Origin of the sequence: Sphingomonas arvum (assembly GCF_026013565.1) — a bacterium.
Classification (GTDB): domain Bacteria; phylum Pseudomonadota; class Alphaproteobacteria; order Sphingomonadales; family Sphingomonadaceae; genus Sphingomicrobium; species Sphingomicrobium arvum.
In genome coordinates, this window is record NZ_JAPDOB010000001.1 from 1,010,085 (window position 1) to 1,063,285 (window position 53,201).

A 53,201-nucleotide genomic window follows, 5' to 3' on the forward strand; every position below is an offset into this window, starting at 1 on the left:
TGCGCATGATGGTTTCGGAGACCTTGAGCGGCGGGCCGTCGCCGCCGCCGGCAACCGTCTGCGTCAGGACGAGGTCGACCCGGTCGCCCGGAAAGACAAAGCCGGCGACGCCACCGGTGCGCCCGTCGAGCGGCAGGGTGACGGCGCGCATGCCGGGGGCCAGGGCGGCGGCGAGAAAGCCACGATCCTGCGGGCCGACCAGGTTGCCGCGGGTCAGCGGCTGGCCGGCGGTGATCGGATTGCGCACCACGGTGCCGATCAGCTTGGCCATCGTCGAGTCCGGCTGCCCTTCCTGGTAATAAGCGTTCTGGACGAGTTCGGCCGGCCAGGGCTGGAAGGTGAAGGACTCCGCGTCGACGATCGTACCAACGGCCATTGCCTTCTTGGCGACGAGGATCTTGGGACCCTGCGGCACGGGCGCGGCATGCGCCTCGGGCGCGGATGCGCCGGTGAACATGTTCTTGGCCATGACCGCGGTGACCGCCGCGACCAGCAGCGCACCGATCAGGAGCGCAATCTTCTTCACATCCATGGCGAACCCGCCTCCACTGTCGAGGACTTGCCCCGGAAACAGCGTCAGGGATCAGCCAAATTGGTTAAGATATCGTTGGGCGAGAATCGCGGCCGCCGCGATGGCGATGGCGATGCCATATGGCACCTCAACACGGCCGGCTTTCGCAGCGCGGCGATGGTCAGCCCAGGCAGCCAGGGTCACGGGCGCACCGATGATGGACATGAGAAGAACCAGCCGAAGCATCTCCGGCGGTGCGAACCAGAGGGCAAGTGCCGCCGCCAGCTTGACGTCGCCGCCGCCCATGCCGCCGAGGTAGAACAGGCTGGCGAAGACCAGGAACACGCCGAGCGCCAGGCCGAGCTGCACGGCGGCGCCGGGCCAGGCAGGCAAGCCGACCGACCACCAGTAGAAGGGCGCGAGCGCGGCGATCGTGAGGTTCAGCCGGTTGGCGATGATCCGGGCCCGAAAGTCCGACACGGCGGCCAGCACTAGGAGAACGCCGAGCACGGCGGTGAGCGCAAGGGACGCGACACTGGCGAAAGAGGCGGTCATAAGCGGGAGAGAGCCCTAGACGGAGCCACTTAGCAAACCGTAAGCGCTTGAGCCGTGACGTATGACGTTATCATCGTCGGTGGCGGCATCGCCGGGGCAAGTCTGGGCGCGCAGCTCGCCGCGGACATGAAGGTCCTGATCATTGAGGCGGAGGACCTCTGCGGCCGCCATTCCACCGGCCGGTCGGCCGCCTTCTGGCAGGCGAGCCTGGGCGGCGGCAATCCCGCGGTCGGCCTGAGCCTGCTATCCAAGCCGATGTTCGATGCTGGCTGGCCGGGCGCCGAGACTCCGCTCCTCAAACCCCGGGGGGCTCTTCACCTGACAAGCGCCCGGCGGCACGGGTTCGATCATCTGGACGAGCTTGCACCCGAGTATCGCCCGACCCGGGTCGACCGGGCCAAGGCCGAGCAACACCTGCCCGGGCTACGGGAGCAATGGACCGGCGCCTGGTGGGAACCCACCTGCGCAGACATCGACGTCGCCGCCTTCCACTCGGCCTGCCTGACCGCGGTCCGGCGAGGTGGCGGTGAGGTACTCAATGGGGCGGAATTGCTAGCGGCAAGGAAGCTGGGGGACGGCTGGAGGGTGGAAATCACGGGCGGCGCGCTGTCGTGCGGCCTGCTGGTGAACGCCGCCGGAGCATGGGCGGACGAGGTGGCCCGGAGGGCCGAAGTTGCACCAATCGGCCTCCAGCCACGGCGCCGGACGGTGGTGCAGCTGCGTGTCGGGCGACGGGGGCTCAAGGCCATCCCGTTCGTCACGGACCTTCACCAAAGTTTCTACTTCAAGGGCGAGGCGGACAACAGCGTGTGGGTCTGTCCACTGGATGAAACCCCCGTCGACCCCTGCGATGCCGCTCCGGAAGAGCTGGATGTCGCCGTCGCCATCGAGCGGTTCCAAGGCGCGGTCGACTGGCCCGTCGAAGCGGTAGAGCGAAAATGGGCAGGCCTCAGGACCTTTGCGCCCGACCGAGTCATGGTGTTCGGTGCTGATCCAGAGCAAGACGGCTTCTTCTGGTGCGCAGGACAGGGCGGAATGGGCATTCAGACCGCGCCTGCGGCCTCGCTACTGTGCGCGGAGCTGATCCGGGGTGAGCCGGAGACGGTGGTGGATGCCCTGCCGTTCTCGCCCGCGCGTTTCCATCAACCCCGCTGAGCGTCAGCGGCCGCGCAGGCCAACTGGTCGACCCGCTCGTTCTCCGGATGGCCGGCGTGGCCCTTGACCCACTTCCAGTCGATCCGGTGCGGCTCCGCGGCGGCGCACAGTTCCTGCCACAATTCGGCGTTCTTGACCGGCTTCTTGTCGGAGGTGCGCCAGCCGTTGCGACGCCAGTTGTGGATCCATTTGGTGATCCCGTCGCGCACGTACATGCTGTCGGTGTGCAGCACGACCCTAGCGGGCCGCGTGAGCGCCTGAAGGCCGCGGATGGCGGCGAGCAGTTCCATCCGGTTGTTGGTGGTCAGCTTCTCGCCGCCCGACAGCTCCTTTTCGCGCGCGCCCATGCGCAGCAGCGCGCCCCAGCCGCCCGGTCCCGGATTGCCCTTGCACGCGCCGTCCGTGAACAGGTCGACGCTCGGCAGTTCGTTGAGCGGCTCAGGCAACGAGTTCGCGCGGCAGCTTGAAGGTCAGGCCCTCGGGCACGTGCTCGGCCTCTTCGACGGACAGGATGAAGCGTTCGGAGAGCGCTTCCAGGACTTCCTGGACCAACAGTTCGGGGGCGGAGGCGCCGGCGGTGATGCCGAGCGCGGCCGGCCTGCCGAGCCAATCCCAGTCAATCTCGGGCGCCCGCTGAATTAGGCGTGCGGGCACGCCCTCCCGATCCGCGACCTCGACCAGCCGAACCGAGTTGCTGCTGTTCGGCGCGCCGATCACCAGCATCCGCTCGACCCTTGGCGCGATCGCCTTGACCGCGGCCTGCCGGTTGGAGGTGGCGTAGCAGATGTCCTCGCCGCGCGGCGCCCGGATGGTCGGGAAGCGCGCCTGCATGGCGGCGACGATCTGGGCTGTGTCGTCCACCGACAGGGTGGTCTGCGTGAGGAAGGCAAGGTTGTCCGGGTCGGCCACCTGGAGCTCGGCTACGTCCTCGACCGACTCGACCAGGCTCATGCTGCCGGGCGGGACCTGACCAAAGGTGCCGATGACCTCCGGATGGCCTGCATGGCCAATGAAGATGATGTGCCGCCCGGCCTCGATCATGCGCTGAGCCTGGCGATGGACCTTGCTGACCAGCGGGCAGGTGGCGTCGAGGTAGTCGAGCCCGCGGCCTTGTGCCTCTGCCGGCACCGACTTGGGCACGCCGTGGGCAGAAAAGACCACTGGGACACCATCGGGCACCTCGTTCAATTCCTCTACAAAGATGGCGCCGAGGGCCTTGAGGCGGTCGACCACGAACTTGTTATGGACGATCTCGTGCCGAACGTAGACCGGCTTGCCGTAGCGCTCGAGCGCCAACTCCACGATCTTGATCGCACGGTCGACGCCGGCGCAGAAACCACGGGGCGCGGCAATGATCACCTGGAGCGGAGGTAGCTGTTCGGGAAGTGCCATGACGAGGCGCGATGTAGGCGATCGCTTGCGGGCTTGAAAGGCGCTTCCTATGGAGGCGTTCCCTTTGACCGTGAAAGTTCGCCCGTGAGACTGGCTCTTGTTCCCCTTGCCCTGGTTGCCCTGACGCTCGCCGGCTGCGGCGGCGACCGGCAGCTGGTGCCCGGCGGCGTCTACCTGAAGCGCACGGGCTGCCCACAGGTGGCAATTCCCGGGGCGACGGGCGACATCACCCTGTTCGATCCGGCGGGCAGCATCGCGGCGTCGGCCATCGACGTGTCGGCGACCATCACCAACCTGCGGTCGACCTGCACGCAGGACGCCCAGTATGTCGTGTCCACTGCCACATTCGACGTGGTCGCCACTCGCCGTGATGTGGCCCAGCCTCGTCAGGTGGTGCTGCCGTTCTACTCGGCGGCGGTACAGGGCGGTGCGGCTATCGCGGCCAAGCGGGTCGGTGCAGTGGCGCTGGATTTCGCGGCCGGCTCCTACCGGGCGCAAGGCCGCGGTCAGGCGACGATCCGGGTTGCCCGTTCGGCCGTGACCCTCCCGGCGGACGTCGTCCGCGAGCTCACGCGCGAGCGCAAGCCCGGAGACGCAGACGCGGCGATCGACCCATTGTCCGATCCCAAGATCCGGGATGCGGTGGCCCGCTCGACCTTCGAGCACCTGGTTGGTTTTCAGTTGAGCGAGCAGCAGCTTCGGTACAACGCGACCCGTTAGACGATCTCGGCGGCACCCGGCACGTTGTACGAACCATGACCGGGTCAGCGCGGGGCGCTCAGGACTGGAGCTGACCTGCAGTAACGACCACCGGGCGGGGAGTGCGCTTGCCCTTTCGGCGGCTGGTGAGATGAATGCGGGCGCAGCGGTCGCAGCGATAGGCGCGCAGGTCGAGGCCAGCCACCGCGGCTGCGGCGAGGGCCTGCCCGGGTGAAGAATAGGCGACTTTCCGGCGGCAGATGCTGAGGCGGGTGCGCATGGTCGTGACTGCAGCTCCTGCTACGCGTGGGGCGGAGCAGGACTAGCGCGGCGCCGTCAGAACGGGAACAGGGCGTCGTAGATCTGCTGGCCCCAGCGGGCCTGCTGCGCGGAGGTGAGCTGGCCGCGGCCGCCGTAGAGGACCCGCGCTTCGGCGATCTGCGTGTGCTGGATCGAGTTGTCGCGGGCGACGTCCTGTGGGCGGATCAGGCCGGTGACGACCAGCTCGCGCAGCTCGTTGTTGACGCGCATTTCCTGGCGAGCGCGGATCAGGAGGTTACCGTTGGGGCCGACGTCGGTGACCACGGCGGAAAGGGTGAGGTTGAGCTTTTCCGCGCGGTTGATGCTGCCCGAACCATTGCTGCCAGACTTGCTGTCGCCGCCCACGGACGCGCTGGGCGCCTTGCCGGGGAGGACCCGGTCGATCAATTTGTCGACGCCGAGCAGGGAAGCGAGGCTGGCGATCTCGTTGCCGGTGCGGGTGCGGACGGTGGTGTTGGACAGGCTGGCGCTGTCGTTGACGGCGACCCGCACGATCAGGATGTCGCCTTTCTGATAGGCGCGGTTGTCGCGGAACAGGCCGGAGGCGCCAGCGCGGAAGAGGGAGGCGGTGGGCTCCAGCGCGGCCTCGGTCACAGCTTCGCGCGGAACCGACGGGGCAGGCGCCTGGTCGCTGCGGCCGCTGCTGGCAATACTGGGTTCCAGCGCCGGGGCGGGCACTTCGGTGGGTTTGCTGAAGCGGGGGGCGCGGCCAACGCTGGTGACGGTGTTGGCGACGGCGCAGCCGGTCAGGGCGAGGGCGGCGGCAATGACGAGGAGGTGGCGCATGGGTGACTCCTGTGGGTGTCCCTCGACTTCGCTCGGGACGAGCGGGTTCTTACGGGGTCGCCAGGGTGACGGTGCCGACGGCAATAACGGTGCCGTCGAGGGTGCGCGTGGTGGCGCTGGCTACGACCCGGACGGAGTCTCCGCTGCGGCCGTCGCCAAGCGCGCGGCCGGCGGCGGTGATGCGCAGGTTGCCGCTGGCGATCACCAACGTCACCGGCTCGCCGCGTTTTACCAGGCGGGGCTCGGCGACGTCGTTGGCGCGGACCAGGGTGCCGGCGGGCAGGCGGCGGAGCGCTTCCTGGCCGAGAATCTGATCCGGCCGGGCGAGCGGCGGCAGCGGGCCAGCGCGCTCCTCCAGCACGAAGTCGGCGGCGCTAAGGATGTCGCCGCGCTGTACGTCGTGGGCAAGGACCGGGATTTCGGCCAGGGCGAGCAGGGCGAGCGCCAGCATCAGCGCAGCTGCGTCGAGGTGGCGAGCATCTCGTCCACTGTCTTCACCACGCGGCTATTCATCTCGTAGGCGCGCTGGGCGGTGATGAGGGAGGTGATCTCCGCCACCGGATTGACGTTGGACGCTTCGAGGAAACCCTGCTTCAGGGTGCCGAGACCGGGGTCGCCCGGGGCGGCGACGTTGGGCTGGCCGGAGGCGGAGGTGGCGAGGAACAGATTGCCGCCCTGCGCCTCCAGCCCGGCATCGTTGACGAAGGTGGCGAGCTGGAGCTGGCCGACGTCCTGCATGTCGGCCTGGCCGTCGAGCTTGACCTGAACCTGACCGGTCGGGCTGATCGTCACGTCCACGGCTTCGGGCGGGATCGTAATGCCGGGCTGGACCGGATAGCCGTCGGCAGTGACCAGCTCGCCCTGGTCGGAGAGCTGGAAGGAGCCGGCACGGGTGTACCCGGTCTCGCCGCTCGGCATGGTGACCTGGAACCAGCCCTGGCCCTGGATAGCCACGTCGTAGCGGTTGGAGGTAGTGGTGAGCGCGCCCTGTTCGGCGATGCGGTAAACGCCGCCGGTCTTCACGCCGGCGCCGATCTGGATACCGGACGGGGACTTGGCCTCTCCGCCCGTGTTGGCGCCCGGCCGCTGCACCTGCTGGTAGAGCAGGTCCTGGAATTCGGCCCGCTGGCGGCGGTAGGCCGTTGTGTTCATGTTGGCGATGTTGTTGGAGATGACGTCGACGTTGGTCTGCTGGGCAAGCATTCCGGTGGCGGCGATGGACAGGCTGCGCATGGTGCGGGACTCCTGGGGTTAGTTGCGGAAAGAGCCGAGGCGGTCGATGGCGCGCTTGCGCAGGTCGGCGATGTCGGCGCTCAATTTCTGGCTAGTCTGGTATGCAGCCATGACCTTGGACAGCTCGTGGCTGGCCTCATTTCCCTGGGCGAGCAGGCGCAGGCCTTCCTCGCGCCGTCCGGCATTGATATCCGCCAGCCCTTCCCGGAGCAGCCCGTATACTTCGTTGATCCGGGTCGTGAGATTGGCGGTATGCTGCGTGATGGTCTGGTCGAGCTTGGCGGCACTGGCGAGCGCATCGATCGCACCATCGCGGGACTGGGTAACCTCCAGCGATGCTTCCCGCATCTCGCCCGGCGAAGTGTAGAGCGCGGCGGCATAAGCGCTCTGCACCATCTCGGTAACGAAGCGATTGCTGCGCACCAGCCGGACGGTCGAGGGAAACTCCACGTTCGTCAGTTGGCTATATTCGTCGTCGATCTGGCTGGTCTTGTAGGCGTAGTAACCCGACACGCCCAGCGCGACTAAGCCCAGCGCAAGGATGGCGGACAGGATCTTCGGCATGATCCTGGTGTTCTCCAATAATCTCTTCATCGCTCCTGCCCTTGTTGCATGAGGGTGGCGCGCGGGCCCTAAGCGCGCCGCGACGTCGTCAGCATTATAGGAGAGGGCGGACCGGCTCCGGTCCGGAGAGTGGCTAAGTGGCGCCGACGGTGGGGCTGGCGAGCAAGTCGCGGTCGAGGAATTGCCCGCCTGCCTCGTTGCCGAGACTCCATTGAATGCGGGCGTGGACGGTCCGCCCCTTGTCCAAGCGAAGGGTCACGAGATCGCCGGCCTGGAGGTCGTCGGAATGCTCGATCCGGAACCCGGACGCGGACAAGTCACGGATGACCACCTGGGTCTCGTGCCCGTCCGCCGCGATAAGCATCACGAGGAACTCGACGTCGACTCGCGGTGCCCGACTCATGCAGCTTCGCAACTACTCAACAACGGGTTAACCATTCTCGGGTTGATGGCGAGTTGCCGGTATCGACGCAACCCTGGCGGGCGCTGCCGGCGCGGGTCGACCGGCCGGGGCCACACGCCAAATGACGTTCGCGAGATCGTCAGCAACGATCAGGGCGCCGCGCGGATCGAGCGTCACGCCGACTGGGCGACCAAAGGTCTTGCCGTCGCCCCCCTGAAAGCCGGTGACGAAGTCTATGGGCGGGCCGGACGGCCGACCGCCGCTAAACGGCACGAATACAACCTTGTAGCCGGCCGGGGTGCGGCGGTTCCAGCTGCCGTGCTCGCCAACGAAGACTCCGTTGGCGAAGCGCGCGCCCATGACTCCGCTGGAGAAGGTCAGACCGAGCGCGGCGACGTGGGAGCCGAGGGCGTAGTCGGGGGCGACGGCCTTGGCGAGCATGTCCTCGCGGTACGGCTGGACGCGACGGTCGGGATGGCGGCCCCAATAAGCGTAGGGCCAGCCGTAGAAGGCGCCTTCCCGGATGGAGGTCAGGTAGTCGGGCACCAGGTTGGGGCCGATCTCGTCACGCTCCTGGACAACCGCGAACAGCTGGCCGGTTCCAGGCTGGAAGGCGAGCGCGGTCGGGTTGCGCGTGCCGGTCGCGAACGGTCGGCTGGCGCCGGTTTGCGCGTCGATCTGCCAGATCATCGCCCGGTTCTCCTCTGCCTCCATGCCGGCCTCGCCGATGTTGCTGTTGGAGCCGATACCCACATAGAGGAAGCGCCCATCGGGGCTGGCCGCCAGCGACTTGGTCCAATGATGATTGAGCTTGGATGGTAGCGCGGTAACAACCGCCGGCGGGCCGCTCGCGCGGGTCTGTCCTGGTTGGTAGTCGAAGCGCACCAGGGCGTCCTGGTTGGCAACGAACAAGCGGTTGCCGATTAGTGCAAGGCCGTAGGGCGCATTGAGATGGTCGGCAAAGACGGTCCGCCCCTCGTAGACTCCATCGCCATCGGCATCGCGCAGCAGCGTCAGGCGGTTGCCAGCCTTGGCCGAACTGGTGCCACGCTCCTTGAGCACGCCGGCAAAGAAATCCTTGGGCCGCATAATGTGCCCATCCTGGCCACCTTTGCCCTCTGCAATCAGGATGTCGCCATTAGGCAGGACCAAGGTCTGGCGCGGGATGCCGAGGCCTGTGGCGATAGCCGTCACGGTGTAGCCCTGCGGCACTGTCGGGCGATTGGCGCCCCAGCCGTTCTTGGCCGGATCAGCAATCTTCATGGTGGGCAGCAGTCCGCGGTGCGGTTCGGGTAGGGTCGGGCTGGGCCCGGTCTGCGGCAAGGTCGGGTCCTGACCTCCGCAGGCGGTGAGCAGCGCGCAGGACAGCAGCATGGTGGCAAGGTGGGCGCGGGTCATCGGGCAGCTCCCGAACGAATGGTGGAGAAGCCGAGCCAGGTTGCGGCCAGCACGAGCAGGAAAACGATCACGTCGAGCACCAGCGCCTCGGGCATCGGCGCGTTTGCGTCCTTGGTGTGCACGAAGGCGGCGATCAGCCCCAGGATGAAGGCGACCAGGAGGAGCAGCACGAACAGCGCGGACCCGCGATCGCGAGGGACGTCAGCGCGGAAAATGTCGATCAGCGCCCATAGGGTAGCGAACCCGAGGAACACCATTCCGCCGGCATTCAGCCAGGCCGCGAAGTTGATCCACTGGACGTAGAAGGATTTGGCGTAAGTCCAGTCGCTGAGCCAGGCGCCGAGAAACAGCGACAGGCTGCAGGCGAGCAGGACAGCGGGAACGGGATGGAGTGTCCGGCGGACCGGCAGGGTAGTGGCCAAGAGCGGTCCCCTTTTGCTGGGAGGCGCGGGAAGTCGCCCGCGGTTAACGGGAGCAATGCCGCAGCGGCAGGTCGGTTCCCCGGCCCGGAACGGTGGCCGCCTGTCCCGGGTTAATCGAGCGGGAAGCGAGGAGATTGGAAATGCCAGCCAAGTCGAACGCCCAGCAGCAGGCGGCCGGCATCGCCCTGTCCGTCAAGGAAGGCGAGGCGCCAAGGAGCAGCCTCAAGGGCGCGAGCAAGAGCATGTTCGAGTCAATGTCGGAGGCCGAGCTGAAGAAGATGGCGTCGACCAGCAGAAAGGGTAAACCGAGCCACGTGGGCGACTAGTCTGCGACCCTCATCCAGCGGTCGTGCAGCAGCCCACCAAGCGCAACCAGTACCGCGAGTGGGATCGTGTTGGGACCCGAATACATGGCGAGGAAGTGGCCGATCGGCAGCCAGCAGCCGAGCCACACGATTAGAATCAGGCTGGTACGCCGGCCCTGGCCGATCCACCAGGCGGCGGGCACCAGCAGTAACAGGCTGTCGTAGGTCAGGAGATAGGGTGAGACCAGCAGGGTGGCGGCCGCGAGCACCGGCACCTTCTCCCGCCAGTCCTGCGCCCAAGCGAGCGCGGTAACGCCCACCGCGAAGGCAGCGAAGGCAAGCTGCACGGCCATGCCGGCCGCCAGTGATCCGCCGAAATAGCGGACAAACGCGTAGGGCGTGGCAAACTCATCCCACGGCCAGCCATTCCCGCGCAACCACCCGGTGTAGACCGGCATCAGTTGGAGAAAGCCGCGGTAGGTGGCGGTGCCGAACACCACCCAGGCCGCCAGCAGCGCGACGCCCGCGCTGAGCAGGGCACCCGGAATCGCGGCCCATCGCCGACCCGCCAGCACCGCCACCGGCAGCAGAAGCGCGAGTTGCGGCTTGATCACCATCAGGCCCAAGATCAGGCCGCCGACAAATGGTCGCTCAGACAAGCGGCGCAGGCCGGCGAGCAGGATGGCGGCAACCACGAACGAGCTCTGCCCTAGCAGGTAGGTCATCAGCACGGCGGGCTGGGACATGACAAAGGGCGTAGGCGCGTACGACTTGGCAACCCGCCAGTAGAGAATGGCGGTGACCGCCACCCACAAGGCGAACGCCGGGACGTACGGGGCTAGGCTGAAGGGGGTGACTGCGAACAGGAAGGGCGGCGGATAGGGGAATGGCATATTGCCGTCGAGCGGGCCGACCAGCGATTCCTGCAAGGCGCGGTGCTGCCACAGGTCGTAGGCGAGCGGGGCCTTGCCGCCGAGCACGAAGTGGCCCGCCGCCCAGAAGCTCAGATAATCGCTGAGGAAGTTCTCCCGGGCGTTCCAGCTGAGCGCGAGCAGGCCGATGCCGACGAACAGCAGGGCGAACCCGACCGCCGCGGTGCGGAGCAGCGGCGGCCGCCGCTCCGTCAGCGCCGGGCTTGCAACTTGTGCGGCCTCCATCTGCGTCCCCCCAGCCCCGTTGTGACGCGCCCGGCGACCAGCTGCAAGCGGCTCGTTACGCAACCGCAATTCTGGGAACGCAAGCCGCCGCCGTCCGGTTTACGATGCAGTAAGCAGTAGCGAACTAGGGAGGGCGACGAGCAGAGGAAGGCAGCGGAAAAGCGATGATCTGGAGCCGTCTCAGCCAGCGTTACGAAGCGAAGGCGGCGGCCGTCCTGGCGACGCTGGAAACCCGCTTCGACCGCTTCCTGATCGGCTGGCTCTTGCTGGCCGGACTTGCCGCCACCGCCCGCGTCGCCACCAGCCCGCCAATCCATGGCCCGGTGCTGGGCAGCGTGCTTCCCTACATCCTGCTGGTGTTCGCGCCGGTTGTTTCCGTTCTGCTGGCACGGCGCTGGTTCGCGGACGGCGATCGGCAGCCGCAGCCCGAGCATCGCCTGGCGCGCGTCGGGCAGTGGCGTGACGTTGGGCGGGCCGAGGCGCGCTGCCATCCGCTGTACGGGACCAAGGGCATCATGGTCTCGCTGCTGGTCGGCATCCTGCTCAACATCCCGGTGCGGGCGATGGAATATCTGGGCTCGATCCCGGCCATTTCCGGCCCAGTGCCCACCTGGCTGCTGGTGCTGCATACGACCATGAGCCTCGACGTGGTGCTGCTGACCAGCCTTTATGCGGTGGCGTTCGTCGCCGCGCTGCACCGGGTGCCGCTGTTCCCGCGGCTGCTGGCGGCGATCTGGGGGGTCGACCTGCTGATGCAGCTGGTCGCCGCCAGGCTGATCGGAGCCACCCCAGGGCTGCCGGCAACGGTGGCCGCGCCGCTGCACGACATGTTGCACGGCAATGTGACCAAGGTCCTGATCAGCATCGGCGTGTGGCTGCCCTACCTGCTGCTGTCGAAGCGGGTGAACGTCACCTACCGGAGCCGAGTCGCGGCCTGACGGCCCGAGTCGCAGTCCGGGCGCCCTGATTCGCGTTCAGAATGTTGAGAAAACGACCGTTTTCCCGCCACACGGACGCAAAAACGTCCGGTAATGAGACAATTCCAAAGTACTAGACCCTTGCTCGCTCGCGCGCGAAAACGCTGCTGAGACAGGAACTTACGGCCAATTTCCGCCAACCCGTCGTATAACGCGGATTTAATCCGATTGGTTGACAGTCCATTAACATGGCAGCAGCTTTCCCCCAGCTGAGTGGCTTGGGGGCTCACCCAACGGTGGCCGTAACCTGCTGAATTCGCGGGCGGTCGAAGTTGTTCCCTGATCCTCACGGCGCTCACTGGCCAACCCGGACTGGGCCGGCGGCCGAGCTGAACAAAGGGGTAGGAACATGAACACTTTCATCTCGATGCTGAAGGACGAGTCGGGCGCGTCGGCGGCCGAATATGCGCTGATCCTGGCGATCGTCGGCACCGGCATCGCCGTTGCCTCCGTGGCGCTGGGCGGTTCGATCAAGAACGCCATGACCAAGGCTGCGGACTGCATCGCCAACCCGCCAGCTGCCAGCGCGACGACCTGCGGCGCCGTCAAGTAAGCCAGTCGGGACGAGGAGATCGACATGAACACCTTCATCAACATGCTGCGTGACGAGAGCGGCGCTTCGGCGGCCGAATATGCGCTGATCCTCGCGATCGTGGGTACCGGCATCGCCGTTGCCTCCGTGGCGCTGGGCGGTTCGATCAAGAACGCCATGACCAAGGCCGCAGACTGCATCGCCAACCCGCCGACGGCGACTGCTGCCGGCACCACCTGCGGCGAGATCAAGTAAGCTTGAATGGCGGGGTCGCCACGCTAGGCGGCCCCGCCATCTTGATTAATCGTTACGAGTAAGTCACATTCTCGCGGGGTAAATCGCGGAAGGGGGGGCGCGTCATGAGACGGCAGACGCTTATCGCACTGGGGATCGCGATCTTCGCGGGTCTGATCGCCGTCTACTTGGCCAATACTTTCCTGACCGCCACCGAAGAGCGGAACAATAAGAAGATGACGCCCGTGGCCGTAGCCGCGGTGCCGTTGCAGTACGGGGCGCAGCTGACGCCCGACAAGATCAAGTTCGTCGAATATCCGGCGTCGGCCATTCCGGCCGGAAGCTTCACGAACGCGGCCGAGTTGATCCCGGCCAATGCGCGCCGGGTCGCACTGCGGCCGATGGCGATCAACGAACCCATCATGGCCGACAAGGTCACCGGCAAGGGGCAGGGCGCCTCCATCGCCGCGCTGCTGGCCGACGGCAAGCGCGCGGTGTCCGTGCGGATCGACGATGTGTCGGGCGTGGCCGGCTTCGTCCAGCCCAACGATGCGGTGGACGTGCTGATCACCCGCTCGCTGCCGAGCGCCAACAATGGCCAGGTCACCGACGTGCTGCTGCAGAACGTCCGGGTGCTGGCGACCGACCAGCAGGCCGACAATCCGGAGGGCAAGCCAAGCGTGGCGCGGACCGCCACGCTGGAGGTCGATCCGCTCGACGCCCAGAAGCTCGCGCTGGCCCAGCAGGCCGGCTCGCTGAGCCTGGTGCTGCGCAAGCCCGGCGCCGAGCAGCAGCTGACCGCGGTGCAGACGGTCAACCTCAATGACCTGCGTTACGGCTACACCCATGCGCCCGGCTGGCAGCCCGTGGCGCAGGCCCGGCCCGTGCGCCGGGTGTCGGCGCCGGTGCGCCGGCCCGCGCCGCGCCCGGTCGCGGCCGCAACGCCGGCGCCGCCGCTTGGCACCAATGTCGAAGTCGTCCGGGGGACGAAGGGCGACACTTACACAGTGGGGGATTATGCTGGCTAATTTCAGGAGCGGGGCGGCCGTACTGGCCGCAGCCTTGGCCGCCACGGCGGTTCCCACGAGCGCGGCCGCGCAGGCCGGGGCAGTCAGCGTCGCTGACGGGGTCCATGCCGGCGAGCTGGCAGTGCCCGTCAACAAGAGCCAGGTGATCCGGTCGGACCGGGCCTACAGCCGGGCACTGATCGGTAATCCGGAGGTGGCCGACGTGCTGCCGCTGACCGACCGGTCGCTGTACGTGCTGGGCAAGAAGACCGGCACCACCAGCCTCACGCTTTACGACCGCGCCAACGGCCTGATCGCCGTCATGGACGTAGTTGTCGGGCCCGACGTGACCGGCCTCAAGCGCCAGCTGTCGGAAGTGATGCCGAGCGACCAGATCGGCGCGCGGATGAGCAACGACAGCATCGTGCTTGACGGCGTGGTGTCGAGCGCCGCCGCTGCGGACCGCGCGGTGCAGCTGGCCGAGACCTACGCGCCGGGCAAGGTCGTCAACATGATGTCGCTGGGATCGGCCCAGCAGGTCATGCTGGAAGTCCGCTTCTCCGAAGTGAAGCGGTCGGCGCTGAAGCAGATTGGCGTCGGCACCTTTATCCAGGGCGGCGGCAACAACGGCTTCGCCGGCGCGATCGGCGGCGGGGCCAGCCTGACGCCGGGAGCGCCGACCACCATCAATGTTGGTGGTGTGACGACCACCGTGCCGGGCGCGCCGCTGCTGCAGCTCGGCTCCATTGTCGACAGCTTCGGCATCCTGTCGCGCACGTTCCGGATCCTGGGCGGCAACTTCGAAGCGACGCTCGACGCGCTGGAGCGCAAGGGGGCGATCACCACGCTGGCCGAGCCGACGCTGGTCAGCCTGTCGGGCGAGACCGCAAGCTTCCTGGCGGGCGGCGAGTTCCCCGTGCCGGTGGTGCAGAACAGCGGCGGCAACGGCGGCGGTGGCAACACCGGCACCTTCACGGTGGAATGGAAGCCGTTCGGCGTGAGCCTGGCGTTCACGCCGACCGTGCTGGCGGACGGGGTCATCAACCTGGTGGTCGCGCCGGAAGTGAGCTCCATCGACCCGACCGCGTCCATCGTCATCAACAACCTGCGCATCCCCGGGCTGCAGACCCGGCGGGCGCGGACCACGGTGGAGCTGCGCGACGGCGAGAGCTTCGCCATGGCCGGGCTGCTTCGGCAGGACTTCCAGAGCACGGTGCGGCAGTTCCCGGGGCTTGGGTCGATCCCGATCATCGGCGCGCTGTTCCGCTCGAACGGCTTCCAGAAGGACGAGACGGAGCTGGTGATCATCGTCACGCCGCGCCTGGTGCGTCCGGTGCGCGCGGGAGCGTTGAAGCTGCCGACCGACACGGCCAAGCAGCCGAACGACGCCGACTTCTTCCTGAACGGCCGGACGGACACGGGCGTACCGCTGGTGCCGGGCCTGTCCCGCGGCGCGCCGCGCGCAGCACCGCCACCGCCGCCACCGCCGACCACTCCGGTTGGAGCGGCGACGGGATCGGCCGCGCGCGGTCCCATCGGTCTCGAGAAGGAGTATGGGCATGTCCTCTAAGCTGCGGGTCGCCCTGCTCTGTGCGGTTGCCGGAATGCCGGCAGCCTGCGCCACGCCGAACGAGGCGGCGCCGAACATCGGCGCCGACTTCGGCGAAGCGACCAAATACAATGCCGCGCTCCAGACGATCGATCCGGATCCGGTCTATCCTGCGGACGCAAGCCAGCCGGGCACCCGCGCCGACACGGGCACGGCCGCGGTGAAGCGCATGCGCACCGATAACGTGAAGCAGCCGCAAATCATGACCACCGGGTCGAGCTCGGGGCCGCGCTAGGGAATGGAGGTGAGCCGTGACGCGCTGGGGATCACTCGTTCGTAACCAGGACGGAGCCGTCGCACCGACGGTTGCCATGTCCTTGTTCGCGTTGATCGCAGCCGGCGGCATCGCCTTCGACTATGCGCGGTTGGCGGCGCTCGACACGGAGTTGCAGCAGGCCGCGGATCAGGCGGCGCTGGCCGCAGCGACGCAGCTGGACGGAAGCGATGGCTCCACAACGCGGGCGGTTGCCGCGGCGCAGAAGCTACTGTCGAACGAGACCCGCTTCGCCAACGATTCCGGCGGAATTGCGGTCGCGACCGGTGAGGATGGGAGCAAGGGCGGCAAGGCCTTCGCTCGGGTAACCTTTTATACCACCAAGGCCAACGCCGAGGCCGATAGCAGCGGTTACGGTGCGGGCACCGCTGCGGATGCCACTGCCAAATTCGTGAAGGTGGAAGTGACAGGGCGTGAAGCGGTTTACGCGTTCACGCCGATCGTGGGCGCCTTCCGGTCCGGGATCATCGACGCGGCGGCAACCGCGGGCATGGGTTCGGCGATCTGCAAAGTCCCGCCGTTGATGATCTGCAATCCCAAGCCGGGTACCACGTTCGATCCTGACTCGTACAAGGGCGTCGGGATCCAGGTCACCGGCCACGGCAACGACAAGAGCGGAACGGGGGCGGCGAACGTGGCCTGGGGACCGGGCGATTTCGGCTTCCTGGATGTGGGCGCGGGATCGAACGCAGAGCTGGTCCAGGCGCTCGCCTTTCAGGATCTGAACCTGGATTGCTACCAGACCGATACCGGTCAGGTAACCACGGGCAATCCGCAGGCGCTTTACGATGCGATCAACACGCGGTTCGACCTTTACGATTTCGCAGGGGGCAAGGGGACCACGTTGGGCGATTGCTTCAACGGGAAGTGTCCGGCGGCCCTCAATACCGTCAAGGACGTGTTCAAGGACGATACGACCACCACCGGCAATAGCTGCAAGATCACCACCAATAATCAGGGATGGTATCTGCTGTCGCCTCCGAACGATTTCGCGCCGATCGCCTACGATCCGGGACAAACGGACGACACCCGCCTTGATACGGTCATCAAGGGCATGGGGCTGCCGAAGGATAATTGCCATTATCTGAGCTACAGCCGCTCGTGCGCCAACGTGAACGGAACGCTGGGCAAGGCCAACGAGACCAACAAGATCGGGGACGGCAAGTGGGCCCGGAAGGATTATTTCGATACCTACCACCCGTCCTTGGTGCCAACTAACTGGAAGACGATCACGCGGTACGAGACGTACCTGTGGGAACTCACCAACAAGAACATGCCATACGGGTCGGCAACGACTGTGGGTAACGCCAAACAATATGGCAAGCCGCTGTGCTCATCGGGAACCATTACGCCGGGCACCGACCGCCGCGTGTTGTCCGTGGCTGTGGTGGAGAACTGCTCGGCCCTGAGCGGCTCGTCGCGCAAGGTGACGATCGGCGCCTGGGCCGACATGTTTCTAGTCGAACCCACAATCGAGGGACGCGGCAACGGTTCGCTGAAGGACTCCATTTACATGGAGGTGATCGGCAAGACCAAGGGAACGGGGACGGCGTCGCAGACCGCACAGACGGTGCGCCGCGACGTGCCCTACCTGGTGCGCTGATGCAGCTCCGCGCGATCATCCCCGACCGACGCGGCGGCGCAGCCGTCGAGTTCGCTTTATGCGTTCCAATCCTGTCCGCCATCCTGTTCGGTTCGATCGAACTCGGCAGCTATTTCTACAACGAGCATATTCTGGTGAAGGCCGTGCGGGACGGCGCCCGGTTCGCGGCGCGGCAGGACATCTCGACCTATTCGGCGAAGTGCGGCAGCACCACGGCGTCGGACCTCGGCACGATCTACACCAATACCAGAACCATCGTGCAGAAGGGTGTACTCAGCGGCGGGGCAGAGCGGATGCCCGGCTGGACCGACGACGGTTTTTCCATGTCGGTCGACTGCACGAAGATGGCCGGCAGCACCACCCTCGGGGGCTTCTACGGGAACGTGAAGGACACCGCCGGCAACGTGGTCGGCGCCCCGCGCGTAACCGTGGCGGCAACGGTCAACTACCCGACCATCTTCGCCACATTGGGCCTGGCGGGCGGTTCCTATTCGCTCAAGGCACAGCAGCAGGCAGCGGTGATCGGATGGTGACGCTCCTCAACTTTCTTCGCGACGAGCAGGGCGCGAGTGCCGCCGAGTTCGCGCTGGTGCTGACGCCCTTGCTCATCTTCATCTTCGGCATCATCGACGCCGGGCGCTACGTGTGGACCGTCAATCAATCGGAGAAGGCCACCCAGGTGGGCGCGCGCATGTTGGCGGTGACCAACCCATTGGCGAAGGAGCTCACAAGCACGTCGTACGTCGGCAAGACGGTGGGTGGTGTTGTCCTCACACAGGGCGACCGCATACCGGCGGCGGCGCTCGGCGTAATCCGCTGCACGTCCACCGCGTGCACGTGCAAGACGGCCCCTTGTCCGGCGGATCCTTTGACCTTCGAAGATACCGAGTTGTTCAGCAAAGTCCTGATGCCGCGCATGCAGTCGATCCGGCCCGAAATCACCGCCTCGAATGTAGTGGTGGAATATCGCGGCTCCGGCCTGGGCTTCGCCGGCGATCCGAACGGCACGGACATCGAGCCGCTGGTCACAGTGAAGCTGGTTGCCGACAGCAGCAAGCAGGACAATGGCATGGCGTTTCCGCTGCTCACGACGATGGCTTTCGCGAGCCTGAAATTGCCGCAAGTCTCAACCACTCTCCCGGCAGAAGATCTGTCGGGCACCACCAGCTTCTGAGGGACGAGCAGTGAGCGTCATGGATCAGCCTAATGTCGGCTCCACCTTCCGCCCGCAGGGTATCGAGGCAGGAGTGCACCTCTATCTCAGCAGTGCCGAGGGCGATATCGGTGCGCTGTTCGGGCAGCGGGTGTGCGGGCTGCCGATCACCTTGTCGCTGTGCCCGGTGACAGAGTGGATAGACGCGGCCGACGTGGCGGCCTCGGCAGTGGCGGTGGTGCAGGTGGACGCGGACAGTCCGGCGTCGATCAAGCGGTTCGAAAAATTGGCTGAGATGAGCCGGACGCCGCTGATCGCCGCGACCTACGAGCCGCCGTTGGCGCTGGTCCGGTCGTTGCTGAAGAGCGGGGCGCACGATGTGGTGCCGCTGCCACTCACGTTGGAAGAGCTGGAAGCCTCCGTGACCCAGGTCAGGGCCGAACCGGAGGTGCAGGCTGCGACTACTACGCCGGCGCGAACCGCGCACGGAAAGCTGGTGCTGTTCATCAAGAGCCGGGGCGGTATCGGTGCAACCGCAATCGCCAGCCAGCTCGCCTGCCGCTACGCCGCCGCCGAAGCGCGGGCTCACCGCGAAGCTTGCCTGATCGACCTGGACATCCAGTTTGGCGATGCGGCGTTCCAGTTGGGCCTGCACCCGCGCCTGTCGGTGTGCGACCTGGTGGAAGCGGGCGCGCGCCTGGACGGGCAACTGCTGCGGTCCGTGGCCGCGGTCCACCCGAGCGGCCTAAATGTTGTCGCCGCGCCTGGTCAGCTGATGCCGCTGGATGCGGTGAGCAGCGACCAGGTGATCGCCGTGATCGACCGTGCCACCCGCGAGTTCGGGACCGTGTTCGTGGACTTGCCGGCGAACTGGACCAACTGGTCGCTGTCGCTGATCGCGCGAGCCGACAAGATTTTGCTGGTGACCGAGCTGAGCGTCGCTGCCCTGAACCGCGCGCGGCGCCAACTGGACCTGCTGAGTGAGCAGGACCTTGGCAAAGTGCCCTTGCAGCTGGTGGTCAATCGGAACGTCCGCAAGCTGTTGGGCGGAGGGTCGGCGATCAAGCTGGCCGACGTCGAGCAGGCGCTGGGCCGGGCGGTGGATTTCACCGTGACGGACGACCCCGAGGTGCTGGCCGCGGCGATCGAGCGCGGCGTGCCGCTCGACGAGATCCGCCGCAAGAGCGCGATCGGCAAGGACCTGGACACCATCAGTGCGGCGCTGGCCGCTGACTTCGGATTGGAGCGCTAAGCCATGTGGCAATTCCGCAAGCCCGACACGAATGAGGCCACCGAAGTACGGCCGCAGGCGGTGAGTTTCGAAGAACGGCGGCTGATGACCCTCGGCGACGCCGGGGCCTTTGCGCAGCGCGACGTCAACACGGAGCTGAAGGTCGAGCTGCACCAGCGGCTGCTTAGCCTGATCAACCTGTCGGCGCTGGACACGCTCAGCCGCGAACAGATCGAGGATGAGATCGGGGACATCATCCGCGAGGAGCTGGACAAGCAGGACCGTGCGCTGAACCAGCAAGAGCGCAAGCAGCTGGTCGCGGACGTGCTTGACGAGCTGCTCGGGCTTGGGCCGATCGAGCCGCTGCTCAAGGACCCGACCATCACCGACATCCTGGTCAACGGCGCGACGCGGGTGTTCGTGGAGCGCTACGGTGTGCTGGAGCCCACGGCGGTGCGGTTCAAGGATGACAAGCACCTGCTGCGGATCATCCAGAAGATCGTGTCGAGCGTCGGTCGCCGGGTGGACGAGAGCGCGCCACTGGTCGATGCGCGCCTGGCGGACGGAAGCCGCGTCAATGCGGTGGTGCCGCCACTGGCGATCGATGGTCCGCTGCTGTCCATCCGCAAGTTCGCAAAGGTGCCGATCAGCCTCGACCGCCTGGTCGAGATCGGGTCGGTGCCGCCGGCCATTGCCGAGGTTCTCAAAGCGGTGGTCGCGTCGCGGCGCAACGTGTTGATTTCCGGTGGCACGGGTTCGGGCAAGACGACCATGCTGAACGCCATGTCGGCGTTCATTGACTCCCGCGAGCGGATCGTCACCATCGAGGACTCGGCCGAGCTGCAGCTGCAGCAGACGCATGTGGCCAGGCTGGAGACGCGGCCGTCGAACATCGAGGGCAAGGGCGAGATCACCCAGCGTGACCTGGTCAAAAACGCACTGCGCATGCGGCCGGACCGGATCATCGTCGGCGAGGTGCGCGCCGGCGAGGCGTTCGACATGCTGCAGGCGATGAACACGGGTCACGAAGGCTCCATGACCACCGTTCACGCCAATACACCGCGCGACGCCCTGTCACGCATCGAGCAGATGATCGGCATGAGCGGCATCGACATGCCGGCACGCGCCGCTCGAGCGCAGGTCGCCTCGGCCATCCACATCGTCATTCAGGTCGCCCGCCTGTCCGACGGACGGCGGCGGCTGGTCAGCGTGGCCGAGATCACCGGCATGGAAGGCGAGATCATCACCATGCAGGAGATCTTCCGCTTCCGGCAGACCGGCATGAGCGGAGACAACCAGGTGCTCGGGCGTTTTGAGGCAACGGGCATTCGGCCGCGGTTCCTCGATTATCTGTCGACGCACGGGATCAGCCTGTCGACCGACCTGTTCCGCCCCGACATGAAGTTCGAAGCATGAATCCCGCGTGGCTGAAAGCGCTGGTGCTGGTCTGCATTTTCGCGACCGTGCTGCTGATCGTCGAAACGGTGGTATCCGCCATCGCCCGCGACCGGGCGGAGGGCAAGGCAGTCAACCTACGCTTGCGGCTGATCGGGCGAGGCCACAGCAACGCGGAGACCATGCAGCTGTTGCGCCGGCAAGGCAGCGTCGTATCCGAGCGGCTGCCGCCGCTGGTTCGCGGCCTGGCACTGCGGTTGGAACGATTGCTGGTCGCAGCGCAGCTGACGATGCCTCTGGGCCGGCTGATGCTGGGTGTCGTGCTGGCGCCGGCCGTGCTGTTCTTGCTGCTTCTGGTGGTCGCCGCCGCAACCGGCACCGCACTTGGGTTCGGGCGCCTCCTGATGCTGGCGACGCTCGCCCTGCTGATCGGCGGCATGATCCCGATCATGTACCTGCAGGTACGGGCGACCCGGACCCGCAAGAAGATGCAGGACCAGTTCCCAGTCGCATTGGACGTATTCATCCGCGGCCTGCGTGCCGGCCATCCGATTGCGGCAGCGCTGGACCTGTTGACAGTCGAAATGCCTGACCCGATCGGCAGCGAGTTCGGACTGGTGGTCGACGAGGTGACCTACGGCGCCGACCTGCGCGACGCGCTGCAGGCGATGGCCGAACGGTGGGATTCCGATGACATGCGGATGTTTGTGACGTCCCTGTCGGTCCAGGCGGAAACGGGTGGCAACCTCGCCGAAGTGCTGGAGAACCTTTCCACCGTGATCCGCGAACGCCACTCCATGATGCTGAAGGTGCGGGCGCTATCCAGCGAAGGGCGGATGACGGCGGTGATGCTGACCGCCTTGCCGGTTCTGGCGTTCACCGGCCTGTTCCTGATGAATCCAGGCTTCTACCTGGATGTGGCGGATGATCCGGCCTTTGTGCCCGGATTCACCGGTCTGCTGCTGTTCTATGTCGTCGGATTCATATGGATCCGCAAGCTCGTCAATCTCAAGGTGTAGCGTCATGGTCGAGCTATTCAGCCAATTTCCCCTCGTGCGAGTGTTGGTGCTTGGCCTGCTGTTCGTAGCGGTCGTTGCGGTGAGCTTCGCCGGAGCAAGCGCCTTGGCCGCTCGCGAGGTAACCCGCCGCCGCGTGGCCGAAGCGGGCGTTGCAACTGGGCGGTTCGGAGCGGAAGGCACTTCGCTGCGCGCAGATACGGGCGAAAGCGCCTGGGCGCGGCTGGTGGAAACGATCGAAAAGCGCGGTTTGTCGCTGGTCGATAGCAAGGATGAGAGCCTACGAGCCAAGCTGGTCGCCGCGGGCTTCACCGCGCCCTATGCGCCCCGGCTTTATACGCTGATCCGGCTGGCGCTGGTGATCGGGCTGCCGCTGCTTTCGTTCGGCATGTTGCTGCTGAGCGGTTCATCGCCGGGTCTGGTCAAGCTGTACTTCATGCTGGTGATCTCCGCGGCATTCGGGCTCTACATGCCGGCCTTGTTCGTCCAGGCCAAGGCGGAGCGCCGGCGCGAGGCGCTGGTCCATGCCTTCCCGGACGCGCTGGACCTCCTGCTGGTGTGCGTGGAGGGCGGGCTCGGTCTGGAAGCCGCGTTCGCGCGAGTGGGCATGGAGCTGACCCATGCCCATCCGTTGTTGGCGGAACAGTTCGGCGAAGTTGTGCTCGAGTTGCGCGCGGGCCGCAGCCGGGAAGATGCGCTGCGACGGATGGCCGACCGAGCGGGAGTGGACGAGATCAGGGCCTTCGCGACCCTGCTGATCCAGTCGACGAAGCTTGGCTCCTCCATTGGACAGACGCTGCGTACTTATGCCGCGGAAATGCGTGAGAAGCGGCGCATGCGGGCGGAGGAGAAAGCTCACCGCTTGCCGGTGCTGTTGTCTGTGCCGCTGGTCGCCTGCATGCTGCCAACGATGATCGGCGTATTGATGCTGCCGGCGGCGATCCGTGTGGTTCGGTCGCTGGTGCCGGCCTTGGGAGGGTAGGGGAACGATGCGTATTGCGGGGGTTCTGATTGGCGCCGTGGCGCTCACCGCCACGGGCTGTGCGACGCAGAAAGTTGCTATCCGCGCGGTCGGCGGTTTGCCGGCAAGCGCGGCGGCGGACCGGATCGGTTATGCGCATGGGCAACTGGCGCTGGGCAACGTGGCGCTGGCGCTGGAGTCCTACCGCCGCGCGGCGCGCGAAGACCCGGCGAGCGTGGCGGCTCTGGTCGGTATGGCCGACTGCTACGACCGGATGGGCCGCTTCGACCTGTCCCGACGCAATTACGAAGCGGCGCTGGCGCTGGCGCCGACCGATGGTGCGGTGCTGGCCCGCATGGCAACGTCGCTCGATCTGGCCGGTTCGCGGGACGAGGCGGCGGCCGTGCGGAAGGAAATCGCCGCAGTCGCGAGCGCCTCAGTGACGGTTGCGCTACCGACCGCGGCCCCGGTCAAAGCGGCGGCCCCGAAGGTGGCCGAGGTGGTCACCGTAACTTTGCCGACTGAGCCGATTGTCGAGCATAGTGCCAGCGGTCCTCGACTGGAGCGGCTGTCGTTCGGTGAGGTGGCGCTTGTTACAAGCGCCAAGCCTCGTTGGCGGGTGCCGCAATCTGCCGCGCCGGTCCAGTTCGCCGCCCCATCGATCCGGCTGCTCAATGCCGCTCGTGCGCAGGGTCTCGCCGCGCGTACCCGCGCTTACCTGAGCGAGCAGGGCTGGCGGCGGCTGGCAATCGGCAACGCACCTGCCCCGCTGGCGCGCAGTGTAATCCTTTATCCAACGACGCGGCGGGTGGCTGCCGAGCGGCTTGGGCGGGAACTGGGGGTAACGGTGCTGCGGCCGAACCGCGCACCGGAGATCGTGATGTTGCTGGGGCGTGACATGTCTGGTCGCCGCGCCGCCGGGATGCCGTGATCGCGCTGTTGCTGGCGGCCGAGCTAGCCTTGGCCGGCCCACCTGCCAGCGTGTCACCAGCCATGGTGCAGGCGGCGCACGCGCTGGACGCCGGCCGGACGGAGCAGGCTCGGCGGATGATCGCAGCTGCCGTCGGACAAGGAGCTGCCGAAGCCGAGGTCGATCCCCTGCTGGCTCGCCTGGCCCTGGCGGAAGGGCGCAACGGCGAAGCGCTGGCGCGGCTGCGCGAGGTGCTGCGGAAAGCGCCGGACGACACGGCCCTGCTGGTCGATGCCGCCACGGCTGCGGCGCGGCTCGGCGCGAATGACGAAGCCGAGGGCTTCGCCCAGCGGGCAGCCGCGCGGCCCGACGCCGGTTGGCAGGCATTCAACCTCCTGGGAGTGCTGGCGGATCGCCGCCGCGATTGGGCCGCGGCCGAGGCAGCCTATGCCGCAGCGCTGCGGCGGACCCCGGGCACTGCCGCCGTGCTCAGCAACCAAGGGTGGTCGAGGTTGATGCAAGGGCAGTGGCGCGAGGCGGAGCAGTCGTTCGCTAAGGCCGCCGCGCTGGAGCCCGGCAACAGGCTGATCGCCGACAATCTGGAGCTGGCGCGGGACGCCCTGACGGACGACCTGCCACGTCGCCGGGCAGGTGAGAACGACCGGGACTATGCGGCACGGTTGAACGATGCGGGAATTGGGGCCAGGCTGCTTGGCGACGAAGCGCGGGCAACCGCGGCCTTCACCAGGGCCGTGGAGGTCCGCGGCGAGTGGTACGAGCGGGCGTACAACAATCTTCGGGTGGGGCAGACGACGACAAGATGAACCTATTGAACACAGTGCCGGCGTGGCTTGCGATCCTTCTTTCAGCCCTGTTGGTGGCGGCGGCGGTCCAGGACATCCTGGTCCGCAAGATCTCCAACCTGCTCGTGCTAGCCGTACTGGCCGCCGGCATCGCCGCGATGGTGATGGTGGGACCCCAGGTTCGGCTGTGGCAGAATTTTCTCGTCTTTGCCGTGCTGCTCGGACTTGGCGTGTTTGCCTATGCTGGCAACAAGCTGGGCGCGGGCGACGTGAAGCTGTTCGCGGCCACTGCCCTGTGGGTCGACCTGAAAGGGGCGCCTTGGCTGATCGCCGCCATCCTGATCTCCGGCGGCGTGCTCGCGCTCCTGATGCTAGCCAAGGTGTTGATCGGGCCCGCTGCGCAATCAGAAGGCATGCGCAAACGGCGCAGCGTGCCGTATGGCGTGGCGATTGCAGCGGGCGCGCTGCTGATCTTGTGGTACGGGCGCGTCGGCTGAAGCTTTAGCGAGTGCGCGGCGCGTAGACCCATTTCCAGTTGGTGCCGGCGTTTTCGGCGACCGCGGTGGCGGTCCGGGCCGCCGTGGTGGTCTGCAACGGCCGCCATTGCGTGCCGCTCCAGGCGAACGCCAGGTGGCTATGGTCGCCTTCGTCGAGTGACTCTACCAGGCGGAAGCCAGCGGAGCGGAACGCCGCGACGATCTGATAATGGTGCACGCCGGGCGCGCGGACGATGTCGATCGCCCGGCCGCTCAGGTGAAAGCTGTTAGGCACGCCGCCCACCGCGCGGTTGTGTTCGGGCGACCGGTAGGTGCTCGATACGTGTCCCCAGCGCTTCGCGAACAGCACCGCTTGCGAGAGCGACAGCGCGCCCGTGACCGGCAAAGCCGCCGGCGAGCGGTCGCTGGTGAGCGGCACCAGCGTCTTGCCCATGGAAGGAAGGGTGCCGGGAACGAGCGTCATCGGTGCCGCCGCCGCACCCGGCACGACCCGTTCGCCGAAGTTCGTGTCCGCTTGCGCTGCCGAAGCGATCGCCAGGAGCGCGCTAGCAAAAACGAAACGACCCATCGTCCCGCCCCCTGTTCTGCCCATTTCACGACTGCCGCTCAGGCTCAGCCGTAAACGGGAGTTAAACGCTTGCGGCGCAGGAGAGTCAAGCAACACAGAGGATTGGTGACGCGCGCAGTCGCGAGCGAACCGGTCTCCGCCGAAATACACGGAATATCTCCGCACCCGCCGGCGATTGACAACCTGGATTTCGGCAGAGATCCGGCGAAAACACACTTGGTCCGCCTAAGTTCGGGCGGAGCAAACACGGAATAGTCGCCTGTAAAACAGCGAAGCAGCACCCGGTTATCAGGTCCAGGTGCAACGCTTTCCGCGAGCTCTCTTGGCAGATGCGGCCTCCTTTCACGGGGCGACTTGACGCTGAGTCTGCAAGGATTCATAAACAATCGATTCCGGCGCAACGCGTCGTTCAGAGCGCAGCACAATGTGCTGGCAACGCACTCCGGCAATGCCGGCCTGGCCAATGGCCTTCCCGCAACAGCGCAGAAGCGCTGGTTTCACAAATCGAACGGCAGTTTGCTGCCGCGGAGGCGTTCATGCCAAAATCAGAACTGAAGATTGTGCAGCTCCCTATCGACGTAATCAGGGAGCGTCCCGGAAACGTAAGAGTTCACAGCGCCAAGCAGATCACGAAGCTAGCCCAGGCAATCGCCACCTACGGTTTTGTGGTGCCCTGTCTAGTCGACCAAGACCACGTACTCATCGCAGGACACGCCCGTTGGGCGGCTGCGAAACGCCAAGGCCTAAGTCGCATCCCGGTGATCAAGCTAGAGCATCTTTCGCCTGAGCAGGTGCGGGCGCTTGTGCTTGCAGACAATCGCATGTCGGAGCTCGGCAGCTACGACAAGAAGCTGCTTGCCAAAGAGCTGGCAGAGTTGGTCGAGCTGCTTCCGATGCCCGAGCTGTTGGCGACCGGTTATGAGCTTGATCAGATTGAGCTGTTGCAAGATGCCGCAAACTCGCAGGTGAAAGTGAAAGAGGAGCCAGAACCCTGCGCCGTTGATCGATCCGTGCCGGCCATTACCGAGCTTGGTGACTGTTGGCTCATAGGCGATCACCGGCTCATATGTTCAGATGCTCTCAAAGCCGAAACGTATGATCGTTTGCTCGGCAGAGAGCGGGCTGATCTGGTCATCACCGACCCTCCATACAATCGCAAAGTTAACGGCGAGATTTCAGGTTTGGGATCAACGAAGCACGCCGAATTCGTTGCTGGCTCAGGTGAACTTAGCCGACCTGAGTTTCAGCAATTTCTCTCCGATATGTGCAGAAACCTCGCTGCATTCAGTCGCTCCGGGTCCTTGCACTACATCTTCATGGACTGGCGCTCCATCGGCGATCTCCTCCAGGCTGGGGAGGGCCACTACGACGGGCTACAAAACGTGATCGTTTGGATGAAAACGAATGGCGGAGGGATGGGCAGCTTCTACCGCTCACAGCACGAGCTTGTAACGCTGTTCAAGAAAGGGAAGCGTGCCCACAAGAACAACGTTGCCTTGGGAGTAAATGGGCGAAACCGCACTAACGTCTGGCAGTTCCCCGGTGCGAATAGCAGCAGCAGGAGAGCCGACCTCAAGCTCCATCCAACGGTGAAGAACGCGGATATGATCGCCGAGGCAATCCGCGACGCAAGTGACCGCGGGGACCTAGTCATGGATGGTTTCGCGGGATCGGGAACGTTGCTCATCGCGGCAGAGCAGACCGGGCGTCGTGCTCGAATGGTGGAGCTTGATCCGTACTATTGCGACTTGATCCTTACGCGGGCGGCGCACGTAGGCCTATTCGTTTCTCTTGAGAGCACGGGGCAGTCTCCGAGCGAAGTTGCCGCAGAACGCCAAGAGCGGCGCTCAGTGCTGCCGGAGGTGCACCGGGATGAGCCGTCGTAAGAGGAACGTGCTGCTGCAGGTTGACGTAAGGAAGATCCTCGAGAGCCCCGTCGGCCGTGGTGCGGAGGGGCGCAAGCCCATCGGCGCTTACGAGACTGGCATGTTGCGGGAAGCAGCCAAAGCTTGCGGCGGTGACATGGCGGCAGCCAGTCGTCTGCTCCGCGAGTTCATGCGCTATGGGCTAATCGGGCAGGCAGGGAAGCCAGATAATCACTCTTACGTTCAAGTCATCCCCAGGGAATGGAGTAGCGAAGCCTGGTCCGCGATGTACGATCTTTACGGCCCACCTCCCTGGGCAGGACTGCATGATGGCTTAGTCCCTGAAGAGCGATGGAAACCGCACTATGGCCCAAGACCCAAGCGACGAGCCGCTAAACGAAGATCCTGAGGAGTACGTCGGCTACTGCCACCCGCCGGCGCGTCACAAGTGGGCGAAGGGGTACTGTCCTAATCCTGCCGGTCGGCCAAAAAGTGCGCAGGGCAGAAGGCCCATTCTCCAGCGCTTAGCCATGGAGCTCATTGAGGTGCGGGTGGGTGGTTCAGTGCGTAGGATGCCCAGACTGGAAGTACTGCTTTTGGCGGTGCGGAATGCGACGGCAAACGGAGACCCTATGGGTCAGAAGCTATATAACAAGCTCCTTGGCGAAGTTCCGGATGACGAACGGGATGTCGCAAAAGGGGTTCTCATTCTTCCCGAAAAGCTGAGCCAGGAGATGTGGGAGATCCAGTACAGGTACACGGATGGCCGACCTCTCGGAATGCCTCCAGCGTGGAGGGTATGTCCGCGCTAATGCTCACCGTCTTGCGTAGACTCACTGTGTAAGGCGGCCCAGTCTCGTGATCTCTCCGGGGTGCAGAACTGGGCTGTTTTTGGTGATATTGATCTATCACGCGCTTACGAGTGAGGGGCTCGCGCGGCAATAGTAGGCGGATTTGCACATGCTCTATTGAACCGTCCTTTCAGCAAGGACCCGCTAGTCCGCTGCCGTACGGAGAACCCCGCTCAAGTACAGGTGTCGTGTTCCTTCGTTCGAGCACGTACCTTGCTATGTCGTCCTTGCGGGCAAACCACACATCCGGCTTGCCGGTGACGTAGGAAAGAAAGCGCTCAAGCGATCTGACGCGGGCAGGATGCCCCGACACTCGGTCATGAAGACTAATCACCATCATGCGCCGGCGTACAGAGCCCTCATCATAGAGCTGATCGAATTCGTCGCGTAGCGCTTGCTCGTAGGCCGCTGCGTTCCAGCCCGCCTCTGGAAAGGCTACGATATCGTTCATGTGAAACGTGTAGGGGACTGTCACGAAATCGCGGGAGTTCAATCTCGTGATGAAGGGCTCATCACGGCTCGGCTCATCGATTTGGTAAAGGAATCCGAGCTCCTGCAGGGTCTCGAGGATGTGAACGGAACTTCGCATCCAGTAGGCGTTCCAACCGATAGCAGTCTGCCCAGTTGCTCGGGCTATGGACTCCACGCTGTCTGCGATGAAGCGCTTTTCTTCTTCTCGGGAGAGCTGATAGCTGTTTGCCCAGACTCGGCCATGTGCGGCCGCCTCGTGCCCCCGCCGAACGATCTCCCGCGCAATATCAGGATTGGCGTCCACGGCCTGACCCACCATGAATGAGCTCATTTTGACCCGATACTTGTCGAATAGGTCAAGCAGCCTCGGAATGCCCTCGTAATAGCCATAGGCGAAGTAGGCATTGGTCGGCAGGTCGATCGTGCCCGGCGCGATCGGCTCCGGTATGATGCCTTCGGCGCCGGACAAAGGCTGGCCACCTGCTTCGAACATCAACGAGAAACTCACGGCCAGTCGCGCGCCGTTCGGCCAGAAATCCGCATCCGTCATCATGCCGAACCCCTCTTAAAGAAAGCTGGGCTACCCGCGACCTTGGAAGGTGGCTTTCCGAATCGCACAGCACTTTCGAGTTCAAGGCTCGACGAAGGTAAAAGTACGCTTATCGGAGTTGGCGTCCCACCCGCCTACCAAATTCGGAGGATTGGGTCCGGCAAGAAGATAGCCGCGGCCTGGCACGGTCTTGATCAGGTCACCTGCGCTTCCCAGGGCCTTGCGAACAGCGGCCACCTGCAATCGAAAACTCGCATCCTCGACGATCGTGTCGAACCAGACGATGTCCATCAGCGTCGCTCTCGGCACGATCCGGCCGCCTTTTAACAAGGTCGAAGGCGCGGCTTCCAATCTTCACCGGTCGGCCCAGGTGAAGGAGCGTTCGAAAGGAAGGCAGGACTTCAAACTCATCAAGTGTGCCAGGGGACGATCACCCGGGCCGTAATCGTGGTCCAAGCGGGAGGAAGCCATTGTTGAGGACGGCGGCGGGAACCACCAAGTTCATCAGCCTGATCCTTGCTGTTCGAAGGTCTTGCCTGATCGTATCTTCATCCGCGCCGGCAAGTCGGCAGAAGTGAGCTCCGGGTTGAAGTCATGGATGACGGGACCGGCTTCCCGGTTAAAATGCTCGAGCGCGGGCAACGCGACGGTCATTTCGGCCTGCCCGGGATGCGCGAGCGGGCGAGCGCTATCAGCGGCCAGCTGGAGTTTGCCAGTCGTCCGACCCGAGGTGCTTCGTTGAACCTGGTCGTGCCGGCCAGATCAGCTTATGCTTCCCGGGCGGTGCCCTGGTGGCAGTCACTGTTCCGGTCAGCCACTGCAGCGGAGAGCATGCAGTGACGCAGGCGAGCATCAAAATCCTGCTGGTCGATGATCATCCGATCATCCGAGAAGGGGTAACCTTCATGATCCAGAGCCAACCCGACCTCGCGGTGATTGGCGAAGCCGAGGACGGGGAAGCCGCAGTCGAGGCTTATGGGCGATTGCGACCTGACATCACGCTCATGGATCTGCAAATGCCGAAGCTCGATGGAGTAGAAGCCATTCGCAAGATACGGGCCATGGACCCCGAGGCGCAGATCCTGGTGCTCACAACCTATGCTGGCGACGCGAAGGCGCTCAGCGCGTTAAAGGCAGGAGCCGTCGGCTACCTTCTCAAGAGCGCCATCCGAAATGAAATGGTAGAGGCAATCCGCGCAGCGCACCGAGGGGAGCGACATCTGCCCGCCTCCGTAGCCAAGGACATTGCCCTCACGCGGTCGGAAACATGCTGAGTGAGCGGGAAACACAGGTATTGCTGCTCGTAGCCGCAGGACGAGCGAACAGCAGATTGCCTGGGAGCTCTCTCTCGCCGAGGAAACGGTAAAAGCCTACCTCAAGAACATCTTTCTCAAGCTCGGCGTCTCCGATCGCACCATGCGGTGACGGTTGCGGCCCGACGCGGAACGATAGATCTCTGATCGCCGGCCCTCCGGCGGCAGCTTAGTGTGCGACCGGAGCTTCTTCCAGCAGCGTGGAGGTCACTCTTTGCTCCAAGCTGACTACATGTTCGTAGCATTCAGATCGTGCCGCGCTCGCCCCTCTGTCGGGCCTGCGGTAGCTTCGTTGACGATCTGTCGTGGCTGCTCTTGTCGTTGAAGAAGGCGGCAGCGAATAGACCGCAGCCAAGAACGACGGAGATGAAGACGCCACCGATGACAGCAACGACCATGTGGACGTAAAGCTCGCCCGTGGCCCCGAGGTAGGTGATCGCCGCGATCGTAAAGCCAATCGTGATCGCAACAATGACCTTGAGGATACGGCGGAACTCGGCAGCTGCCTGTTGACGTTGATCACTCATCGATGGTGTCCGTTGTTGCAGGCCGGTGAGATGACCGTCCAGCACCAGCACTGCTCAGCTGAGCCAGCGCTCGTTCTCATCCGGTACCAATTCCGGGCCGTGAGCCTCCTGCGTGTAGAACCGCAGTCGTAGTTCGTCGGGATCTTCGACAATGAGCAGCCAGCCAAGCAGGCCCGTAAGGATCGGTGAGCAGGCAAGATCGAGCGACGAAAAGCGCCCAGCAAGGAGGATCAGCGCCTTGCGATCAGCCACTGCGAGCGTGAGCGGATCAAATCCGCGATGCTGAACTGCTTGGCGCTCGTTGAGGCGAAGTTCGAGTAGGCACCGGAGACCGGGCACGCTCAAGATGTACGCGTAGGGTGTACCATCTTCGAGCAAGTGGTCGTACTTCGGAATCCGCTCAGCACCCAGCACGGCCTCGTAGAAGGCGAGTGAACGATCGAGATCGCTGACGGCAACCTTGAGATGATGGATGCCGAGTATGAGCCGAGGGCTCTCGAGCCCCTGCGTCACGCTGCAGCCTGAACGGTTGCGGGTGCAAGCTGTTCAAGGCAAGTGACCTCAAAGGTGCCCAACGAACCGATCTCCGCTCGCATTCGGTCGCCCGGTTTCAACCAGGCATTACCGTGGACGCCGGCCGAACCAGGAGGCGAGCCCGTCATGATCATGTCGCCCGGTTCGAGCGTGAGATATTGGCTGATGGTAGCGATCATCTCATCGACCTTGAAGAGCATCTGGCTGGTCGAGCCGTCCATCATCAAGGCATCGTTGACCCACAGCCTGATCGGCAGCGCATCCACATCGCCGGCATGAGGTGTCGGCACGAAGTAAGGGCCGCAAGGCGCCATTGTGTCCTGAGCTTTCCCGCGCAGGAGATCGATCTGCAGGTCGTTGTGCGCCGGGATTAGGTCGCGGCAGGACAGGTCAAGGCCAATCGTGTAGCCAGCTACCGACCTCGCTGCCTCGTGCCGATCAACCTTGGTGAGCCGTCGCCCGATGACGATGGTCAGCTCGCACTCCCAATCGAACTGCTTTGTAGAGGGCGGGATCACGACAGTGACTCCGGGTCCGACCATCGTGGTGGTCGGCGGCCGAATGAAGAAGGGCATGGAAGCCCATTTCTGAGCTTCGAGCCCCATCTCGGCGAGGTGGCCGGGATAATTCGCCCCGACAGCGATGAGCTTATTCGGATAGCGGACCGGGGTAAGCAGCTCGATGCCGTTCCGAGGCAACGGCGCCAATCCCGTCAAGCCGCGTTCGCCGATGTCGTCAGCGATGCTTTGCAGGAGAACCGCCGAGCGCTCCCAGGACGAGAGGATATCCATGACCGTAATACCGGGATCGAAGGGGAAAACCTCGCTGAGTGCAAAGTGGTCCTCGCCAATCACCATGGCGGCGAGTTCCCGTTCATCGTGCTTGAGTGTCGCAAGGCGGTAGGGAGTCATGGGTTAGCTCTCCTGCTTGATCTGAGTCCGGGGGGCAGGCCGCGCCACGGGTAGGTTGTGAGTGATCAGCCGTGCCGCTTCACGCCCTTCGCCGGCGAGAAGAGCTTTGGCAGCGTAGAGTGCGGTCCCGCCGACATTGCCTGCGCTGACATGTGGCGGGACGACCAATTCGTAGCCATCGACAACGACATCGAGGAGCGCGGGGCCGTCCTGCTCGAGCAGGCGGGTGATCGCGCCGGGCAAATCCGCGGCCTCCTCAACCCTTTCGCCCCATAGGCCCATCGCGCGCGCCAGTGCGCCAAAGTCTGGGTTGCGAAGATCGGTGTAGGTATTGAGCAGGCCCTCGACCTTCTGCTCCAGATCGACAAAGGCCAGCGAGCCGTTGTTGAAGACCACCACCTTGATGTTGAGCTCCTCCTGCACGGCAGTCAGGAGGTCTCCAAGGAGCATGGTCAGACCGCCATCTCCCGAAAGGCAGATCACCTGGCAGTCTGGCCTCGCAGCTGCCGCCCCAAGAGCGTAGGGCAGGGCATTCGCCATCGAGCCATGCGTGAGGCTGAGGAGCGTGCGGTTGCGGCCTGTCGCTGACACATGGCGCAGCAGCCAGACCATCGGTGTACCGCCATCTGCAGTCCAGATTGCATCTTCGTTGGCGGCTTCAGCGAGGCACGTCGTGACATATTGCGGGTGGATGGCCTCGGTGCTCGCCACAGCCCGCTTCTCGAGCTGATGGTAGGTCTCGAAGCGCTGCTTGCCAGCCTTCTCGAGAAAGCCGGTGTCCGCGCGTTCTACGAGGCCTGGCAGCAGCAGTTGGAGCGTGGGCCCAACATCGCCAGCCAGGCCGAGGTCGATCGGGTGACGCCGTCCAAGATGCGTCGGCTCAGTATCGATTTGGATGATTGTCGCCTTGCCCGGGTAGAACTGACGCCAGGCAAAGTCGCATCCGAGCAGGATGAGAGTGTCGCACTCCATCAGCGCATCGAAGCCGCTCTTGACCCCGAAGATGCCGGTCATTCCCACTGCGAAGGGATTGTTGGGCTCAAGGAAGTCCTTGGCTCGCGAGGTGTAGGCTACAGGCGCTTTGAGCTTTGCCGCGAGCGCGATCACTTCCTCATGCGCGTGCTGACAACCTGAACCACCGTAGATGGCGATCTTCCGGCCGCGGGAGATGATCTCGACGGCTTTGGCGATCTCATCGAGGACAGGGGTCAGGACTGAGGTTGCACGGTGTATCTGGCGTGGAGCCTCGTCAGTGGAGAGACTGGCGACATCAGCTGGGAGGATCACGACGGCGACGCCTCTCTTGTTGAGCGCCGCCTGCACGGCCATGGCGATAATCCGGCCGGCCGCTTCTGCAGTCCTTACCTCCTGGCAGAAGACGCTTGCCTGCTGATACAATGGCTTGAAATCGACCTCCTGAGGGAAGTCGGTCCCGAGTTCATCACGCCCGAGCTGGCTGGCGATAAGGACGACGGGTGCGCGGTTCCGGTGCGCATCGAAAAGCCCATTGATGAAGTGCAGGCTGCCCGGGCCACACGAGCCAGCGCAGACGACTAGTTCGTCGCTAACAAGTGCGTCAGCGCCAGCAGCGAAGCCACCAGCCTCTTCGTGACGCACGTGGATGAAGCGGATCGTGCTGCGACGGATGGCGTCCGTCACAAGGTTCAAGGTGTCGCCAGGCAAGCCGTAACAACGCTTGGCGCCGGCATGCTCAAGCGTCGCGATGATGAGTTCGGCGACATTCCTGGACACAGCGGTTGGCTCCTCGATGCGTGGCAGGAGCCCTGTACGATCATCGGCGACGCCGAGATTTCATGCTTGCACGCCACTTCTCGATTGCCACTGCAAGCGTGCAAGCCATGGCGACGATCAGGCGATCGTCGCACCGCCGTCGACAGTTACGGTGCTGCCGCTGACGAAAGGGTTGGTGGCAACAAACATGATTGCCTTGGCAACATCTTCCGCCATGCCGACCCTTCTCACCGGCAGCCGGTCGGCCGCCCTGGCGAACATTGCCGACCGATCGGCTTCAGCCATGCCCGACCAGATGGGTGTCGCGATAAGGCCAGGTGACACCGTGTTCACCCGAACGGGCGCAAGCTCGAGCGCCAGACCGCGCCCAAGCGCCTCCAGTGCTGCATTGATGGCGCCCTGCAGCACTGCGCCGCCGCTTGGCCGCCTTGAGAGAAATCCGGACACCATGGTCAACGAGCCCCCGTCACTGATGCGTGCCGACCGAGCAACGTTATATGCTCCCCAGAATTTGCTCTCGAGGGCTGCACGGGCGTCGGCGGGCGGAAGTGACCGTACCGAGCCGCTCTTGGTCTGTGCCGCGCTTGCAATCACGTGGTCAAAGGCATGTTCTTCGAAATATCGCTGAACGGCCTTATCGTCGGTTGCATCGAGGGCTGCCCAATCAACCCCGATCTCCTTGGCGACGTTTGCGAGCTTGCCGGGCGTTCGAGAGGCAATCACCACATCAGCGTTCGCCGCGGCAAACAGCGTGGCTGTGGCTCGACCGATGCCGCTGCTGCCACCGATCACGAGAACCCGGGAACCCGAGAGTTCTGTTGTGCTGGTCATACTTATCGCCCCTGAGCCTTTGCGAGAGCAGAGCCGGTCGGAGAAGCCGATGCAGCGGCCGGGGGTGCCTGGAAGCCGAACGTAGCTAGGAGGCTGGAAGCCTTGGGTGACATGATGAACTTCAGCCAAGCCCGAGCTGCGTCGGGGTGACGTGCCGACTTGACCATCGCTCCGGCGTAGGTGCCGCTTACGTTTTGGTCGGGAGGGATAGCGACCTGCTCGATCGAATTTCCGACTTGCTGCTGAAAGCGAGCTTCCGACTGCCAAGTGACCCCAGCATCGACCTTGCCTTGCATAAGGAACAGCGGGGTTTGCCGATGATGAATTTGGGTGAGGATGGTGCTGCCCTGCTGGACCTTGGTCGCGTAGATCGCGGTCTCCAGCGCCTTGCCACCGGCTTTTGTAAGCGCCTGCTGGATCTGCTTGGCTACACCTTCGAACTGCGGGTTCGGCATTGCGAGGCGAACCTCGGGCCGGGCGAGATCGGTAAGACCGCGAATGCCAGCAGGGTTCCCTTTGGGCACCATGATCGTGAGATCATTGACGGCGAAGATGGAGGGCGGACCTGCCAGATGATCCGAGGCGATCAGCGAGTTCACGTCGCCAAGTCCGGCAAGGTATACGTCCGGCTTGATGGTCCAGGTCATATTGCCGACCGTGATCGTCCCCCCGGCCTTGATCTGTTCCGCCAGGATGCCCGGTGGCAATGTTTCCCAGAAGAGCTTGCCCTTATATTCCGGATGCATCTGCTCGAACGCGTCGACCAGCGGTGCCATGGCGAAGAAGTAATTGCCTCCGACGTACAGCACGAGCCGAGCGCCTTCGGGGTCGCCGTGGAAATCCGGAAGGTTGTCGATCTCGGGCACTGTGAATTCTACCCCGCGTTGGCGGACATCGTTGTTCCGCCCCTCCTGCCAGGGAGGGTAGATAGACGGAGGGGCAGCAGCGGCAGTGGCGGTCATCACCAGCACTCCCAGGCCTAGCGCCAAGCGTTCAAACATGGTGACCTCACGTTGCGTAGTGGAAGCCGGCGGCTTGCAGGACCGGGAGGGTTCCAACGGCGCCGGGGGTCAGGATGACGCCGGGCGCGAGCCGATTGGTAAGGTCGGCGGCAAGCGCCTCGACGCTCAGCTTGTCGGGATTCACACCATCCTTGATCAGTGCGACGGCGGTCTCCCAGATGGCATTGTGACATGAGCCAAACACCACGCCTCGTCGCATGAGGGCTGGGATGCTGTTGTTCTCGAGCGAGAATACGCCTTGGGGGTTCTGGAAGTCGGAAGGATCAGCAGCGGCCGCCGGCGTGTCCAGGATCAGCTTGTTGGAACTGAAGGCTCCACCGGTTCGGCTCGCCAGCTGATATTTATCCCATGCGCTCTGGTCGAAGAGGGCAAGTTGCGCGGTACCGTGGGTCATCGACGCAGCAAGGAAGTCGGGCTGCCTGAATGACCATATCTGGCAGTTCACCGCGTTGCGCATCAGGTTCAGCCATGGGCCACCGATGTCCTTGCTGTCCCACACCTGTTTGGCAGCGGGCCGGTAGGCGATGACCTCGGACAGCGCCTCGTGGTCCCAGAGCTCGGGATGATCGAGGATCATCGGCACTGTCTTGAAGTTGCGTCGGCGGGGTGCCTTGGCCAAGCGCTTGGCCAGCTCGCGCAGGCTCGCTGCACCACTTGGCAGTAGTTCCTGAGGGACGGCGGTGCCCTGTGCTGGTAACAGACCCATGGATGCAGCTCCGCTAAGGGCTAGGCTTCCGCCCAGCATTTTGAGGGCGGTTCGGCGGCCATGAAAGCCGATCATTTTGCAGTTTCCTGCTTGCTGACCGGGAATTCGCGCGCCCAACCCCATTTCCGGAAGATCTGGTCGCCTGTCGGAGAGCTGAGGAATTTGACGAAGGCCACTGCTTCGGGCCGCTGCTTGCCGGTCGGGGTCAGCACAACTCCGATATCTCGGTAGATCCGATACTCAGCCTCTAGTGGGACCTCGTCTGCTAATTGCGGGTTCGCAACCTGCCAGATGTTCCAGATCAGCCAGGCATCGAGTGTCGGGTCTGCAGTCCAGGCCTGCTTGGCGACGGCGCTATTAGGCGCGAAGGTCTTCACGTTCGCGCGGAACGCCTTGACGGAACTGATACTGCCAAGCCGTCCGGCGACATCTTCCCAAAGGCCGTTTTGACCTGAGCCGGTCACGACCAGTATCTTGCGGCCCGCCGTCAAAAGGTCTCGGAAACCGCTAATGCGATGAGGATTGCCGGGTCTGACCAGGATAGCAGCCGGACGGAGGTAGAGTGGGATGACGTCCTGCACCTGAAGCTCGCCGTCCATGCCGACCATGAAGCTGGTCATCATGTCTTCGGAGCCACTGTAGAGGAGGTCGGCATCGCCCTTGGCGGCGGCAATCCAGTTAGCCGTGGGACCGGCGACGACCTCAACCTTGATGCCATGCTGTTCCTGGAAAGTCGCTGCAGCCTCCTGCATCGCGGGCAGGGGACCGCCTGGGCCGTAAACCTTAAGGGGCGGCTGAGCGGATGCCGGAGCCGAAGCGGCGATCGCAGCGGCCAGCAACAATGGAGTGAACATCACCTGCATCTCCCGTCTCGTAATTAGAGCAGGCCGTAACCCTAGGTGAGGGAGGGCGACCGTGGCTTTCACCTTCGCATTGCGACCGGGGATTGCGCAGCATGGCCCGGCCGGCAGCGTGCGGATCGGCAAGCCGCGTTCACGCCCGTAAGAACGGCTGCTGCATCTCCGCTACGCCGATCCTCCTGGAGGATTCATGCAGACCTTGAGTAAAGTGGTGCATGCTGACCGCGAGGACCCGGTCTTCGAACCGGGCGACCGCGTGCAGATCGATGACCGGCAGCCGATCGGGCATTACCGGGTCCCCACTTACATGCGCGGCAAGCCCGCCACGGTTATCGCCGCAATACGACCGACCATGGTCGACAACGAAGCTGAAAGCTTCGGCCGTAACGCGGGATCCCGGCGTCATTACTACCGTGTCTTCGTGCCCATGACGGAGCTTTGGAGCGACTATCGGGGCACCGACAACGACGGGCTCTACATCGAGATCTTCGAAACTTGGTTGAAGAGAGCAGAGCCGTGACTGGAGAAACAACGACCCATGCCGACCATGACCATGATCATGACCATTCTCATGCCGGCATGGCGCGCGATGCAGAGCGGGACGGCATTTTCGAGGTCATGGAGACTGCTGTCCGCGAGCTGCTCACGGATAAGGGCCTGATCGCGGCTACCGACATTCGCCGCCAGATCGAGGTTCTGGACTCGCGCTCCCCAGCTCTCGGCGCGGCGGTGGTGGCGAGGGCGTGGACAGACCCAGCCTTCAAGCAACGTCTACTAGAAAACGGTAGGATGGCTTGCGAGGAGCTGGGGATCACCTTCTACGATGATACTCAGCTGATCGTTCTCGAGAACACCAACGAGGTCCATAACCTCGTCGTTTGCACTCTATGCTCCTGCTACCCGCGGCCGGTGCTCGGGCTTCCGCCCGACTGGTACAAGCTCAAGCCTTACCGGGCGCGCGCAGTCTATGAACCGCGACAGCTGCTTGCAGAATTCGGCACCGTTATCCCTGATGATGTCGAGATCCGGGTGAGTGACTCAACGGCGATGGTGCGTTTTCTGATTCTTCCGCAGCGCCCGGCAGGCATAGATGATCTGACGACCGACCAGCTCGCCGCCCTTGTCACCCGCGATGCAATGATCGGGGTGGTGCGTGACCTGGTCCCATCGGGAGCAGTCATGTGAACGACCTTTCGACCCTCATCACCCGCTTGCCCAACGACGTCGGCGGTCAACCTGCCGGTCCGCTGGACCGCAGCGAACATGAGCTGCTTCCGTGGGAAAAGAGATGTCACGCGCTCGCCGACGTGCTCGACTTCCGCAAGATCATCAACACGGAGGAGAAGCGGCGCGGGGTCGAGGCTCTTGGCTCCGAGCAGATTGGCAAGCTCGGTTACTACGAGCGTTGGATAGTCGCGTTTGCCAATATCCTCTTTCAGAAGGGCCTGCTTACCCCGGCGGAGCTTGCAGTACGGATGCAGGCCGTTGAGGAGCGGCAGCGCTCGTCCGAATGATGAGGGCGGCGAGCTTCCAAAGCCGCCTCTTCTTGGTTGTAAGCGCAGTACTGCTCCTGAACGCAGGATCATGGGTGGCTGCATTCATTGCGTTCTCGGGCAGCCCGGTGCTGCTAGGCATAGCCCTGCTCATCTACGGGCTCGGCATGCGACATGGCTTCGATGCCGATCACATCGCTGCGATCGATAACGTCACTCGAAAACTGATGAGCGACGGCCAGCAACCGGTCGCGATTGGCTTCTTCTTCGCCGTTGGTCACTCGGGCTTGGTCATCGTGGTGACGCTGGCCATCGCTCATGCGGCAAGTTCCGCAGCGTGGTTCGAGCACTACAGGGCCGCTGGAGCAGCGATCAGCCAGGCAATCTCCGGCACGTTCCTCATCGCGGTCGCTATCGCAAACATCTTCGCTTTGCGAACGGCGATGCAAAAGAGCCTGTCGCCGTCGGCTGCCATCCCGTCCTTTGCTGCTCGCTTGGTGCGCGCCATGCGCTCGAGTTGGCACATGCTGGTGCTTGGCGTCCTCTTCGGACTGAGCTTCGATACGGCGAGTGAAATAGCCATGTTCAGCCTCTCGGCGGGGCAGGCCTCGAATGGCATGCCGCTCCACGAGATCGCGATCTTGCCGCTGCTATTCACTGCAGGCATGACGCTGGTCGATACTATCGACGGTCTCCTGGTGGTCGGCGCATATCGATTGGCGGTCGAGCAGCCAGAACGACGCCGCACCTACAATCTGGTGGTCACGTCCCTTTCGATCGCGCTGGCTCTCTCGACCGGGATGCTTCAGTTGCTTCCGACTGTCGACCCGCGCTTTATGTCGAGACCCGATGCCCTGGCCCTGCTGGCCACCGTCTCTGAGCACTCCAGTCTGATTGGCGCCTCGGTGCTGGCCTTTATTCTCATCGCCTGGGCAGGAACCTTGGTCTTGGCGCGGCGACGTCAAACGAGTGACGAGGCGACGAAAGCGGCCACGGCCGCAACCACCAACAACCAGGCTACGCCTTTCAGCAAGGGTAGGGGAGTGCCCTTTCCACGCTCCAATCCGCTGATCCGCCGTTCACATGATACCGCCGCGTAGAAGCAGAAGGCGCCTACCAGCAGAAGGATTGTCGCCGCGGCGTGTAGGGCCCAACCCGGGACGTGATCCGCGAGCAGGGACCTGAAGCCTACCCCTGCGGCGAGTGCACCAAGGCCGGTCCGGACCCAGGAAGCATAGGTACGCTCGTAAGCTAGTCGGGTGCGGTCGGTGGCGAGCTCGTTCGTGGTCTCGGCTGGCTGCGTCATGTCGGCTCCGGGTTGTCAGCGATAATGTGCCGATCGCGACCGCTCTGGCCTACCCAATTCGCACCCTCACTGACCCATTATCGTGCTTTCCCTTTCATCGCCGTGCGAAACGGCAAGAAGCCGAGCTTGCTTCCACTATCTTGTTCGAGCCCTAGGCTCATCGAGTTCAATCTAATCCCTCTTAACCCTGTTATGATCCCTCCGACTCCTTGGCGGAGGAAGGTTGGCGAGCATGCAATTCTCAATAGTCACCATGCTCCTGCCAGTATCTGCCCTTTTGCCGTCTGCGACGCATGCGGGGCCGAGCGATGTAGTAAATGTGGATGTCCGCGCCGGGCCACTGTCTGGAGCCTTGGGTGAATTCGCTCGGGAGACCGGGACTGGGCTCTTGTTCGACAAAACCATAACCGACCATCTGTCGGCGCCAGCCGTGCGTGGCACCTTCACGAGGGGAACTGCGCTGAGCCTGCTGCTCCGCGGCACGGACGTCAGCTATCGCGTTGTTGCCGGCAGCTTCGCCCTCTATCGCCTGCCTAAATCTGAGAACGCCGATTTCCGTGACACGGCCAGGGACTTGCCCATCCCCGAGATCCTGGTGATGGGACGGCGCAGTCAGAACGTGGATATCCGTCGCTCGACCAACGATATCCGGCCCTACAAAGTTCTGGAGCGCTCCAAGTTTGCCGAGGCGACCCGCGATGATCTCAACGAAATCCTCCGGACCGAGCTTACCGCCAACGCAGCCTCTGCCGCACCGGCGCAGATTCTTAGGAACGCTGGGGATTCCCGCTCTTCGATCGATCTTCGCGGCTTAGGTCCCGATCGAACACTGGTGCTGGTGGACGGTCGGCGTTTCCCAACGATTCCGACCTTCACCCTCGACAACCTGCAGCCCGACATCAACGCGATCCCGCTGATCGCGATCGAGCGCGTAGAGAGCATCACTTCCACCGCCGGGGGCACTTATGGCCCTGGTGCGCTTGGCGGGGCAGTGAATATCGTACTCCGCCAGAAGATGCGCGGAGTGGAAATGCGAGGCACGGCAGGGTTAAGCAGCCGCGGCGACGCCGGCACAACCTCTCTTGAGACTATGATCGGGCTGCGCAGTTCGGACGATCGCACCGGGATCATGCTGGTTGGCGGCCTACGCAAAGCGAACGGGCTGCTGCGGAAGAATCGCGACTATTCCGAAAGGCAACGCAAACTTCAGTTCAAGAACGATCCTGCCGGCTATTCTCCACTCCGCTATGCAGCGAATTCCGGAGGCTTCTATCGCTTCACCGACTCCGTGACTGTTTACAGCAGCTCAGGTGAGCCCCTCCGACTAAAGCCAGAGTATGGCGGTGCCAATCTCGGGTCGGCTTATTCCTATCTGCCAAGTTCGTTCTCAGGCTCACGAAACGAGGCCATCACGTTGCTGCAGGCCAACGCGGGCAAGCTGACATTCGACTCGGCGCCGGACCTTCGCGACGGCGAAGCGTCTCTGCTTCCGCGTGTCCAGTCGGAGGCCGCGCTGGTGAACCTGGACCATCGGTTCGGCGATGCTTTCGAGGTGTATGTCAGCGGAGCATGGTTGCAGAACAGGAGCCGGTACGACTTCGCTGATGGTGAGCAGACCGTGACTTACCCCTTTGCTCCCACTAACCCTTTTCAACAATCCGTCGTTTTCACGCTTCCGCGTCCGGACCTCATCGGGCTCTACACGCAGAAGATCGTGACCACGCACATGACCACCGGCGTGACTGCCTCCTTGGGGGGGCACTGGCGCCTCAACATCGACGCGTCGCTTGGAAGAGTTCGGGTCAGTAATGCGAGCGTTAACAGCGTCGTCAGCTTTCCATTGCTCAATGCACTGCTGACAGGAAAACCCGGTGGGCTCGACTTACCGGTCGTTGACCCGCTTGCGCCCGAAGCCGAGCGAAACGCAGCTTTACTGGCATACCGAGAGACTGGTCGGACCAGCCAGGTTCTGACCAATCACTTCTACGATGCTTCGCTGCGTCTCGCGGGACCTCTGGTGCACTTGCCGGGAGGGCCTTTGACGGCGACTGCATCGGCTGAATGGCGACGCGAGACGGTTCCCGAAACGCAGCGCGTCAGTAACTTCCCAGCGAGCAAGCGCGTCCTCGACAACTCGCCGCGGCAAGTGCAAGTAGCTTCCGCTCTTCTGGAGCTTAGGGCGCCGATCACCGGGAGTGACCAAAGGCTCCCGTTTTTACGCAAGCTCGAAGTGCAACTGGCTCTTCGAGGTGACAGTTCAAGAACGCTTTATCCGACAAGTTTTGGGTCCATTCTGCCGGGGCAGGAGCCGGAAACACGCTCGCACCGGCTCGCTCTCACTTACACTGCCGGCGTGCGCATACGTCCCCGGCACAACCTGCTGTTACGGCTCAGTTCTGCAACAGGTGAGCTTCCGCCCACGATCCGTAACCTTCAATCGACGTTCGGCTATTTCGTCAATTCCGACGCGCTGCTCGCAGACAGCAAGCGTGGAGGGCGGCCGGTCGGAAGTGAGCGCTCCTTCATCTTCCTTTACGGTGGTTCGCCGGACTCTCCTCCCGAACGAGCACGCGGCATCTCCGCTGGCTTGGTCCTAAACCCCGATCCGAGAAGATGGCCGCAGTTCTCGCTCGACTATTCACACATTCATCGGACGCGTGAGCCCTACGTCCTCTCCTACATCTTCTTCGACGACGAGAATGCACTAGCGAGGGTTCCCGAAGTTCTGGCGCGCGAGGGAAGCGATCCTGGCAGGCTCAGGCGGCTGCCGCTGACCGACGCCGATGCGGCACTGGGCTTCACGGCTGGTATCGTTACTCACGTGGACGGCCGGGGCGTCAATGATGGCGAGACCGTGTTGAAATCCCTAGATGCCGATCTGTCCTGGCAATTGCCCGCGACACGCTTTGGGATCTTCGACCTCAATGCTTCCGCGACCTGGACGAGCTCTTTGCGTCATAGGATATCCGGTACCAGGCTTTCGACGGAGCGGGCCGGCTATGCCGACGGCCCGGTGAAATGGCGCGGAGTGTTGTCTCTTGACTGGCATCTCGGCAGTAGTTCAGCAGGCTTACGAGCAAACTACACTGGCAGCTATCGACCGATCTATGGCAGCCCTGCCGACGCTCAATACAATCCGCAGATTCTGCGCTTTCAGGGCCGGCAGCGCATTCCTCAGCAAGTTACCTTCGACCTGCGTGTCGGGCAGACGTTGGCGGTTGGGGTAGGAGTTCTGAAGAGAGCTCAGGTCGAGCTGGTCATTGCCAACGTGTTCGATGCGTCCCCACCAATCACTGCTGACCCTCAGACTCTGGGTTATAGCACCTACGCCGACCCACGGCGGCGGCGTTTCTCGCTCGCGCTTGGCACGGCGTTTTGAAGCGCTTGGGCACGCTCGCGCATGGCGTGCCGGGCGGAAGCGGGCCGAAAGAGGCGGAACCGAAAGAACTCGCCATAGCCCGGATCTAAAAGCAGCTGAGCAAATTCAGCGGAGCTGCCCGTGCCTCGTCCTAACCCGAAGCCGAAACCCGAACATCATCTCTTCAGTCTCACTGCGGCCGGCATCTTCCTTGCCGTGTTGATCATTCTGGCAATCTTCGACAACGCTTCGAGGGTTACCAACCATCACGGCGAAACGCCGCAAGATCTCGCGCTTGATCGAGCTGATCGCACCGCTGGCTTTCCAACGGAGGGACCATCGATCCCGCCGGATGGACCCGGCCGGCGGGCCGACGCTGACAACGCCAGCTCGGAGACTGCTCAATCAAGCTCGTCGCAGAACAAGTAACCTCGGCCGGCGATTGTCTTAATCAGGTGTCGATCTTCGCCAAGGACCTTACGCAATGTAGACAGCTGTATCCGAACATTGGTGTCATCGACGGTCGTCGTCGGCCAGACGAAAGAGATGATCTCGCGCACTGTTACGATCCTTCCGCGCCGGAGAAGCAGCAAGTGGAGAAGGTCGTAAGCGCGGCTTCCAATCGTGACGGGTAACTCATCGCGGAGCAGGACACGCGCGCTTGGGACAAGGCGCCACTCTCCAAAACGGAGTTCTTGCAAGCTCATTTCGGACAACACCGATACGCCGACGCTCGTGAAGTGCCCGCAAGAAGGCGTCGATCGGGGTACGGGCCCGTCAGCGGACCCGCTAACGATTAGATTAGGCTTGAGAATAGCCCCTGACCAATGCATCGCCTGCTCCGCTTCGAGTGCCTCCATTCTCAAGACGCACGGTCAGCAGATTACCTCACGTGGCGGTGGAGCGATTTCGATTCAGTTCAGACTCTTGAGCTCGATCACGTCCGGCCCCTGGCGATGAGCCCTAACGGGGTACACAACTCCCAGAGCTTCGGCAAAACCGTCGGGATCGCCGTTCCGGAACCTCCCTGTGATCCGCAGATCGCGTAAGCGCAGGTCAGCGATGATGAGCTTGCGATCCGAATAGCGGTTCAGCTCGGCGAGCGCTGACGACAATACTTCGTTGTCGAACGTCGTCATGCCCTGCTGCCAGTCCAGACTGGCGTGAGGAACAGGCGATATCGTCCGCTTCCCATTCCCCCCATCCACCAGCCTTTGCCCGGGTTCAAGGATCTGAGCTAAACCAGCGGAGGTTTGGATGGCGACACGACCCTGAAACAGATCGATCCGTGCTTCTCCACTGCTGGCCTTCACGCTGAACCGCGTTCCAAGTGCCCGGATGGTGGTCGGGCCTGCCACCACGACAAAAGGTCGGGCAGGGTCATGTGCAACGTCAAAGAGCCCCTGGCCCTCAATCAATCGAAATTCCCGCTGATTTCGTCCTAGCCGCACATCGATCTTGGTCCTTGCATCAAGAACAAGCTCGCTGCCGTCGGAAAGACGTAAGGATCGTACCTGTCCGCCAGCTGATGCAAACCGAGCCCACTTCTGCTCGACTGCCGGTTGAGCAATCTGGGGGTGAGTTGTCCTCCCAGGATCAAGGAGACCATAGAGCGCGGGTGCGGCGAAGAGCAAACAAATGGCAGCGGCTACAGCTGCGGCAAGCTGCAGGGAGCTGAAAAGGGGCCTGCGTTTCGCCTCTCGTGCCTGGCTTCGTAGTTCGGACAGAAGGTCGGTATCCTTACTCTCGTCCAGTACTGTCAGAACCCCGCACACGTGCTGCCAAGCCTCGCGGTGGCGATGATTGCCACGGAGCCACTCGTCCAAGAGCGCCCTCTCATGCACCGACAAGCCTTCGCTTTGGCGAGCGGCCCACATGGCAGCGGCGTGTTCCGGTGACAGGTCAATGGAATCCTGCCAGGTTTTAACATCACGTATCATGAGCAGTCTCACTTGGCAGAGTGCCGAGGTGACGAATGGCACGGATCATGTGCTTCTCGACGGCGCTCACCGAGAGGCCCAGCTGGATCGCGACCTCTCTGTAGCGCAGGCCCTCAAGGCGATGGAGGATGAAGATGGTGCGAGTTCGCTCGGGCAGTTCGAGCAAGCGAGCCAGAGCGGACCGGAGTTCTTGTTTCCCAGCCGCTATGCGATCGGGCGCCAGGTCGTCCGTTCCATGATCCGCTGGCTCCAGCGAGACGTGGGCACTTGACTTACGGACGGCGCGTCGGCGGCCATAGTCCGCCAGCACATTGGAAGCGGTCTGGAAAATGTAGCCATCAAGATTGCTGATCTCGGCACCGGTCTGGCGTCCTGCCAAACGTACAAAAACTTCTTGGACGAGGTCATCGACATCGTTGACTTGGCTTAGCCGGCGCCTGAAGTAATTACCCAGGCTCGCCCGCAAGGCTCCGTTACGAGCTGCCGCAGCGGCAATCTCGTCGGCCTTGATCGGTTCGCCAGACATCGGCGAAGGTTGAGCCATCAACTGGTCGATTACTAGTGCCTTGCTGTGAGACGCAGGTCGGTCCTCTCTCACCTATGACGCAGGCGTTCGAAAAAACCTCATGGCTTCAGATCAAGCCGTCGGTCGGTAGGTGCAGCTTGATTGTGGTGCCGCCTGCAGGTCGGCTAATGACCTCGATGGTACCGCCAAGCTGATCGACGAAGGCCCGAACGCTACTTAGGCCCAGACCCGTGCCGCCCTGGTCCTTCTTGGTCGTGAAGAATGGTCGAAACGCCTGCCGGACCACCTCGGGCGGCATTCCGGTCCCATTGTCTGAGACGCTTATGACCACGCAAGATTCGGCTTGGCGGTGAAGGTGACAGGACCGAGCCTCGAACAATAGGACGCCGCCTTCGGGCATCGCATCCCGTGCATTGAGAGCCAGGTTTAGCAAGGCGTCTTCTAGCCGCTGTGGCGCGCAGTGAACGGGCGGGAGGCGGTCAGTGGTGAGAGTCTCAAGGCGGATATGCCCGCCAAGCGACAAGCGCAGCAACTCACTGAGCATGAGTATCGTCTCCCTCACGTCGACCTGGCGTTGCTCGGCGCCGGCGGCGGTAAGGAGGTGATTGGCCATTCTACTGGCACGCTCGACCGCCCGCGCTGCCGTAGCGGCGGTTCTCTGAATCTCCGGGCTGGAGTGATCGCAAAGCTCGCGATTGAGGAAGTGAAGAGCGCTCGCTGCGCACTGCATCATGTTTCGAAAGTCATGTGCGAAGGTGAGCGGCAGTCGCCCCTCCGCGGCTCGGAAGGCTTCGCCACTCTCTTCGGTATAATGCTGTTGTTGTTCGGTCATTTCGTCTGGCCTCCCCAAGGCGGCTAATGCTGTCCGCGAGTGGAGTGGTGATGACCCTATGTTGCCGGTCGATCTTCTGTGTTCGCGTGGCCCTTTTGCGCCTGCACTGCTGATACAGATCACTACGTTTCTTTACACCGTTTGACTCCGACTTTGCGTCCTTCGAGGCGACAAGGGCTCCTCGGCCGCGGAACGGAACCCGGCTTGTGGACAGGAGCCCAGTACATGTTCGCTGACCCTAGCAACGCACCACCTGGTCATCACTTTCCTCAACATCCCTCTTGGGGAAGGCCTAAGTTCGAACCCAGCGGAACGATCGTTGCCGGACGCTGGACCGGTGTCGACCATGGCACGCATTCCCATGAGGCGCCGGCGAACGGCGCGTACCTTGCGGCGGCGGTATCGCTCCGCCCGGTCCAAGCCTCACTCTGGATTGGAGGCAAGCTCGCCTATGACGGTCGGCTCTCGAGCGGCATGATCTATGCGTGCCCACCGGCGACGGACGCACGAGCGCGCTTCGAGGGTCCTGCTGAGGAGCTGCAATTCTTCGTGCCGGTGCGCCTGTTGGAGCGCCTCGGCTGCCGCTGCTCACTCGAGCAACTTCGCGATAAGATGGAGGCTCTTGCCAAGCCGTCCGTTGATCCATTGGCCGAGCGTCTCGCGATGACCCTTCTTCAGAACGCTGCCTCCTCATGCGAGGCTCAGACAGCCTTCGTCCGCGGTTTGGAGCAGGCGATTGTCGCCCGCCTTCTCTGGCTCAGCGAGATGCGGGTCGACGGACAGCCTGGCCAGAATGGCCTGCTGCACTGGCGATTGAAGCGGGTCCTCAACCTCATCGAAACGCACTTGGGCGAGCCGCTACGGCTCGCAGACCTCGCCGCGGCAGCGGGTCTCAGCCGAATGCACTTCGCCGCACAATTCCGTCGGAGCCTGGGGGTCAGCCCCCACGAGTATCTTGTGAGGCGCCGCGTCGAACGCGCGCAGGAGCTATTGCGCGAAACGGACCTCCCGCTGGTCGAAGTTGCGCTCACCGTGGGCTTCCAGAACCAGGCTCATTTCACCACGGTGTTTCGGCGGCAGGCAGACCTCACGCCTGGCCGATGGCGCCAGCAGCAGCAGCTTTTCGGGCAGACGCAGCCGGGCAAGTTGGCCGCGTGATCGTTCGAAAAGCGCTTAGCCATGCTGATCTGGAAGAGCAGCACCCGCGCTGGCGCTAGCGACCGTCTCATACATTTCACGAGAAAGGAGATGACGCGATGAACGACAGCGACCCGCAACGAGTAGTCCGTGAAGAACTCGAATGGGAACCGAGCGTCGACGATGCACACATCGGTGTGAACGCTCGCGACGGCATCGTTACGCTCTCTGGAACTGTTAACACCTATGCGGAGAAGCTTGCCGCCGAGCGGGTCGCCGCACGCGTCGATGGCGTGAAGGCGATTGCTCAGGAACTTGAGGTTCGTGATGCCTTCATGCGCCCGGAGGGCGATGACGATGTAGCCCGGCGCTGCACTGAAGCCCTCTCCTGGACCGTTACCCTGCCAAAGGACCGTGTGAAGGTCAGAGTCGAGCATGGTTGGGTAACCCTGAGCGGTGAGCTCGAGTGGAATTACCAGCGCGAGGAGGCTTTTGAGGTCACCAGAAAGCTCCGCGGCGTCAAGGGCGTCATCAACAACATGACGCTCAAGCAGCGGCCGACACCGAGCGATTTTCGCGAGCGGATCAAGGCTGCGCTAGTGCGAAACGCGCAAATCGAGGCCAACGGCATCGCTATCCACACCGATGGCAGCAAGGTGACGCTGACCGAAACGGTCCCTCGGTGGTCTGAACGCTATGCCGCTGAGTACGCTGCCTGGGCAGCACCCGACGTGATGGATGTCGATGACCGTCTGACGGTCATCTGAGGCTAGCTGGAGCGCCAAATCCCTTGGTCATGGAGAAACTCACATGCAACGCGAGCCACTGATTGTTGCCGTCTATGCATCGCATGGAGGCGCAGACAAAGGCGTGAAGACCCTTGCTGAAGGCGGGTTGGACATGCGCCGCATCTCGATCGTCGGTCGGAACTATCACTCCGAAGAGCAGCCCCTCGGCTTTTTCAATTCCGGGGACAGGGTCCGCTTCTTCGGCAAACTAGGGGCCTTCTGGGGTACGATCGGAGGCATCCTGTTCGGCTCTTTCGTTCTGTTTGTGCCCATCCTTGGTCACCTTGTTATCCTTGGTCCGCTGGCCGCCACGCTGGTGAGCGGTACAGAGGGAGCGATCCTCGGCGGCGGTACCGGTGCGCTGATCGGAGCACTGTCTTCCATCGGCGTGCCTCGGGACTCTGCCATTCGCTACGAGGCCGCACTCAAGGCGGACAAGTTCCTGCTCGTTGTGCACGGTGATCAGCAAATGCTCGACAAGGCACGGAACCTGCTACGCGAAACGGGCGCCGAGGCACTAGACGAACACCGCCCAGAGCCGGCTGCGGCCTGATCAGGAGGCAAGCTCCCATGACAGACGATGCACTTCTTGCGCCCAACGGCGTCGACACCGGCCGCGGACGCGAGAGCAACGGCCTCGTTGCTCCCATACCAGCCATCAACCGACTGCTTGCGGACGTCTTCACCCTGTACGTCAAAACCAAGAACTATCACTGGCACATGTCGGGGCCGCACTTTCGCGACTACCACCTCCTGCTCGATGAGCAGGCGAGCCAGCTGTTTGAAATGACCGATGTGCTTGCCGAACGTGTCCGCAAGCTCGGGGGCCGGACGCTCACCTCGATCGGCAGCATCGCGAAGCTGCAACGGCTCGCGGACGACGATCGCAGCGACTGTGTGCCAGGACAGATGCTGCAAGCGCTGGCGGCGGATAATCGCCAGTTAGTTGAGTTCCTCCAAGAAGCGCACCGCTTGTGCGAGGACGAAGGCGACGTTGCCACCACGAGCCTGCTGGAGACCTATATCGACGAGGCCCAGCGCCGGATTTGGTTCCTCGCCGAAGCGGGCGGGACTGATCGCTAGCAAGAAGGTTACAAAGCAATGAGCAGGATATTCTTCTGCCTTCTACTCGCCTCGGCGAGCGGAGTTGCGCATGGGGCGCCGGTCAGTGACGCTACTGCGATCGCCTGGACTCGCCCGCAGGATCAGGTGGTCTCTCCCGAGATCCGGCCTGGCGAGCTCGCAACGCTGCTAAAGCCTGTCGACGCCTTTTACGGCTTCTGGGTCAACGGCAGCCCCGATCTGCTCAGGGCGGCCCTTAGCCCTGAGTTTGTCGACCATACGCTTCCCCGCGGTCGGCCGCAGGGGCCCGCCGGGCCAGCTGCAGCTTCAAAGACCTTCCTGGCCGCCGTGCCCGATCTCAGGGTGACCGTCGTTCAGCGTCTAGTTGTGCGCGACCGAGTTGTGTCGCACCTTCGTTTCATTGGTTCTTTCACTGGCACCTTCGCCGGACGGAAGGGCAGGGGTGAGAAGGTTGATTTCATCGCAACCGACATCCTCCGGGTGCAGGATGGGTTGATCACTGACAACTGGCATCTCGAGGACAATTTGACGTTCCTGCAGCAGATCGGGGCCATTCCGAAGAGCTAATGCATGGGCTGAAGGGAAGGCGGGCGGTGCTCCGGGAGCGCCGCCCGCCTCTTATCGTCAAAGCGGGACGATCCCGCGGTTGCCTTTGGCCAGCGAGGCGACTTCCTCCGCCGATAGGTTGAAGTGCTGCATCACTAGCGCCGGCGGCGTGTGCGAAAGCCAATCGGCCAGCGATACCTCAAGGTACTCAGGCGCGCGGAAGATCTCCATGAACTTCAACACGTCGCGACCAGTATTCTCGACATAATGGCCGAGATTGCGCTTCACCAAGCCGACGTCGCCGGCTCGGAAGTCGGTCGTCGTAGCCTTGGGGCCGGTATCGAACACCGTCATTCGGGCTTCGCCTTGAAGGTAATATTGCCACTCGTCGGCATTCGGGTGCCAGTGCAACTCGCGCATACCGCCGGGCTCAATGGTCACCATCGCTGCCGCGATCGTCTTGGACGCGCGGAAGTTGTGGCTATCCGCAATCTGGATCTGACCGCCGCAGTTGCGCCGGACGGGTTCGGACCGTGACAGCCGATAAATTACTGGTTCGGCCTTCGGCTGTGCGCCGACTGCGGCCTGGTCGGCCGCAAGGCTGCCCGGCTCCTGCCCCTGGAATATCCATAGTGAGTGCAGGGGCATGTTGCGGAAAGTGGACTCCGGCACTCCGAAGTTCTTGGCGAGCACATCGAGGGGAACGTGCGCCAGAAAATCGGTCACGAGGAGTGTGTTGCTCTCCGACTGCTCGCCGCCGTCGAATGCAAGGACGAATTCGGCTCCGTCAGGCCCCAGTCCCTGCAGGGAGTGCGGACAGCCTGCCGGGAAGTACCAAAGGTCGCCGGCTTCCACGTCCTCGACGCTTGGCACCCCTTTGAAATCGAGAGTGGTTACCCGGCAGTGTCCGCGCGTCATTATCGCCCACTCGGCGGTCTGGTGCCAGTGCAGCTCCCGTACGCCGCCGGGAGCAAGATGCATGTTCACGCCGGCGATTTCTTCGGAAAGGGCAAAATCATCTGCCGTTATCTCCCGCGCCCAGCCGCCACGCTGAATGCGCTTCGGTGAGATGTTGAAGGATGACCAGAAGAATGGCTGGGTCTTAATATCCGTCGGAGGTGGGCTGGCCTGGGAGGGGAATTGCCGCTCCATCGTGACGTTCTGAGGCCCGGCGCTGCGAAGGCTCTCTGGAACATCGCGGACGTTTACCGCTCCTTCTGCTGGCAAGTCCGGATTGCCAGGCGAGGGCACCTCATGCCCGATCTCCTCGATTGGTTCGTGCGGGTGGGACTTATCAATCATGGTGGTCGTGACCTCCTTTGTTGAGTGGCGCCTGGCGTTGGGAGCGGAGACGCGCGGGGATCAGCAGCGCGCTGCCGATAGCGGGAAAGAGGAAGGCGACGGCGCCGAGCGCGTGAGCCGTCGTGCAGCCAGCGACAGCTCCGGTCACGAAGAACAGCCATTGACCCGCGTTATCGGCAATGTTGCCCGGCCGGCGTTGCAAGCGATCAGCCAGTGCCTGGCCAAGGCGGACCAGAGCGCCGGTCACCATGGTGCCAACCGGCACCCGATTGACCTCATGAAGCGGCGCATTGAGCATGCCCATCGCCACCAGGGCGCAGAGTAGTGCGGGAAATCGACTGGCGCCGGATCCTAGCAGTGCCGCGGCAAAGAGGAGCGCAGAGGTGAGGCCGAACACGAATGTGTTGCCATTGCTTGTTGCTTCACTCTGAAGAAGGCGCCCAAGCATCGCGCCGAACACGAATACTACCGCTGGGAGCAGGTATGTCGTTGCGTGAGCAAGTTTGAGGACTGACAGGGCAGCCGCGAGCTGCGTCGTATCTCCGCTCATGAAGGAGACAAAGATCCCTGCGAACAGCAGGAACCCGGCACCGTCGGTCCAGCCGGCCACGGCGAGAACGAAGAAAGCTTCGGCGCGCTGGCCCAATAGGGTGGGCGTATCGCTCATGGAGGGGGAGGTACGCCCGCTGCCTGTCGTTCTCTTTCGCAACCGAACGACCGGGCTCCGCGGGTGGGCGACTACGTAAGTTCAGGGCGTAAACAGAAGATTGCAGAGCATCATTGTCGCCAAGTGCAAGGGTCATAGCGAATGGTGCTTTCCGCATGTCCGAGCCTGTCCGAAGCTGCGATCGCCGGGGCTTTATGCGCGGCGCTGGTCAACTTTCCTTGGTAGCAAGCGGAGCTGGGCTGCTTGGACTCCCCGCGCAGGCGGCTCAACCGACCAGCCTTGAGAACGAGAAGGCTGAAGAGCCTCTTGCCGAAGCGACGATCAACGCGCTCGAGGGCGCCTACGGCGTTCACCCCAAG

The 53,201-nt window shown here is 63.6% G+C and carries 66 protein-coding genes and 1 pseudogene (2 of these 67 cut by a window edge); 35 read left to right on the forward strand and 32 right to left on the reverse strand.

The window, feature by feature from the left end; translation table 11 throughout:
* A protein-coding gene (gene cpaB, locus OMW55_RS04950) for a Flp pilus assembly protein CpaB (RefSeq protein WP_264881283.1) crosses the window boundary here: on the reverse strand, positions 1-532 show its 5' end (the start). Its footprint begins 533 nt before the window's first position; the window shows 532 of its 1,065 coding nt (coding positions 1-532); its start codon is at positions 530-532; its stop codon lies off the left edge, out of view.
* Positions 533-583: 51 nt separating this feature from the next.
* A complete protein-coding gene (locus OMW55_RS04955) occupies positions 584-1,066 on the reverse strand; it encodes an A24 family peptidase (protein WP_264881284.1) in 483 nt (160 codons plus the stop codon).
* A gap of 54 nt (positions 1,067-1,120) precedes the next feature.
* Between OMW55_RS04955 and OMW55_RS04960 the strand changes: the two genes are divergently transcribed.
* Positions 1,121-2,221 (forward strand): NAD(P)/FAD-dependent oxidoreductase, encoded by a 1,101-nt coding sequence (locus OMW55_RS04960; protein ID WP_264881285.1) that lies wholly within the window; start codon positions 1,121-1,123, stop codon positions 2,219-2,221.
* Here OMW55_RS04960 and rnhA read toward each other — a convergent pair.
* Together rnhA and ispH are read right to left on the reverse strand one after the other, a co-directional pair.
* Positions 2,209-2,667, reverse strand: coding sequence for a ribonuclease HI (rnhA, locus tag OMW55_RS04965; RefSeq protein WP_264881286.1), 459 nt, complete (start codon positions 2,665-2,667; stop codon positions 2,209-2,211). The two genes, OMW55_RS04960 and rnhA, sit on opposite strands and share 13 nt — an antisense overlap.
* Complete coding sequence (gene ispH / locus OMW55_RS04970) at positions 2,660-3,613, reverse strand: 4-hydroxy-3-methylbut-2-enyl diphosphate reductase (protein WP_264881288.1); 954 nt, start codon at positions 3,611-3,613, stop codon at positions 2,660-2,662. The genes rnhA and ispH overlap by 8 nt, the downstream gene beginning before the upstream one ends.
* A gap of 84 nt (positions 3,614-3,697) precedes the next feature.
* On the opposite strand from ispH, the gene OMW55_RS04975 reads away from it, so the two are divergent.
* Positions 3,698-4,333: a hypothetical protein gene (locus tag OMW55_RS04975; protein ID WP_264881289.1), complete on the forward strand. Its 636-nt coding sequence runs from the start codon at positions 3,698-3,700 to the stop codon at positions 4,331-4,333.
* Between the two features lie 58 nt (positions 4,334-4,391).
* On the opposite strand, the gene OMW55_RS04980 is transcribed toward OMW55_RS04975, so the two are convergent.
* From OMW55_RS04980 to OMW55_RS05015, 8 genes are all read right to left on the reverse strand, one after another.
* Positions 4,392-4,592, reverse strand: coding sequence for a hypothetical protein (locus OMW55_RS04980; RefSeq protein ID WP_264881291.1), 201 nt, complete (start codon positions 4,590-4,592; stop codon positions 4,392-4,394).
* A 56-nt stretch (positions 4,593-4,648) separates the two neighbouring features.
* Positions 4,649-5,419, reverse strand: coding sequence for a flagellar basal body L-ring protein FlgH (locus tag OMW55_RS04985; protein ID WP_264881293.1), 771 nt, complete (start codon positions 5,417-5,419; stop codon positions 4,649-4,651).
* Between the two features lie 49 nt (positions 5,420-5,468).
* Complete coding sequence (flgA, locus tag OMW55_RS04990; RefSeq protein ID WP_264881295.1) at positions 5,469-5,870, reverse strand: flagellar basal body P-ring formation chaperone FlgA; 402 nt, start codon at positions 5,868-5,870, stop codon at positions 5,469-5,471.
* Positions 5,870-6,652: a flagellar basal-body rod protein FlgG gene (gene flgG / locus OMW55_RS04995; RefSeq protein ID WP_264881297.1), complete on the reverse strand. Its 783-nt coding sequence runs from the start codon at positions 6,650-6,652 to the stop codon at positions 5,870-5,872. Before flgG ends, flgA begins: the two co-directional genes overlap by 1 nt.
* 18 nt (positions 6,653-6,670) lie before the next feature.
* Positions 6,671-7,246 (reverse strand): hypothetical protein, encoded by a 576-nt coding sequence (locus OMW55_RS05000; protein WP_264881299.1) that lies wholly within the window; start codon positions 7,244-7,246, stop codon positions 6,671-6,673.
* Between the two features lie 103 nt (positions 7,247-7,349).
* The gene (locus tag OMW55_RS05005; RefSeq protein WP_264881300.1) at positions 7,350-7,619 is read right to left on the reverse strand and encodes a PilZ domain-containing protein; all 270 of its coding nucleotides are present in this window, start codon (positions 7,617-7,619) and stop codon (positions 7,350-7,352) included.
* A gap of 27 nt (positions 7,620-7,646) precedes the next feature.
* Complete coding sequence (locus tag OMW55_RS05010; RefSeq protein ID WP_264881302.1) at positions 7,647-9,017, reverse strand: PQQ-dependent sugar dehydrogenase; 1,371 nt, start codon at positions 9,015-9,017, stop codon at positions 7,647-7,649.
* On the reverse strand, positions 9,014-9,439 hold the full coding sequence (locus OMW55_RS05015) for a hypothetical protein (protein ID WP_264881304.1): 426 nt from the start codon (positions 9,437-9,439) through the stop codon (positions 9,014-9,016). The genes OMW55_RS05010 and OMW55_RS05015 overlap by 4 nt, the downstream gene beginning before the upstream one ends.
* 140 nt (positions 9,440-9,579) lie before the next feature.
* Between OMW55_RS05015 and OMW55_RS05020 the strand changes: the two genes are divergently transcribed.
* Complete coding sequence (locus OMW55_RS05020; RefSeq protein ID WP_264881306.1) at positions 9,580-9,765, forward strand: DUF3008 family protein; 186 nt, start codon at positions 9,580-9,582, stop codon at positions 9,763-9,765.
* Here OMW55_RS05020 and OMW55_RS05025 read toward each other — a convergent pair.
* Entirely contained in the window at positions 9,762-10,901 is a 1,140-nt protein-coding gene (locus tag OMW55_RS05025) for a glycosyltransferase family 87 protein (RefSeq protein ID WP_264881307.1), read from the reverse strand. The genes OMW55_RS05020 and OMW55_RS05025 overlap by 4 nt on opposite strands.
* Before the next feature lie 164 nt (positions 10,902-11,065).
* Here OMW55_RS05025 and OMW55_RS05030 point away from each other — a divergent pair, with 164 nt between their 5' ends.
* The 16 genes from OMW55_RS05030 to OMW55_RS05105 all read left to right on the forward strand — a co-directional run bounded on the left by OMW55_RS05030 (position 11,066) and on the right by OMW55_RS05105 (position 25,103).
* Positions 11,066-11,839 (forward strand): DUF2569 domain-containing protein, encoded by a 774-nt coding sequence (locus OMW55_RS05030; protein WP_264881308.1) that lies wholly within the window; start codon positions 11,066-11,068, stop codon positions 11,837-11,839.
* Between the two features lie 388 nt (positions 11,840-12,227).
* Positions 12,228-12,431 carry a Flp family type IVb pilin gene (locus tag OMW55_RS05035; RefSeq protein WP_264881310.1) on the forward strand — a complete coding sequence of 68 codons (204 nt, stop codon included), beginning with the start codon at positions 12,228-12,230 and terminating at the stop codon, positions 12,429-12,431.
* A 24-nt stretch (positions 12,432-12,455) separates the two neighbouring features.
* Positions 12,456-12,665: a Flp family type IVb pilin gene (locus OMW55_RS05040; protein ID WP_264881312.1), complete on the forward strand. Its 210-nt coding sequence runs from the start codon at positions 12,456-12,458 to the stop codon at positions 12,663-12,665.
* A gap of 104 nt (positions 12,666-12,769) precedes the next feature.
* Positions 12,770-13,672, forward strand: a complete 903-nt coding sequence (gene cpaB / locus OMW55_RS05045; RefSeq protein ID WP_264881314.1) for a Flp pilus assembly protein CpaB — start codon at positions 12,770-12,772, stop codon at positions 13,670-13,672.
* Entirely contained in the window at positions 13,662-15,221 is a 1,560-nt protein-coding gene (locus tag OMW55_RS05050) for a type II and III secretion system protein family protein (RefSeq protein ID WP_264881315.1), read from the forward strand. The genes cpaB (OMW55_RS05045) and OMW55_RS05050 overlap by 11 nt, the downstream gene beginning before the upstream one ends.
* Positions 15,211-15,495, forward strand: coding sequence for a hypothetical protein (locus OMW55_RS05055; RefSeq protein WP_264881316.1), 285 nt, complete (start codon positions 15,211-15,213; stop codon positions 15,493-15,495). Before OMW55_RS05050 ends, OMW55_RS05055 begins: the two co-directional genes overlap by 11 nt.
* Before the next feature lie 16 nt (positions 15,496-15,511).
* Positions 15,512-17,137 carry a pilus assembly protein TadG-related protein gene (locus OMW55_RS05060; protein ID WP_264881318.1) on the forward strand — a complete coding sequence of 542 codons (1,626 nt, stop codon included), beginning with the start codon at positions 15,512-15,514 and terminating at the stop codon, positions 17,135-17,137.
* Entirely contained in the window at positions 17,137-17,670 is a 534-nt protein-coding gene (locus tag OMW55_RS05065) for a TadE/TadG family type IV pilus assembly protein (protein ID WP_264881320.1), read from the forward strand. Before OMW55_RS05060 ends, OMW55_RS05065 begins: the two co-directional genes overlap by 1 nt.
* Positions 17,664-18,311 carry a TadE/TadG family type IV pilus assembly protein gene (locus OMW55_RS05070; protein ID WP_264881322.1) on the forward strand — a complete coding sequence of 216 codons (648 nt, stop codon included), beginning with the start codon at positions 17,664-17,666 and terminating at the stop codon, positions 18,309-18,311. Before OMW55_RS05065 ends, OMW55_RS05070 begins: the two co-directional genes overlap by 7 nt.
* 19 nt (positions 18,312-18,330) lie before the next feature.
* Positions 18,331-19,542 carry an AAA family ATPase gene (locus OMW55_RS05075; RefSeq protein ID WP_264881323.1) on the forward strand — a complete coding sequence of 404 codons (1,212 nt, stop codon included), beginning with the start codon at positions 18,331-18,333 and terminating at the stop codon, positions 19,540-19,542.
* A gap of 3 nt (positions 19,543-19,545) precedes the next feature.
* On the forward strand, positions 19,546-20,937 hold the full coding sequence (locus tag OMW55_RS05080) for a CpaF family protein (RefSeq protein ID WP_264881325.1): 1,392 nt from the start codon (positions 19,546-19,548) through the stop codon (positions 20,935-20,937).
* On the forward strand, positions 20,934-21,935 hold the full coding sequence (locus tag OMW55_RS05085; RefSeq protein ID WP_264881327.1) for a type II secretion system F family protein: 1,002 nt from the start codon (positions 20,934-20,936) through the stop codon (positions 21,933-21,935). The genes OMW55_RS05080 and OMW55_RS05085 overlap by 4 nt, the downstream gene beginning before the upstream one ends.
* Positions 21,936-21,939: 4 nt before the next feature.
* Complete coding sequence (locus OMW55_RS05090) at positions 21,940-22,914, forward strand: type II secretion system F family protein (protein ID WP_264881329.1); 975 nt, start codon at positions 21,940-21,942, stop codon at positions 22,912-22,914.
* Between the two features lie 7 nt (positions 22,915-22,921).
* Positions 22,922-23,824, forward strand: a complete 903-nt coding sequence (locus OMW55_RS05095; RefSeq protein WP_264881331.1) for a LytR C-terminal domain-containing protein — start codon at positions 22,922-22,924, stop codon at positions 23,822-23,824.
* Positions 23,821-24,627 carry a tetratricopeptide repeat protein gene (locus OMW55_RS05100; RefSeq protein WP_264881332.1) on the forward strand — a complete coding sequence of 269 codons (807 nt, stop codon included), beginning with the start codon at positions 23,821-23,823 and terminating at the stop codon, positions 24,625-24,627. The genes OMW55_RS05095 and OMW55_RS05100 overlap by 4 nt, the downstream gene beginning before the upstream one ends.
* The gene (locus OMW55_RS05105) at positions 24,624-25,103 is read left to right on the forward strand and encodes an A24 family peptidase (RefSeq protein WP_264881333.1); all 480 of its coding nucleotides are present in this window, start codon (positions 24,624-24,626) and stop codon (positions 25,101-25,103) included. The genes OMW55_RS05100 and OMW55_RS05105 overlap by 4 nt, the downstream gene beginning before the upstream one ends.
* 4 nt (positions 25,104-25,107) lie before the next feature.
* On the opposite strand, the gene OMW55_RS05110 is transcribed toward OMW55_RS05105, so the two are convergent.
* Positions 25,108-25,671, reverse strand: coding sequence for a D-Ala-D-Ala carboxypeptidase family metallohydrolase (locus OMW55_RS05110; protein WP_264881334.1), 564 nt, complete (start codon positions 25,669-25,671; stop codon positions 25,108-25,110).
* A gap of 329 nt (positions 25,672-26,000) precedes the next feature.
* Here OMW55_RS05110 and OMW55_RS05115 point away from each other — a divergent pair, with 329 nt between their 5' ends.
* On the forward strand, positions 26,001-27,557 hold the full coding sequence (locus OMW55_RS05115) for a site-specific DNA-methyltransferase (protein WP_264881335.1): 1,557 nt from the start codon (positions 26,001-26,003) through the stop codon (positions 27,555-27,557).
* Positions 27,558-27,901: 344 nt separating this feature from the next.
* A complete protein-coding gene (locus OMW55_RS13905; protein ID WP_407822100.1) occupies positions 27,902-28,348 on the forward strand; it encodes a DUF5681 domain-containing protein in 447 nt (148 codons plus the stop codon).
* 169 nt (positions 28,349-28,517) lie between these two features.
* On the opposite strand, the gene OMW55_RS05120 is transcribed toward OMW55_RS13905, so the two are convergent.
* The 3 genes from OMW55_RS05120 to OMW55_RS05130 all read right to left on the reverse strand — a co-directional run bounded on the left by OMW55_RS05120 (position 28,518) and on the right by OMW55_RS05130 (position 30,062).
* On the reverse strand, positions 28,518-29,411 hold the full coding sequence (locus tag OMW55_RS05120) for a polysaccharide deacetylase family protein (protein WP_264881336.1): 894 nt from the start codon (positions 29,409-29,411) through the stop codon (positions 28,518-28,520).
* Positions 29,412-29,489: 78 nt separating this feature from the next.
* The gene (locus OMW55_RS05125) at positions 29,490-29,717 is read right to left on the reverse strand and encodes a winged helix-turn-helix domain-containing protein (protein WP_264882010.1); all 228 of its coding nucleotides are present in this window, start codon (positions 29,715-29,717) and stop codon (positions 29,490-29,492) included.
* 195 nt (positions 29,718-29,912) lie between these two features.
* On the reverse strand, positions 29,913-30,062 hold the full coding sequence (locus OMW55_RS05130; RefSeq protein ID WP_264881337.1) for a hypothetical protein: 150 nt from the start codon (positions 30,060-30,062) through the stop codon (positions 29,913-29,915).
* Here OMW55_RS05130 and OMW55_RS13910 point away from each other — a divergent pair.
* Genes OMW55_RS13910 through OMW55_RS13840 form a run of 3 tightly spaced genes read left to right on the forward strand, consistent with a single transcriptional unit; the run spans position 30,033 to position 30,833 of the window.
* Positions 30,033-30,248 (forward strand): ATP-binding protein, encoded by a 216-nt coding sequence (locus OMW55_RS13910; RefSeq protein WP_407822121.1) that lies wholly within the window; start codon positions 30,033-30,035, stop codon positions 30,246-30,248. The genes OMW55_RS05130 and OMW55_RS13910 overlap by 30 nt on opposite strands.
* Positions 30,245-30,682 carry a response regulator gene (locus tag OMW55_RS05135; protein WP_319950654.1) on the forward strand — a complete coding sequence of 146 codons (438 nt, stop codon included), beginning with the start codon at positions 30,245-30,247 and terminating at the stop codon, positions 30,680-30,682. Before OMW55_RS13910 ends, OMW55_RS05135 begins: the two co-directional genes overlap by 4 nt.
* Positions 30,683-30,737: 55 nt before the next feature.
* Positions 30,738-30,833 (forward strand): LuxR C-terminal-related transcriptional regulator, encoded by a 96-nt coding sequence (locus OMW55_RS13840; RefSeq protein WP_319950661.1) that lies wholly within the window; start codon positions 30,738-30,740, stop codon positions 30,831-30,833.
* A gap of 133 nt (positions 30,834-30,966) precedes the next feature.
* Here OMW55_RS13840 and OMW55_RS05140 read toward each other — a convergent pair whose 3' ends face one another.
* The 8 genes from OMW55_RS05140 to OMW55_RS05175 form a co-directional block, all read right to left on the reverse strand.
* The gene (locus OMW55_RS05140; RefSeq protein WP_264881338.1) at positions 30,967-31,299 is read right to left on the reverse strand and encodes a hypothetical protein; all 333 of its coding nucleotides are present in this window, start codon (positions 31,297-31,299) and stop codon (positions 30,967-30,969) included.
* Positions 31,300-31,302: 3 nt separating this feature from the next.
* Complete coding sequence (locus OMW55_RS05145; RefSeq protein ID WP_264881339.1) at positions 31,303-31,761, reverse strand: VOC family protein; 459 nt, start codon at positions 31,759-31,761, stop codon at positions 31,303-31,305.
* Positions 31,758-32,693, reverse strand: coding sequence for a fumarylacetoacetate hydrolase family protein (locus OMW55_RS05150; protein WP_264881340.1), 936 nt, complete (start codon positions 32,691-32,693; stop codon positions 31,758-31,760). Before OMW55_RS05150 ends, OMW55_RS05145 begins: the two co-directional genes overlap by 4 nt.
* A gap of 3 nt (positions 32,694-32,696) precedes the next feature.
* On the reverse strand, positions 32,697-34,445 hold the full coding sequence (locus tag OMW55_RS05155) for a thiamine pyrophosphate-dependent enzyme (RefSeq protein ID WP_264881341.1): 1,749 nt from the start codon (positions 34,443-34,445) through the stop codon (positions 32,697-32,699).
* Positions 34,446-34,562: 117 nt separating this feature from the next.
* Positions 34,563-35,276 (reverse strand): SDR family oxidoreductase, encoded by a 714-nt coding sequence (locus OMW55_RS05160; protein ID WP_264881342.1) that lies wholly within the window; start codon positions 35,274-35,276, stop codon positions 34,563-34,565.
* A gap of 2 nt (positions 35,277-35,278) precedes the next feature.
* A complete protein-coding gene (locus OMW55_RS05165; protein ID WP_264881344.1) occupies positions 35,279-36,142 on the reverse strand; it encodes a substrate-binding domain-containing protein in 864 nt (287 codons plus the stop codon).
* 142 nt (positions 36,143-36,284) lie between these two features.
* Positions 36,285-37,079: a thiosulfate dehydrogenase gene (gene tetH / locus OMW55_RS05170; protein WP_264881345.1), complete on the reverse strand. Its 795-nt coding sequence runs from the start codon at positions 37,077-37,079 to the stop codon at positions 36,285-36,287.
* Positions 37,076-37,867, reverse strand: a complete 792-nt coding sequence (locus OMW55_RS05175; protein ID WP_264881346.1) for a substrate-binding domain-containing protein — start codon at positions 37,865-37,867, stop codon at positions 37,076-37,078. Before OMW55_RS05175 ends, tetH begins: the two co-directional genes overlap by 4 nt.
* Before the next feature lie 187 nt (positions 37,868-38,054).
* Here OMW55_RS05175 and OMW55_RS05180 point away from each other — a divergent pair, with 187 nt between their 5' ends.
* From OMW55_RS05180 to OMW55_RS05195, 4 genes are all read left to right on the forward strand, one after another.
* A complete protein-coding gene (locus tag OMW55_RS05180; protein WP_264881348.1) occupies positions 38,055-38,384 on the forward strand; it encodes a nitrile hydratase subunit beta in 330 nt (109 codons plus the stop codon).
* Positions 38,381-39,049, forward strand: coding sequence for a nitrile hydratase subunit alpha (locus tag OMW55_RS05185; protein WP_264881349.1), 669 nt, complete (start codon positions 38,381-38,383; stop codon positions 39,047-39,049). The genes OMW55_RS05180 and OMW55_RS05185 overlap by 4 nt, the downstream gene beginning before the upstream one ends.
* Complete coding sequence (locus OMW55_RS05190) at positions 39,046-39,378, forward strand: nitrile hydratase subunit beta (RefSeq protein ID WP_264881350.1); 333 nt, start codon at positions 39,046-39,048, stop codon at positions 39,376-39,378. The genes OMW55_RS05185 and OMW55_RS05190 overlap by 4 nt, the downstream gene beginning before the upstream one ends.
* Positions 39,379-39,452: 74 nt before the next feature.
* Positions 39,453-40,457 (forward strand): HoxN/HupN/NixA family nickel/cobalt transporter, encoded by a 1,005-nt coding sequence (locus tag OMW55_RS05195; RefSeq protein WP_264881351.1) that lies wholly within the window; start codon positions 39,453-39,455, stop codon positions 40,455-40,457.
* A 47-nt stretch (positions 40,458-40,504) separates the two neighbouring features.
* On the opposite strand, the pseudogene OMW55_RS13915 reads toward OMW55_RS05195, so the two are convergent.
* A pseudogene (locus OMW55_RS13915) lies at positions 40,505-40,663 on the reverse strand (DUF202 domain-containing protein); the annotation flags it as partial.
* A 388-nt stretch (positions 40,664-41,051) separates the two neighbouring features.
* Between OMW55_RS13915 and OMW55_RS05200 the strand changes: the two are divergent.
* Positions 41,052-44,042, forward strand: coding sequence for a TonB-dependent receptor plug domain-containing protein (locus OMW55_RS05200; protein WP_264881352.1), 2,991 nt, complete (start codon positions 41,052-41,054; stop codon positions 44,040-44,042).
* A 380-nt stretch (positions 44,043-44,422) separates the two neighbouring features.
* Here the strand turns inward: OMW55_RS05200 and OMW55_RS13920 are convergent, their stop codons facing one another.
* From OMW55_RS13920 to OMW55_RS05215, 4 genes are all read right to left on the reverse strand, one after another.
* The gene (locus OMW55_RS13920) at positions 44,423-44,881 is read right to left on the reverse strand and encodes a winged helix-turn-helix domain-containing protein (RefSeq protein ID WP_407822101.1); all 459 of its coding nucleotides are present in this window, start codon (positions 44,879-44,881) and stop codon (positions 44,423-44,425) included.
* Positions 44,882-44,935: 54 nt separating this feature from the next.
* Positions 44,936-45,961, reverse strand: a complete 1,026-nt coding sequence (locus OMW55_RS05205) for a FecR family protein (protein WP_264881353.1) — start codon at positions 45,959-45,961, stop codon at positions 44,936-44,938.
* On the reverse strand, positions 45,951-46,505 hold the full coding sequence (locus OMW55_RS05210) for an RNA polymerase sigma factor (protein WP_264881354.1): 555 nt from the start codon (positions 46,503-46,505) through the stop codon (positions 45,951-45,953). The genes OMW55_RS05205 and OMW55_RS05210 overlap by 11 nt, the downstream gene beginning before the upstream one ends.
* Positions 46,506-46,593: 88 nt before the next feature.
* Positions 46,594-47,319, reverse strand: a complete 726-nt coding sequence (locus OMW55_RS05215; protein WP_264881355.1) for a sensor histidine kinase — start codon at positions 47,317-47,319, stop codon at positions 46,594-46,596.
* Between the two features lie 474 nt (positions 47,320-47,793).
* Here OMW55_RS05215 and OMW55_RS05220 point away from each other — a divergent pair, with 474 nt between their 5' ends.
* The 5 genes from OMW55_RS05220 (at position 47,794) to OMW55_RS05240 (ending at position 50,894) form a co-directional block, all read left to right on the forward strand.
* On the forward strand, positions 47,794-48,477 hold the full coding sequence (locus tag OMW55_RS05220; RefSeq protein ID WP_264881356.1) for a helix-turn-helix domain-containing protein: 684 nt from the start codon (positions 47,794-47,796) through the stop codon (positions 48,475-48,477).
* Between the two features lie 98 nt (positions 48,478-48,575).
* Positions 48,576-49,223 carry a BON domain-containing protein gene (locus tag OMW55_RS05225; RefSeq protein WP_264881357.1) on the forward strand — a complete coding sequence of 216 codons (648 nt, stop codon included), beginning with the start codon at positions 48,576-48,578 and terminating at the stop codon, positions 49,221-49,223.
* A gap of 43 nt (positions 49,224-49,266) precedes the next feature.
* Positions 49,267-49,797: a DUF1269 domain-containing protein gene (locus OMW55_RS05230; RefSeq protein ID WP_264881358.1), complete on the forward strand. Its 531-nt coding sequence runs from the start codon at positions 49,267-49,269 to the stop codon at positions 49,795-49,797.
* Positions 49,798-49,814: 17 nt separating this feature from the next.
* Positions 49,815-50,327: a Dps family protein gene (locus tag OMW55_RS05235; protein WP_264881359.1), complete on the forward strand. Its 513-nt coding sequence runs from the start codon at positions 49,815-49,817 to the stop codon at positions 50,325-50,327.
* Between the two features lie 126 nt (positions 50,328-50,453).
* Positions 50,454-50,894, forward strand: a complete 441-nt coding sequence (locus OMW55_RS05240) for an ester cyclase (protein WP_264881360.1) — start codon at positions 50,454-50,456, stop codon at positions 50,892-50,894.
* A gap of 57 nt (positions 50,895-50,951) precedes the next feature.
* On the opposite strand, the gene OMW55_RS05245 is transcribed toward OMW55_RS05240, so the two are convergent.
* Together OMW55_RS05245 and OMW55_RS05250 are read right to left on the reverse strand one after the other, a co-directional pair.
* Positions 50,952-52,175 (reverse strand): cupin domain-containing protein, encoded by a 1,224-nt coding sequence (locus OMW55_RS05245; RefSeq protein WP_264881361.1) that lies wholly within the window; start codon positions 52,173-52,175, stop codon positions 50,952-50,954.
* Entirely contained in the window at positions 52,168-52,842 is a 675-nt protein-coding gene (locus tag OMW55_RS05250; RefSeq protein ID WP_264881363.1) for a YoaK family protein, read from the reverse strand. The genes OMW55_RS05245 and OMW55_RS05250 overlap by 8 nt, the downstream gene beginning before the upstream one ends.
* A 155-nt stretch (positions 52,843-52,997) precedes the next feature.
* Here OMW55_RS05250 and OMW55_RS05255 point away from each other — a divergent pair, with 155 nt between their 5' ends.
* Positions 52,998-53,201, forward strand: partial view of a catalase family peroxidase gene (locus OMW55_RS05255; protein WP_264881365.1) — the 5' end (the start) only. It continues 861 nt past the right edge of the window; 204 of the gene's 1,065 nt are visible here — the first part of the coding sequence; the start codon lies at positions 52,998-53,000; its stop codon lies off the right edge, out of view.

What these genes read in the sequence shown, in the direction of transcription:
- OMW55_RS04955 (WP_264881284.1), bottom strand. Translation starts at nt 1,066, where the DNA reads ATGACCGCCTCTTTCGCCAGTGTCGCGTCCCTTGCGCTCACCGCCGTG.
- ispH (WP_264881288.1), bottom strand. Translation starts at nt 3,613, where the DNA reads ATGGCACTTCCCGAACAGCTACCTCCGCTCCAGGTGATCATTGCCGCG.
- OMW55_RS04980 (WP_264881291.1), bottom strand. Translation starts at nt 4,592, where the DNA reads ATGCGCACCCGCCTCAGCATCTGCCGCCGGAAAGTCGCCTATTCTTCA.
- OMW55_RS04985 (WP_264881293.1), bottom strand. Translation starts at nt 5,419, where the DNA reads ATGCGCCACCTCCTCGTCATTGCCGCCGCCCTCGCCCTGACCGGCTGC.
- flgA (WP_264881295.1), bottom strand. Translation starts at nt 5,870, where the DNA reads ATGCTGGCGCTCGCCCTGCTCGCCCTGGCCGAAATCCCGGTCCTTGCC.
- flgG (WP_264881297.1), bottom strand. Translation starts at nt 6,652, where the DNA reads ATGCGCAGCCTGTCCATCGCCGCCACCGGAATGCTTGCCCAGCAGACC.
- OMW55_RS05000 (WP_264881299.1), bottom strand. Translation starts at nt 7,246, where the DNA reads ATGAAGAGATTATTGGAGAACACCAGGATCATGCCGAAGATCCTGTCC.
- OMW55_RS05005 (WP_264881300.1), bottom strand. Translation starts at nt 7,619, where the DNA reads ATGAGTCGGGCACCGCGAGTCGACGTCGAGTTCCTCGTGATGCTTATC.
- OMW55_RS05010 (WP_264881302.1), bottom strand. Translation starts at nt 9,017, where the DNA reads ATGACCCGCGCCCACCTTGCCACCATGCTGCTGTCCTGCGCGCTGCTC.
- OMW55_RS05020 (WP_264881306.1), top strand. Translation starts at nt 9,580, where the DNA reads ATGCCAGCCAAGTCGAACGCCCAGCAGCAGGCGGCCGGCATCGCCCTG.
- OMW55_RS05025 (WP_264881307.1), bottom strand. Translation starts at nt 10,901, where the DNA reads ATGGAGGCCGCACAAGTTGCAAGCCCGGCGCTGACGGAGCGGCGGCCG.
- OMW55_RS05030 (WP_264881308.1), top strand. Translation starts at nt 11,066, where the DNA reads ATGATCTGGAGCCGTCTCAGCCAGCGTTACGAAGCGAAGGCGGCGGCC.
- OMW55_RS05035 (WP_264881310.1), top strand. Translation starts at nt 12,228, where the DNA reads ATGAACACTTTCATCTCGATGCTGAAGGACGAGTCGGGCGCGTCGGCG.
- OMW55_RS05040 (WP_264881312.1), top strand. Translation starts at nt 12,456, where the DNA reads ATGAACACCTTCATCAACATGCTGCGTGACGAGAGCGGCGCTTCGGCG.
- cpaB (WP_264881314.1), top strand. Translation starts at nt 12,770, where the DNA reads ATGAGACGGCAGACGCTTATCGCACTGGGGATCGCGATCTTCGCGGGT.
- OMW55_RS05050 (WP_264881315.1), top strand. Translation starts at nt 13,662, where the DNA reads ATGCTGGCTAATTTCAGGAGCGGGGCGGCCGTACTGGCCGCAGCCTTG.
- OMW55_RS05055 (WP_264881316.1), top strand. Translation starts at nt 15,211, where the DNA reads ATGTCCTCTAAGCTGCGGGTCGCCCTGCTCTGTGCGGTTGCCGGAATG.
- OMW55_RS05065 (WP_264881320.1), top strand. Translation starts at nt 17,137, where the DNA reads ATGCAGCTCCGCGCGATCATCCCCGACCGACGCGGCGGCGCAGCCGTC.
- OMW55_RS05070 (WP_264881322.1), top strand. Translation starts at nt 17,664, where the DNA reads ATGGTGACGCTCCTCAACTTTCTTCGCGACGAGCAGGGCGCGAGTGCC.
- OMW55_RS05075 (WP_264881323.1), top strand. Translation starts at nt 18,331, where the DNA reads ATGGATCAGCCTAATGTCGGCTCCACCTTCCGCCCGCAGGGTATCGAG.
- OMW55_RS05080 (WP_264881325.1), top strand. Translation starts at nt 19,546, where the DNA reads ATGTGGCAATTCCGCAAGCCCGACACGAATGAGGCCACCGAAGTACGG.
- OMW55_RS05085 (WP_264881327.1), top strand. Translation starts at nt 20,934, where the DNA reads ATGAATCCCGCGTGGCTGAAAGCGCTGGTGCTGGTCTGCATTTTCGCG.
- OMW55_RS05090 (WP_264881329.1), top strand. Translation starts at nt 21,940, where the DNA reads ATGGTCGAGCTATTCAGCCAATTTCCCCTCGTGCGAGTGTTGGTGCTT.
- OMW55_RS05095 (WP_264881331.1), top strand. Translation starts at nt 22,922, where the DNA reads ATGCGTATTGCGGGGGTTCTGATTGGCGCCGTGGCGCTCACCGCCACG.
- OMW55_RS05105 (WP_264881333.1), top strand. Translation starts at nt 24,624, where the DNA reads ATGAACCTATTGAACACAGTGCCGGCGTGGCTTGCGATCCTTCTTTCA.
- OMW55_RS05110 (WP_264881334.1), bottom strand. Translation starts at nt 25,671, where the DNA reads ATGGGTCGTTTCGTTTTTGCTAGCGCGCTCCTGGCGATCGCTTCGGCA.
- OMW55_RS05115 (WP_264881335.1), top strand. Translation starts at nt 26,001, where the DNA reads ATGCGGCCTCCTTTCACGGGGCGACTTGACGCTGAGTCTGCAAGGATT.
- OMW55_RS13905 (WP_407822100.1), top strand. Translation starts at nt 27,902, where the DNA reads ATGGCCCAAGACCCAAGCGACGAGCCGCTAAACGAAGATCCTGAGGAG.
- OMW55_RS05120 (WP_264881336.1), bottom strand. Translation starts at nt 29,411, where the DNA reads ATGATGACGGATGCGGATTTCTGGCCGAACGGCGCGCGACTGGCCGTG.
- OMW55_RS13910 (WP_407822121.1), top strand. Translation starts at nt 30,033, where the DNA reads ATGCTCGAGCGCGGGCAACGCGACGGTCATTTCGGCCTGCCCGGGATG.
- OMW55_RS05130 (WP_264881337.1), bottom strand. Translation starts at nt 30,062, where the DNA reads ATGACCGTCGCGTTGCCCGCGCTCGAGCATTTTAACCGGGAAGCCGGT.
- OMW55_RS05150 (WP_264881340.1), bottom strand. Translation starts at nt 32,693, where the DNA reads ATGACTCCCTACCGCCTTGCGACACTCAAGCACGATGAACGGGAACTC.
- OMW55_RS05160 (WP_264881342.1), bottom strand. Translation starts at nt 35,276, where the DNA reads ATGACCAGCACAACAGAACTCTCGGGTTCCCGGGTTCTCGTGATCGGT.
- tetH (WP_264881345.1), bottom strand. Translation starts at nt 37,079, where the DNA reads ATGATCGGCTTTCATGGCCGCCGAACCGCCCTCAAAATGCTGGGCGGA.
- OMW55_RS05175 (WP_264881346.1), bottom strand. Translation starts at nt 37,867, where the DNA reads ATGCAGGTGATGTTCACTCCATTGTTGCTGGCCGCTGCGATCGCCGCT.
- OMW55_RS05180 (WP_264881348.1), top strand. Translation starts at nt 38,055, where the DNA reads ATGCAGACCTTGAGTAAAGTGGTGCATGCTGACCGCGAGGACCCGGTC.
- OMW55_RS13920 (WP_407822101.1), bottom strand. Translation starts at nt 44,881, where the DNA reads ATGGAGGCACTCGAAGCGGAGCAGGCGATGCATTGGTCAGGGGCTATT.
- OMW55_RS05205 (WP_264881353.1), bottom strand. Translation starts at nt 45,961, where the DNA reads ATGATACGTGATGTTAAAACCTGGCAGGATTCCATTGACCTGTCACCG.
- OMW55_RS05210 (WP_264881354.1), bottom strand. Translation starts at nt 46,505, where the DNA reads ATGGCTCAACCTTCGCCGATGTCTGGCGAACCGATCAAGGCCGACGAG.
- OMW55_RS05215 (WP_264881355.1), bottom strand. Translation starts at nt 47,319, where the DNA reads ATGACCGAACAACAACAGCATTATACCGAAGAGAGTGGCGAAGCCTTC.
- OMW55_RS05220 (WP_264881356.1), top strand. Translation starts at nt 47,794, where the DNA reads ATGATCTATGCGTGCCCACCGGCGACGGACGCACGAGCGCGCTTCGAG.
- OMW55_RS05225 (WP_264881357.1), top strand. Translation starts at nt 48,576, where the DNA reads ATGAACGACAGCGACCCGCAACGAGTAGTCCGTGAAGAACTCGAATGG.
- OMW55_RS05230 (WP_264881358.1), top strand. Translation starts at nt 49,267, where the DNA reads ATGCAACGCGAGCCACTGATTGTTGCCGTCTATGCATCGCATGGAGGC.
- OMW55_RS05235 (WP_264881359.1), top strand. Translation starts at nt 49,815, where the DNA reads ATGACAGACGATGCACTTCTTGCGCCCAACGGCGTCGACACCGGCCGC.
- OMW55_RS05245 (WP_264881361.1), bottom strand. Translation starts at nt 52,175, where the DNA reads ATGATTGATAAGTCCCACCCGCACGAACCAATCGAGGAGATCGGGCAT.
- OMW55_RS05250 (WP_264881363.1), bottom strand. Translation starts at nt 52,842, where the DNA reads ATGAGCGATACGCCCACCCTATTGGGCCAGCGCGCCGAAGCTTTCTTC.